The 57,671-nt window shown below is 65.7% G+C and carries 36 protein-coding genes (1 of these 36 only partly in view); 21 read left to right on the top strand and 15 right to left on the bottom strand.

The genetic code is table 11. From position 1 onward, the window contains the following. The 4 genes from ASE83_RS17145 to ASE83_RS17130 form a co-directional block, all read right to left on the bottom strand. On the bottom strand, window positions 1–1,379 hold the 5' portion of the coding sequence (locus ASE83_RS17145; protein ID WP_327196642.1) for an ATPase domain-containing protein. The gene continues 394 nt to the left of window position 1, outside the view; only the first 1,379 of its 1,773 coding nucleotides appear in the window; its start codon is at window positions 1,377–1,379; its stop codon lies off the left edge, out of view. A gap of 35 nt (window positions 1,380–1,414) precedes the next feature. Continuing rightward, window positions 1,415–2,881: a glycoside hydrolase gene (locus ASE83_RS17140; protein ID WP_235513041.1), complete on the bottom strand. Its 1,467-nt coding sequence runs from the start codon at window positions 2,879–2,881 to the stop codon at window positions 1,415–1,417. Next, window positions 2,878–4,527 (bottom strand): DUF5597 domain-containing protein, encoded by a 1,650-nt coding sequence (locus ASE83_RS17135; protein WP_200921924.1) that lies wholly within the window; start codon window positions 4,525–4,527, stop codon window positions 2,878–2,880. Before ASE83_RS17135 ends, ASE83_RS17140 begins: the two co-directional genes overlap by 4 nt. Before the next feature lie 89 nt (window positions 4,528–4,616). After that, the gene (locus tag ASE83_RS17130; protein WP_055793282.1) at window positions 4,617–5,354 is read right to left on the bottom strand and encodes a FadR/GntR family transcriptional regulator; all 738 of its coding nucleotides are present in this window, start codon (window positions 5,352–5,354) and stop codon (window positions 4,617–4,619) included. 142 nt (window positions 5,355–5,496) lie between these two features. Between ASE83_RS17130 and ASE83_RS17125 the strand changes: the two genes are divergently transcribed. From ASE83_RS17125 to ASE83_RS17070, 12 genes are all read left to right on the top strand, one after another. Further along, window positions 5,497–8,316 carry a TonB-dependent receptor gene (locus tag ASE83_RS17125; RefSeq protein WP_082443104.1) on the top strand — a complete coding sequence of 940 codons (2,820 nt, stop codon included), beginning with the start codon at window positions 5,497–5,499 and terminating at the stop codon, window positions 8,314–8,316. A gap of 101 nt (window positions 8,317–8,417) precedes the next feature. After that, window positions 8,418–9,131 carry a DUF6445 family protein gene (locus tag ASE83_RS17120; protein ID WP_055793277.1) on the top strand — a complete coding sequence of 238 codons (714 nt, stop codon included), beginning with the start codon at window positions 8,418–8,420 and terminating at the stop codon, window positions 9,129–9,131. Then, window positions 9,128–10,654: a tryptophan halogenase family protein gene (locus tag ASE83_RS17115; protein ID WP_055793389.1), complete on the top strand. Its 1,527-nt coding sequence runs from the start codon at window positions 9,128–9,130 to the stop codon at window positions 10,652–10,654. The genes ASE83_RS17120 and ASE83_RS17115 overlap by 4 nt, the downstream gene beginning before the upstream one ends. A gap of 40 nt (window positions 10,655–10,694) precedes the next feature. Further along, window positions 10,695–13,916: a glycoside hydrolase family 2 TIM barrel-domain containing protein gene (locus ASE83_RS17110; RefSeq protein ID WP_055793274.1), complete on the top strand. Its 3,222-nt coding sequence runs from the start codon at window positions 10,695–10,697 to the stop codon at window positions 13,914–13,916. Further along, the gene (locus ASE83_RS17105) at window positions 13,916–15,277 is read left to right on the top strand and encodes a family 43 glycosylhydrolase (protein WP_082443103.1); all 1,362 of its coding nucleotides are present in this window, start codon (window positions 13,916–13,918) and stop codon (window positions 15,275–15,277) included. Before ASE83_RS17110 ends, ASE83_RS17105 begins: the two co-directional genes overlap by 1 nt. Before the next feature lie 252 nt (window positions 15,278–15,529). Further along, complete coding sequence (locus ASE83_RS17100) at window positions 15,530–17,905, top strand: glycoside hydrolase family 127 protein (protein ID WP_055793268.1); 2,376 nt, start codon at window positions 15,530–15,532, stop codon at window positions 17,903–17,905. Window positions 17,906–17,925: 20 nt separating this feature from the next. Beyond that, a complete protein-coding gene (locus tag ASE83_RS17095; RefSeq protein ID WP_082443114.1) occupies window positions 17,926–18,924 on the top strand; it encodes an Ldh family oxidoreductase in 999 nt (332 codons plus the stop codon). Next, window positions 18,921–20,675 carry a DUF885 domain-containing protein gene (locus ASE83_RS17090; protein WP_055793264.1) on the top strand — a complete coding sequence of 585 codons (1,755 nt, stop codon included), beginning with the start codon at window positions 18,921–18,923 and terminating at the stop codon, window positions 20,673–20,675. The genes ASE83_RS17095 and ASE83_RS17090 overlap by 4 nt, the downstream gene beginning before the upstream one ends. A gap of 2 nt (window positions 20,676–20,677) precedes the next feature. Next, window positions 20,678–22,249, top strand: a complete 1,572-nt coding sequence (locus tag ASE83_RS17085; protein ID WP_055793386.1) for a family 43 glycosylhydrolase — start codon at window positions 20,678–20,680, stop codon at window positions 22,247–22,249. A 37-nt stretch (window positions 22,250–22,286) separates the two neighbouring features. Next, entirely contained in the window at window positions 22,287–23,153 is an 867-nt protein-coding gene (locus ASE83_RS17080) for a glycoside hydrolase (protein WP_235513039.1), read from the top strand. 214 nt (window positions 23,154–23,367) lie between these two features. Then, the gene (locus ASE83_RS17075; protein ID WP_082443113.1) at window positions 23,368–24,012 is read left to right on the top strand and encodes a GntR family transcriptional regulator; all 645 of its coding nucleotides are present in this window, start codon (window positions 23,368–23,370) and stop codon (window positions 24,010–24,012) included. 401 nt (window positions 24,013–24,413) lie between these two features. Beyond that, window positions 24,414–27,131: a TonB-dependent receptor gene (locus ASE83_RS17070; RefSeq protein WP_055899512.1), complete on the top strand. Its 2,718-nt coding sequence runs from the start codon at window positions 24,414–24,416 to the stop codon at window positions 27,129–27,131. Window positions 27,132–27,209: 78 nt separating this feature from the next. Here ASE83_RS17070 and ASE83_RS17065 read toward each other — a convergent pair whose 3' ends face one another. Beyond that, a complete protein-coding gene (locus ASE83_RS17065; RefSeq protein WP_055793257.1) occupies window positions 27,210–29,957 on the bottom strand; it encodes a DUF5695 domain-containing protein in 2,748 nt (915 codons plus the stop codon). A gap of 217 nt (window positions 29,958–30,174) precedes the next feature. Next, on the bottom strand, window positions 30,175–33,057 hold the full coding sequence (locus ASE83_RS17060) for a TonB-dependent receptor plug domain-containing protein (RefSeq protein WP_200921923.1): 2,883 nt from the start codon (window positions 33,055–33,057) through the stop codon (window positions 30,175–30,177). Window positions 33,058–33,249: 192 nt separating this feature from the next. Here ASE83_RS17060 and ASE83_RS17055 point away from each other — a divergent pair, with 192 nt between their 5' ends. The 9 genes from ASE83_RS17055 to ASE83_RS17015 are packed head-to-tail and all read left to right on the top strand — an operon-like array spanning window position 33,250 to window position 44,650. Further along, window positions 33,250–35,700 (top strand): S9 family peptidase, encoded by a 2,451-nt coding sequence (locus ASE83_RS17055; protein WP_162236589.1) that lies wholly within the window; start codon window positions 33,250–33,252, stop codon window positions 35,698–35,700. Next, window positions 35,697–36,932 (top strand): MFS transporter, encoded by a 1,236-nt coding sequence (locus ASE83_RS17050; RefSeq protein WP_055793246.1) that lies wholly within the window; start codon window positions 35,697–35,699, stop codon window positions 36,930–36,932. Before ASE83_RS17055 ends, ASE83_RS17050 begins: the two co-directional genes overlap by 4 nt. Before the next feature lie 6 nt (window positions 36,933–36,938). Then, window positions 36,939–37,820 (top strand): proline iminopeptidase-family hydrolase, encoded by an 882-nt coding sequence (locus ASE83_RS17045; protein WP_055793243.1) that lies wholly within the window; start codon window positions 36,939–36,941, stop codon window positions 37,818–37,820. Then, window positions 37,817–39,223 carry an ethanolamine ammonia-lyase subunit EutB gene (locus tag ASE83_RS17040; protein WP_055793240.1) on the top strand — a complete coding sequence of 469 codons (1,407 nt, stop codon included), beginning with the start codon at window positions 37,817–37,819 and terminating at the stop codon, window positions 39,221–39,223. Before ASE83_RS17045 ends, ASE83_RS17040 begins: the two co-directional genes overlap by 4 nt. Continuing rightward, window positions 39,151–39,993: an ethanolamine ammonia-lyase subunit EutC gene (gene eutC, locus ASE83_RS17035; RefSeq protein ID WP_327196423.1), complete on the top strand. Its 843-nt coding sequence runs from the start codon at window positions 39,151–39,153 to the stop codon at window positions 39,991–39,993. Before ASE83_RS17040 ends, eutC begins: the two co-directional genes overlap by 73 nt. A 57-nt stretch (window positions 39,994–40,050) precedes the next feature. Beyond that, window positions 40,051–40,968 carry a dihydrodipicolinate synthase family protein gene (locus ASE83_RS17030; RefSeq protein ID WP_235513037.1) on the top strand — a complete coding sequence of 306 codons (918 nt, stop codon included), beginning with the start codon at window positions 40,051–40,053 and terminating at the stop codon, window positions 40,966–40,968. Then, on the top strand, window positions 40,968–41,963 hold the full coding sequence (locus tag ASE83_RS17025; protein WP_055793376.1) for a 4-hydroxyproline epimerase: 996 nt from the start codon (window positions 40,968–40,970) through the stop codon (window positions 41,961–41,963). Before ASE83_RS17030 ends, ASE83_RS17025 begins: the two co-directional genes overlap by 1 nt. Window positions 41,964–41,993: 30 nt before the next feature. After that, on the top strand, window positions 41,994–43,409 hold the full coding sequence (locus tag ASE83_RS17020; RefSeq protein ID WP_055793231.1) for an amino acid permease: 1,416 nt from the start codon (window positions 41,994–41,996) through the stop codon (window positions 43,407–43,409). Beyond that, entirely contained in the window at window positions 43,406–44,650 is a 1,245-nt protein-coding gene (locus tag ASE83_RS17015; protein ID WP_055793227.1) for an NAD(P)/FAD-dependent oxidoreductase, read from the top strand. Before ASE83_RS17020 ends, ASE83_RS17015 begins: the two co-directional genes overlap by 4 nt. A gap of 89 nt (window positions 44,651–44,739) precedes the next feature. On the opposite strand, the gene ASE83_RS17010 is transcribed toward ASE83_RS17015, so the two are convergent. The 9 genes from ASE83_RS17010 to ASE83_RS16970 all read right to left on the bottom strand — a co-directional run bounded on the left by ASE83_RS17010 (window position 44,740) and on the right by ASE83_RS16970 (window position 57,541). Next, window positions 44,740–46,362, bottom strand: coding sequence for a glycoside hydrolase family 32 protein (locus ASE83_RS17010; protein WP_055793223.1), 1,623 nt, complete (start codon window positions 46,360–46,362; stop codon window positions 44,740–44,742). Window positions 46,363–46,497: 135 nt separating this feature from the next. Further along, on the bottom strand, window positions 46,498–49,302 hold the full coding sequence (locus tag ASE83_RS17005) for a TonB-dependent receptor (RefSeq protein WP_055793219.1): 2,805 nt from the start codon (window positions 49,300–49,302) through the stop codon (window positions 46,498–46,500). Window positions 49,303–49,384: 82 nt separating this feature from the next. Further along, entirely contained in the window at window positions 49,385–50,887 is a 1,503-nt protein-coding gene (locus ASE83_RS17000; protein WP_055793215.1) for a glycoside hydrolase family 32 protein, read from the bottom strand. Further along, complete coding sequence (locus ASE83_RS16995; protein WP_200921922.1) at window positions 50,884–52,260, bottom strand: sugar porter family MFS transporter; 1,377 nt, start codon at window positions 52,258–52,260, stop codon at window positions 50,884–50,886. The genes ASE83_RS17000 and ASE83_RS16995 overlap by 4 nt, the downstream gene beginning before the upstream one ends. Continuing rightward, complete coding sequence (locus ASE83_RS16990; protein WP_055793370.1) at window positions 52,253–53,215, bottom strand: ROK family protein; 963 nt, start codon at window positions 53,213–53,215, stop codon at window positions 52,253–52,255. Before ASE83_RS16990 ends, ASE83_RS16995 begins: the two co-directional genes overlap by 8 nt. A 216-nt stretch (window positions 53,216–53,431) precedes the next feature. Next, the gene (locus ASE83_RS16985) at window positions 53,432–54,553 is read right to left on the bottom strand and encodes an ROK family transcriptional regulator (protein ID WP_235513036.1); all 1,122 of its coding nucleotides are present in this window, start codon (window positions 54,551–54,553) and stop codon (window positions 53,432–53,434) included. A gap of 251 nt (window positions 54,554–54,804) precedes the next feature. Beyond that, a complete protein-coding gene (locus ASE83_RS16980; RefSeq protein ID WP_055793214.1) occupies window positions 54,805–55,728 on the bottom strand; it encodes a sugar phosphate isomerase/epimerase family protein in 924 nt (307 codons plus the stop codon). A gap of 19 nt (window positions 55,729–55,747) precedes the next feature. Further along, window positions 55,748–56,704, bottom strand: coding sequence for a sugar phosphate isomerase/epimerase family protein (locus tag ASE83_RS16975; RefSeq protein ID WP_055793211.1), 957 nt, complete (start codon window positions 56,702–56,704; stop codon window positions 55,748–55,750). Between the two features lie 63 nt (window positions 56,705–56,767). Next, window positions 56,768–57,541 (bottom strand): sugar phosphate isomerase/epimerase family protein, encoded by a 774-nt coding sequence (locus ASE83_RS16970; RefSeq protein WP_055793207.1) that lies wholly within the window; start codon window positions 57,539–57,541, stop codon window positions 56,768–56,770. Window positions 57,542–57,671 lie beyond the last annotated feature (130 nt).

Here is a 57,671-nt window from a genome sequence, read left to right as displayed (position 1 = left end):
GGCATCGATTGGAGATAGGCGTTGAGGCTGTCGATCACGATGATCTTCGCGCCGAACGTCTCCACCGCATCGCGGACGGCACCGGCAAACTCGCCCGGCGACAATTCGGCCGGGTCGATCCCCCGGATGTCGAGCGTGCCGTCTTCGATGAACGGCACCAGATCCATGCCGAGCGACTTCGAGCGCTTGAGTAACGTCGGCAGGCGCTCGTCGAAGAGAAAATAGGCCGCCTTGTCGCCCCGTTTCAGGCCGGTGGCCATCATCTGGACGGTGGCGGTGGTCTTCCCGACCCCTGCCGGACCGGAGAGCAACGTCGCCGTGCCGGGCGCGATCCCGCCGCCCAGCAGCCTGTCGAGCTGATCCGACCCGGTCGAAACCGGTGTATCATCGTAGCTGGCGCCATGTTCGGCGGCGACGAGGCGTGGATAGACGCACAGGCCGCCCCGCTCGATCTCGAAATCATGATAGCCGCCGCGGAAGCGGATGCCCCGCATCTTCACGACATGCAGGCGCCGGCGTTGGGCGCCGAAACCGGACAGCGTCTGTTCCAGCATGATGACGCCGTGCGCGATGCTCTGAAGCTGGAGATCGCTGCCGCTGGCGCTCTTGTCGTCAAGCAGCAGGACCGTGCACTGCCGCGAGGCGAAGAAATGTTTCAGCGCCAATATCTGGCGGCGGTAGCGGACGGGCGTCTGGGCGAGCAGCCGCAGTTCGGACAGGCTGTCGATGACGACGCGGGCAGGCCGGATCGCGTCCACCTTCGCCATGATGTCGCGTACGGTCTCGCCAAGCTCGACCTCGCTCGGGTGAAGCAGCGTCTGCTCCTGATCCTCGCCGAGGCCATCGACCGGCACCATCTCGACAAGGTCGATCGCGTCAAGCGACCAACCATGGCTTTCGGCGACGGCAAGAAGTTCGACCTGCGTCTCGGCCAGAGTGACGTACAGGCCCGCTTCGCCCGCGCGGACGCCATCGAGCAGGAAGCCCAGGCCGAGCGTGGTCTTGCCGGTCCCGGGCGTCCCCTCGACAAGATAGATCCGTTCCCGCGTGAAACCGCCGACGAGGATGTCGTCCAGCCCGTCAATGCCGGTTGACGCAACGGCACGCCGATCGATCGTAAGTTCAGCCATGCCCTGTTTCCCCTTCGAATACTGCACCATAGACGGGCGGGCGCGGCGGAGCCAGCGATCATCGGAGACACGCTTTTCGCAGACTGGCGCGGTGGGCATCACGCCGACATCTGAGCCACCGGGAGCCTGACATCGCCGACAATAGGGGCGGCCGACATCCAGCCAATCCGCAGAGCGGCGTACATTCCCTTCGTCACCCCGGAACAGGTCCGGGGTGACGATAGGCCGGTGAATGTCGATCCCGCCCAAGCCACCTTCGGCTCGGCGTGCAGCACGTCCGCCGATCAACGTTCGAGAATGAAGGTCGCAATCGCCCGGGCCGGCACGGTGGCACCTGACACCGGAACGGCGTCGTGGCCGGTGTCGGTCAGGATCATCCGCACCCGCCGAGCCTTTGGTAACGTCAACCGTCGCGCGACCGGCGCCGGATTGACGTGGACCAGCACCAGCGTCCGCCCGTCCGGCGACAGCGCGCCGACCGTATCGAGATCGTCTACAGGCACGAGCCGATAGCCGGGGCGGATGTAGCGGCTGAACTGCGCCATCGCCCAATATTTGCGCGTGACCGCGATCCGGTGCGGCGCGTTCGGCGCTACGGCGAGGTCGGCCTTTACCAGACCCCAGTTCGACCCCGGCTTGCCGTCGCGTGCGCTCCAGTCCTCGACCGCCTGCCAGAATATCCAGGCCGCCGGCTCCAGCCGCTTGAGGTCGAGCACGACATGTTCGGCGAAGGCCAGCGGGCTTGCCATTCCGTCGACCGCTTCGGGATCGCCGGCCAGCGGCGCGTCGTTCTCACTCATCCACAGCCGGATGCCGCTCGCCCGCGCGACGTCGCGGACGCCGGTCTGGTGGACCGTGCCATAGCTGTGGACGTTGAGCTGTCCAATCCGCGCACGGGTCGCCGCCGGATAGCCCGCCCAGTCGCTTAGAAAGACGTGCGAATTGGTTTCGTCCGGCGCGGCGATCACGGTGGACAGCCCCCGCGCCTTGAGCGCCGCATCGGTGGCGTCGATGATCGCCGCCTGTCGCGCCGGGTTCCAGTGCGCGCCCTCCTGCTTGTTCGCCGCGAACCAGTAATCGGTGTTCGGTTCGTTGACCGGCGAAAGCGTGCGGAAGGTGATGCGGTGGCGGCGTTGCAGTTCGTCGACGCTGCGCGCCAGATAGGCGGCGAACGGCGCTTCATATCCCGGTCGCAGATTGTCGTCGGTGCCCTTTTCCGCGCCCGATACCCGGCCCGATACGGTCATGAACCATGGCGGCGAGTTGGAGAAGGCTTCGAAGATCGGCGTCTTCACCCGGTCGCGGATCGCATCCAGCCACCAGCGTTGCCGCACGTCCTGCGACCAGTCCCACATCGCCGGATCGTCGGGCCGCCACCAGTCGCGTCCGGTCGTACCCGGCGGCTGGCGCCAGAAACCGGGCACCGCGCCACCGGGGCGCAGATAGGGCGGCGTATCGGCGGCATTGCCCCCCCCGATATTGTACCGCGCGATCGTCCATCCCAAGCCATCCGGCCCATAGAACAGGTCGGCCAGCCGCGTCCGCTCCTCCGCCGGCCAGCCGCCGGTGACATCGGCGAACCAGGCGAGCGCCGTGCCCCAGCCCTCGAACACCGTCGAAGGCCGATCGATCGCCGGTCGCAGCATAATCGCGACCTCCTGCCGTTCGGGCGGCTGGGCGGCAACGGGTGCGGCGGCGGCGATGCCCAGCGCGCACAGCGCACGGACCATGGGGCGCAGCGACCGGTTCACCGGTTCACCTGCACGGTCACCATCAGCGTCTTGCCCGTCAGCGGCAGGATCAGCCCGAACGCGGTCTCGTCGCCATTGAGCAACCGGTCGCGCACGAACCGCCCGCTCTCGACATGCCCTTCCTCGACGCGCACCAGTTGCACTGACCCGTCCTGCCCCAGCGGAAGGGCGAATTTCAGGTTCGCGGCGGCACCGGTCAGCAGATAGCGGTCGGCGGCGACCTGCGCGGCGATGACCCGCCCCGACAGGTCGGCATTGCCCTGCCCGCGCGGTCCACCATAGCCGTCGCGCACCGCCCCGAACCGGGCGACCAAATCCATGCCGGCAAAGCCCATCGGGACGTTCGCCATCCCGTCCTGCTCGACCGCCACCCGCACCCGCCCTGCCTCGCGCAGCGGCAGCAGGATCGGTGCGACGTCGCGCAGCAACCGGTAATCGAGTGCGATCGGCTCCTCGGCTTCCTTGCCGTCCTTCATACCGAAATCCGTGGCGATGCCGAACTTGCCGATGCCGATCGCGTAAGGCTGCGCCACCGTCCAGAAGGCGTGGCGGGCATGGGCCATGCTGCCGCCGGTCTCGGGTACGAATAGCGGGTTGCCCGGCACGTCATAGGCGCGCGCGATCTCGGTATAGGGTGCGACATTGGTGTCGTAATTGTCGACGCCGATCACGTCGATCGCCGGGGCCAGCGCACGCCATTGCGGCAACAGCCACGACACCGCTCCGCCCGACGGCGAACTGTCGCCCGGCCGCAACAGACCGGGCTGTTCGCGCGGCCAGACATTGACGTAGAGCGGGAGGGGATAGGCGGCCTTCCCCGCCGCCGCGACCGCGCCGACATAGCGCGCGGTGTGATACGCCATGAACGCCTCCGGCGCCCGTTCGGCAAAGTTGGCGACCCAGTCACCCGGCTTCGCGCCACCCATGTCGGCGGGCACCTGCGCCCGGAACAATGCCTCGGCGGCGGGGGAATGGTCGCGGTCCGCGCCCAGCGTCCCGGCCTCGTTCTGCACCTGCACCATGATGACCGTGCCCCGCGCGGCGTCGATCGCCTTCAGATGCGCCATCAGTGCGGCGAAGGCGCGGGCGTCGGCGTCGCGGCTGGCCGTCGCGATCGGCGTCAGGACCTCGATCGGCTTGCCCTCCGCCGTCATCACCCGGGGGAAGCGCTTAGGGTCGCGCTTCACCCACGCCGGCACATAGCTCATATTGCCGTTCTTCCAGGTGCCGAACCAGAGCAGCACCAGCCGCACGTCCTGCGCCCGCGCCTCGGCGATCAGGCCGTCGACGACGGTCCAGTCGAACCGCCCTTCCTCCGGTTCGATCGTTTCCCACCCGATCGGCGCCATCACCGTATTGGCGTGGCTGCGCGCGATGGCAGGAGCAAGGCGGCGGAACTCGGCCGGAAAGCCGCTGGAATTGTTCAACTGCATACCCAGCAGCAGATAGGGCGCACCATCGACCTGCAGCACGGGCTTGGTTCCGGTCGAATACGCGACCATTCGGCTCTGTTGCGCGGTAGCGGGCAAGGCCAGCGCCAATGCAGCACATCCGGCAGCGAACCGCCAATTGCCATGGTACCCGCGTTGCCCGGCGCACACGGCGGCGAACCGGCGCGCGACGGCGCCAGCGTCGATGACGAACATCAACCTCTCCCCATTTTTATCTTGTACGACAATTACCTCGAATCACTTCGACGTCAAATGGCAGGACGACTGAAAGATTGCCGCCTGGTTCATTTGCCAGACATATTATCCGTCATCGCCGACAGGGCCATGGCGCGTTCGGTATCCTGCCGCGCCAGTTCGACCAGCGTTTCGGTCGCAGTGCGTGCGCCTGCGCCATCGCCCCGCGCGATCGCCTCGAACAACGCTTGATGCTCGCCCACCGGATCGCGCGGCGCACCGGCGCGATATTTGAAGAAGGTCGTCCAGCGTACCGCCGCTGCGATACTCGCCGACAGGCTGACCAGCAACTCGTTGCCCGTCGCTTCCAGAATGGTCGCATGGAAGCTCTGATCCGCTGCCCGGCCAGCCTCGCTGTCGAGGCCGAGACGGGCCATTTCCTCCAGCGCGTGCCCCATGCGCGTCAATTGCCGGGGCGAGCGCGATACCGCCGCCAGCTCCGCCGCAGCGGGTTCGACGATCATGCGTAGCTGGAACAGGCTGCGAACGAAGGCGAGCGGCGGCGGTTCGCCTTCGAACATCCATCCCAGCAGTTCGGGGTCGAGCAGATTCCACGCCTGCCGCTCGCGTACGCGGGTGCCCGCCTTGGGCCGGCTTTCGACCAGGCCCTTGGCAGCCAGCATCCGCAGCGACTCGCGGATCACGCTGCGCGATACGTTGAAGCTCTCCGCCAGATCGATCTCGCCGGGCAGGCCGCTTCCCGGTTCGTGTTTCCCGGTGACGATCGCCACACCGATCCTGCGCGCCAGCGCGACATTCGCGGGCTGTCCCCCTTTACGCACGGCCATTCCGGCTCTCCCCTATCGATGGCGAACATAGGCGCAAATCGATCGCCGCGTCGACCGTTCGATTTCATATTGTCAGGCAAATGATATACGGTAATATGTCAGACAAGGCTCGGGTCAGGGCCATCAATGGGGAGAGGGGATAATGAACACGATCAAACGCGCGCTTTTGGCGAGCGCTTCGCTGATGACGGTCGGTGGGTTCACCGCCGCGGCATCCGCACAGACGACGACACAGGCCACCGCCGATGCGGCGACCGAGAACCCGGACGACATCGTCGTTACCGGCGTGCGCGCATCGCTGCGCACCGCACAGGCCATCAAGCAGAACTCCGACCAGATCGTCGATTCGGTCAGCGCGCAGGACATCGGCAAGCTGCCCGACGTCAACACCACCGAAGCGCTGCAGCGGATCACCGGTGTGCAGATCCAGCGCCGCTATGGCGAAGGCGCGACCGATTTCGACCACCGCACCCAGCCGGCAGTGACCGTCCGCGGTCTGACCCAAGTGCAGAATTTCCTCGACGGCCGCGCCGTCTACTCCGCGTCCGGCGGCCGCGCCTTCGACCTTGAAGGCATTCCGCCCGAACTGCTTTCCGGCATCGACGTTTACAAGAACGCGCCCGCGAATATCATCGAAGGCGGCGTCGGCGGCGCGGTCAACCTGCGCACGCGCCGGCCGTTCGATTCGACCGGTCAGGTCATCAGCATGACCGCGCGCGGCAATTATTACGACCGCGTCGACAAGCCCGGCTATGCCTTCTCGGGCCTGTACAGCAACCGCTACGATACCAGCATCGGCGAAATCGGTTTCCTGGTGAACGCGGTCTATTCGAAGAGCCATTACCGGCAGGACGGCCTGCTCGCCGGCCCGTTCGGCGAGGCGCGTCCGGGCGCGATCGCGAATGCACCGGGCAATGCGCAGGTCCCGTACGGCTTCGAAGTCTATGACGACAAGGGCGATCGCAAGCGCTTCGGCATTGCCGCGGCCGTCCAGTGGCAGGCAAGCGACGCGGTGCTGGTTACCGCGCAGTATCAGGGCACCAAATACTGGTTCAACCGCACCGGCGCCTATTACTACGACTTCAACAACCTGCCCGGTAACCAGTACAACTCCACCGGCCAGGTTACGCAGTACAACACGCTGCCGACGCCGGGTGCCGCGTTCACCTTCAACAAGGACGGTTATGCGACCAGCGGATCGCTGTCGCCGCAGACCTTCGAAACCGGCCGCTTCGATCAGGAATTGTGGAGCGCCAGCCAGAACTACACGTTCAACGTCGGCTGGCAGGCGACCGACCGCGCCAAGGTCAATTTCGACGTCCAGTATCTGACGTCTTACTATAACGCCGACCGCAACGGCCACGTCCTGTCGCTGTACAGCCGCACCAACCAGAACGCGACCGGGCAATATGGCGGCACCGTCGCCCCGCACCCGTCGACCGTCGTATTCGACCTGCGCGGCAAATATCCGCGTTGGGACGTCACCAATCCGTCGGTGCTGAACAACCCGGCGAACTACTCGCTGCCGTTCATCGCGGATTCGCTCCAGCGCAACGATGCCGAGACGCTCGCGCTCGCCTATGACATCGAATATGATTTCGAGGGCGGCTTCCTGAAGAAGCTTCGCGGCGGCGGCCGCTATTCGGACAACAGCATCGACCTGCGCGGCACCTGGAACGGTGTCTGTCTCTATCAGGGCATCTCGCCAGGTTGCCGCGACGTGCCGGCCGGTACCCCGCTGATCCCGCTCAGCAACTTCCCGCAATTGGCGATGAAGGGTCCGTCGAAGAACTGGTTCGACGGCAACTCCGTCACCGGCGGCATCCTGTATCCGGCATTCCCGGCCGGCAAGGGCGTGTGGGAACAGACCAAGGCGCTCTATGCGCTGTTCGGTGCGCAGACGAAGGACGCGTTCACGCCGGGCGACCTCAATCGCCAGACCGAAAAGACCTACACCGCCTGGGGCATCGCCGATTACGAGTTCGCGCTCGGCGGCATCCGTTTCGACGGCGGCGTCGGCGTGCGGATCGTCAAGACGCGCACCACATCGGTCGGTACGCAGTTCAACAACGACGGCTCCAGCACCGCGATCTCGCTCGGCAACGACTATACCAACGTGCTGCCCAGCATGAACATCCGCGCCCGGCTGACCGACCAGTTCCAGATGCGTTTCGCCTATTCGAAGGGTGTGGCGCGACCGAACTTCGACGTGCTGTCGACCAACGTCACGCTGCAGAACCCGAACCAGGTCGATCCGAACAACGGCCTGCCCTTCGCCAATTCGGGCAACCCGTTCCTCCGGCCGATCAAGTCGGACAATTTCGACCTGACCGCCGAATGGTATTTCGCCCCGACCGGATCGCTGACCGCGGGCCTGTTCTACAAGAAGGTCAACGGCTTCCTGTCCAGCGGTCGCTTCATCGGCACCTATGGCGGGCGGCAGTACAATGTGAACTCGACGCTCAATTCGGGCGACGGCACGGTCAAGGGCCTCGAAGCCGGCTATCAGCAGTTCTTCGACTTCCTGCCCGGCCTGCTCAGCGGCTTCGGCATCCAGGCGAACTACACCTATGTCGACTCGAACGTAGAGAATCCGTTCTCGTCGTCGAGCAACAACCTGCCCTCGACCCTGCCGCTCGAAAAGCTGTCGAAGCACAGCTACAACCTGATCGGCCTGTACGAAAAGGGACCGGTCACCGCCCGCCTCGCCTATAATGGCCGGTCGAGCTATCTTGAACAGACGACGGGCAGCGGCGCCAACGGGCAGGGACAGTTCGCCAAGCCCTATGCGTCGCTGGATGCGTCGATCAGCGTCAACCTGAACGACCATGTCGCGGTGTCGGCCGATGTGGTGAACCTGAACAACCGCATGAACATCCTCTACATCGGCACGCCATCGGCACCGCTGCAATATCAGCTGAACGATCGCCGCTTCGGCCTGTCGGTGCGCGCGACCTACTGAGGATCGGGCGACGGTGCGCACCGCGCGTACCGTCGCCGACCGCTTCCCTCCCTGCCGGCATGGTTCGCCATGCCGGCGCTTTTCGGGCTATCGGATATTGCATGTCGTCCATCCCGATCGCCATCGCCCCGCCCGTCATCACCGTCCACCATGTCGGTCGCGAACGTGAGCCGGTCGTCGTCATCGATCGTGCGACCGGGCAGCGCGATGCCCTGGTCGATTTCGCCGCGAACCGGTCGAAATTCGTTCCTGCGACGGAGGTCGGCAGTTTCTATCCCGGCCTGCTCGGCCCCGCGCCGACCGCCTATGTCGATGCGATGGTGCGCATGGTCCTGCCGCTGATCGCCGCGCATTTCACCGGCGCATCGGTCCAGCCCGCCCGCGCTCGCGGCAATTTCTCGCTCGTGACCCTGCCGGCCGAGGCGCTGACCCCCGATCAGCGCGTGCCGCATGTCGATTCCGCGGACCGGCTGCAATTCGCGACCGTCCATTTCCTTTCGGCGACCAATGGCGACGGCACGCGTTTCTTCCGCCACCGCGCAACCGGGTTCGAGACGATCGATGCCGAGCGCCTGCCCGCCTATCGCGCGGCGCTGGATACGGAGATCGGCGATCTACCCGCCGCCTATGCCGATGGCCACGCCGGCCCGTTCGAGGCGATCGACACGATCGATGCCGCCCCCGACCGGCTGATCCTCTACCGGGCGGCGCTGCTCCATTCGGGTGCGATCACGACGCTGCCCGCCGATGCCGCCGATCCGCGATGTGGCCGGTTGACCGGCAACCTGTTCCTGCAATGCCGGACCGTGGCATGAGCGGGCGTGGCGACGGCCCGCTGCGCCGGATCGCGATCGTCGGCGGCGGCACTGCCGGCTGGATGGCGGCCGCCGCGCTGTCGCGGCTGCTGGGTCCGCACGGACCAGCGATCACCCTGATCGAATCCGAAGAGATCGGTACGATTGGTGTGGGCGAAGCCACGATCCCGCCGCTCCAGGCGTTCAACGCGATGCTCGGCATCGATGAGGACGATTTCGTCCGCGCGACGCAGGGCACGTTCAAACTCGGCATCGATTTCCACGACTGGGGCCAGGTCGGCCATCGGTATTTCCACCCCTTCGGCGTCTATGGCATCGATGCGGGGGCGGTCCCGTTCGAGGCGATGTGGCGACGGCTGCGCGCCGCCGGACAGGCCGGGCCGCTCGCCGATTATTCGATCTGCACCGCCGCAGCGCGCGCCGGCCGATTCCAGCGGCCCCAGCCCGGCAACACCCCGCTGGCCCAGATCGGATATGCCTTTCACTTCGACGCCGGCCTCTATGCCCGGTTCCTGCGTACCCGCGCCGAAGCGGCCGGGGTGGTCCGGCGCGAGGGGCGGATCGTCGACGTCGTCCGCGACGGCAACAGCGGGTTCATCAATGCGGTCGTGCTGGCCGATGGCGGGCGGATCGAGGCGGATTTCTTCATCGACTGTTCGGGTTTTCGCGGCCTGTTGATCGAAGGGGCGTTGGGCGCGGGGTTCGAGGACTGGAGCCACTGGCTGCCCAACGATCGCGCGGTCGCCGTTCCCTCCGCCAATGTCGGTGCACCCACCCCCTTCACGCGCTCCACCGCACGCGCGGCCGGGTGGCAATGGCGCATCCCGCTCCAGCATCGCACCGGCAACGGCTATGTCTATTCCTCCGCCCATGTGTCGGATGACGAGGCGGCGGCGACGTTGCTAGCCAATCTCGACGGACCGGCACTGGCCGACCCCCGCCCCTTGCGCTTCCGCACCGGACGGCGCGACCGGTTCTGGATCGGCAATTGCGTAGCGCTCGGGTTGTCGGGGGGATTCCTAGAACCGCTCGAATCCACCTCGATCCATCTGGTCCAGGCGGGCATCGCGCGGTTGCTGGAGATGCTGCCCACGCGCGTCTGTGATCCCGCAGATACCGCGCGCTACAATCGCCTGATGGCGGCCGAGTTCGATCAGGTCCGCGATTTCGTGATCCTGCATTTCCACGCCAGCGACCGGCGCGACACCGCCTATTGGCGCGACCAGGCCGAACGCCCGATCCCGGAAACGCTGGCCGAACGGCTCGCCATCTATGCCCGCACGGGCCGCGTCTATCGCGAAGGCGATGAGTTGTTCACCAAGACGAGCTGGCTGGCGGTCATGGACGGCCAGGGCCTGCTCGCGTCGACGCACGATCCGCTGGCCGATGCCATACCGCTGGACGCCGCCGCCCAGCGGTTGCAGCGGATCGGTCAGGTGGTCGCCGCCGCCGCTGCGCAGATGCCGGCGCATGACGCCTTCATCGCCCGCCATTGCGCCGCCGCCGGTGGCCCGCGCGGGTGACATTCATGTTCGACAAGAAATCCGTAAGGGGGAGAAGCCAATGCGTACCATGTTGAGGATCGGTGCCGCTGCCGTGGCGATGGCCGTCGCCGGGTCCGCTTCGGCGCAGAGTGACGCCCCCCGCGTCGATCCGGTGCAGGTCGATCCCAACCGCCCCGACTGGGAAAATCCGGCGGTAAACTATGTCGGGCGGATGCCGGCGCGCGCAACCGGCTTTCCCTTCGAAAGCCGGGCAAAGGCGCTGGACGGCGACCGGGCGAAGTCCGACCGGTTCCTGTCGCTGAACGGCGAATGGAAATTCGCCTTTTCGCCCAACACGACCGATGTGCCAGCCGGGTTCGAACGCCCAGACTACGACGTATCGGGATGGAAGAGCATCAAGGTGCCGGCGATGTGGCAGACCGAGGGCTATGACCAGGCGCGGTACAACAACATCACCTATCCCTTCCCCGCCAACCGTCCGCTGATCCCGCACGCGACCAACCCGGTCGGGTCGTATCGCCGGGACGTGACGCTGCCGACAGGCTGGTCTGGCGACGATGTAGTGCTGCATATCGGCGCGGCGGGGGCGGCCTATTATGTCTGGGTCAATGGACAGAAGGTCGGCTATGCCGAGGATTCGAAGCTGCCGAGCGAGTTCGAAGTAACCCGTTTCGTGAAATCGGGCCGCAACACCGTCGCGATTCAGGTCATCCGCTGGTCGGACGGCAGCTATCTGGAGGACCAGGATTTCTGGCGCGTGTCGGGGATCGAGCGCGAAGTCTTTCTGATGGCCGCGCCGAAGACGCGGATGCGCGACATGTTCGTCCATGCCGGGCTGGATGCCACTTATCAGAGCGGCACGCTGGCGGTCGATGTGGCGGTGACGCCGGGTGCCGCGACGACCGCGCGCTATGTCCTGCGCGATGGCGAGCGGACCGTTGCAGAGGGACGCGCGGCCGTGGCCGCCGGGTCGACAGAGCGGGTGGTAACGCTGACCGGATCGGTGCCGGGGGTGCGCCCTTGGACCGCCGAAACGCCCGATCTCTACACGCTGATCGTCGAGCTGACCGACACGCGCGGGACCGTGCTACAATCCACCGCCAGCCGCATCGGTTTTCGCACCGTCGAAATGAAGAACGGCCTCGTTTCGGTCAACGGCAAGCCGATCACCATTCGCGGCGTCAACCGCCACGAACATGATCCCGTGACTTTCCACGTCGTCAGCCGCGCATCGATGGAACACGACATCCAGTTGATGAAGCGCAACAATATCAATGCGATCCGCACCTCGCACTATCCAAACGATCCGTATCTCTACGAACTCGCCGATCGTTACGGCCTCTATGTGATGGACGAGGCGAACATCGAGAGCCACGCGTATATGGATTACGCGAACAAGCATCCCGACCAACGTGCCGAATTGCAGATTGGCTTCGATCCCGCATGGCGCGCCGCGCATATCGACCGCGTGACCAACATGATCGAACGCGACAAGAACCATCCGTCGATCATCTTCTGGTCGCTGGGCAACGAGGCCGGCATCGGACCCAATTTCGAAGCCGCCGCCGCCGCCGCAAAGGCGCGCGATCCGGGCCGGCTGGTCAGCTATCTGGGATGGGGTACCTGGGACGGCATCCACGACCACCGGCCCAACTGGTATGCCGACATCTATGCGCCGATGTACGACCCGGCGGTGAAGCTGGCGGACTATGCCAAGAACTGGAACTTCCGGCAGCCGGTGATCCAGTGCGAATACGCCCATATGATGGGCCAGTCCGGCGGCAATCTTCAGGAATATTGGGACACCATCTACGCCCATCCCAATAAGCTGCAGGGCGGTTTTGCATGGGACTGGGTCGACCAGTCGATGTACCGCTATACCAAGGACGGTCGCCGCTACTGGGGCGACGGCGGCGAATATGGGCCCAATCCGGGTGGCGATATCGAGTTCGGCGACGGGCTGCTGCAATCCGACCGGACGCCCAATCCGCAACTCTACGAGCTGCGCAAGGTGTATTCGCCGGTGCAGTTCGATGGCTTCGATCCCGCGACGGGCCGGGTGACCGTACGCAACCGGCATGATTTCCGCGACCTGTCGGGCTTTGCCATGGACTGGGAAGTATTGGAGAATGGCGTACCGGTCGCCACCGGCGCGTTGCCCACCCTTACGACCGCCGCACGCCGCGCCGAAACCATCACCCTGCCGTTGGGGACGTTCCAGCGCCGGGCGGACGCCGAATATCTCGTGACCGTCCATGTGCGGGCAAAGGCCGACGCCGTACCGCTGGTGCCCGGCGGTACGCTGGTCGGGTTCGAACAATTCGCACTGACCGCTGCCCCCACCGCCCCCCCTGCCTCCGCCGGATCCGCCACATTGCGCCAGAGCGGCGACGCCTTCGTCCTCGCCGCCGGTGCGACCACGCTGGAAATCGACCGCAAGACCGGTCTGATCCGCCGCTATGCCAGCGCGGGCCGTGACCTTGCGACCGGCGGGGCGCCGCATTTCTGGCGGGCGGTAACCGACAACGACATCGGCATCGGCACCGACAAGCAACTCGCGATGTGGAAGGGGATGAGCGACGCGCGCACCGTTACCGCGATCCGCGCCGATCGTGCCACGGGAACCGTAACGGTCAGCTATGCCCTGGGCGACGGTGCGGCGCGGTTCGACACCCGCTATGCGATGGCTGCCGACGGATCGGTCGCGGTCGACGGCACGCTGACCCCGCTCAAGGCCGACCTGCCGCCGCCGTTCCGCGTGGGGATGGCCTTTGCCCTGCCGACCGACATCACCGACGTCGAGTGGTATGGCCGCGGCCCGCATGAAAGCTATGTCGATCGCAAGGGATCTGCCCCGATCGGCCTGTGGCGCGGGTCCATCGCCGCGCAGAACCACGATTTCATCCGCCCGCAGGAAACCGGCAACAAGGTCGACGTGCGTTGGATGGAGCTGTCGGGCGCGGGACGCGGGCTGCGCGTGCAGGGGGATCGACCGCTGATGATGAACGCGCTCGCCTTCCCCTATGCCGATCTCGATCGTCATGCGCCGGGCACGTGGAAATCGAGCGACATCGTGCCCCATGGGCAGGTGACGTTGCTGGTCGATGCCGCGCAATGGGGCGTGGGCGGCGATACCCAGTGGAGCGAGTTCGGCAAGCCGCTGCCGCAATATCGCACCGGCACCGGTGCCACCCGCGTCACGTTCCGCCTGTCGCCCTTCACCGGCGCGGGCACGACACCCGACAAGGCGCGGCCCGCCAGCGCGACGGGAGAAGAATGATGCGTCGCCGCCTGATCGCACTCGCCGCCGTCCTGCTGGGCGGCGCGGCGCCGGTCGCCGACGTGCCCCGCTGGGATGCCGCCGGCGCGGCTAATCCGCTGCTGCCCGGCTACTTCGCCGATCCCTCGATCGTGCGCGACGGGTCGCGCTGGTATATTTTCGCCACGATCGATCCGTGGGGTGACGACCGGCTGGGGCTGTGGACGTCGGACAATGGCCGCGACTGGCGCTTCTCGATGCCCGATTGGCCGACCAAGCGCGCCGCGACCAGCCCGACCTCGGGCGATGCCAAGGTGTGGGCGCCATCGGTGGTGAAGGCACGCAACGGGCGCTGGTACATGTATGTCTCGGTGGGCAGCGAGATATGGGTCGGCACCGCCCCCTCCCCCGCCGGGCCGTGGCGCGATGCCAATGGCGGCAAGCCGCTGGTCCAGCGCGACTTCGCCCCCGCCTTTCACATGATCGATGCCGAAGCGTTCGTAGATGATGACGGCCAGGCCTATCTCTACTGGGGATCGGGGCTGAACTGGGTCAACGGCCACTGCTTCGTCGTGCGGCTGAAGCCCGACATGGTGACGTTCGACGGTACGCCGCACGACGTCACGCCGCGCGGTTATTTCGAGGCACCGTTCATGGTGAAGGCCGGCGGACGCTATTTACTGACCTATAGCGACGGCAACACGACCAGGGACACGTACAAGGTACGCTATGCCGTCGGTTCCACGCCGTTCGGGCCGTTCGCCGAAGCCGCCAACAGCCCGATCCTCGAAACGCACCGCGATCGCGACATCGTCAGCCCCGGCCATCACGCGATCTTCCGGTCGGGCGGCCAAAGCTACATCCTCTATCACCGCCAGGCTTTGCCCTGGCCGCAGACGGGGGACGCGGTGCTGCGCCAGGTCGCGGTCGACCCGCTGTCACTGCGCAGCGACGGTACCATCGCCAAGGTGACGCCCGGCCACGGTGGCCCGGTCGCCGGCTTCGCACCACGCCGCACGCGAGGCCTGAACTGGGAGGCAAGCGGCGACACGGCCGCCGCCCTCAACGCGCCCGCAAAGGCCGCCGACGATAACTATGCGACCCTGTGGCGCGCACCTGCCGGGGGTGACGGGTCGCTGGTCGCCGATCTCGGCCGCCGCCAGCGGATCACGCGTTCGCTGGTCCGGCCGGAATTCGCGACGCGGCCCTATCGCTTCGCGGTCGATGCCTCCGACGACGGCCGGCGCTGGCGGCCCGTCGCCGCCGCCAGCGCAAGCAGCGGGTCACCGATCCCGCTGGATCACGCGGTCACCGCCCGCTACCTGCGGCTGCGCACCCAAGAAGCCGGTACCGGTATCTGGGAATGGACGATCCTGCCCTGACCGCCCCATTGTCCCAAGCCGTGCCGCGCTCGCTGCGGATCGTGCCCACGAACGGTGAAACGCCGAGGTTGCGGACTGCGATGCTCCCATAACCACCGGGTCCGGGCTCCATCGCAGCGTGTTTCGGAGCATGAACAACAGGATGCACCCTTACCGGTCAATCCAATGCGCCGATCGACAAGACCCGTAGCACCTTGACCATATCCGTATTTATCCTAAGGTATACGATATTAGAAATGGCGGAAGCGGGTCATGCAGGCAAGTCGTCGTGAACTTCTGACCGGCGCGGGTGCGTTGGCCCTCTCCACCATGGCGGCGCCGATCGCCCGTGCCACTTCGGCCGGCACGCTGTCCGGAACGGCGAAGCCGTTGCCGTTGTCGGCGGTGCGCCTGCGCCCGTCCGATTTCGCGACGGCGGTCGAGGTGAACCGCACCTATCTCCACCGGCTCAGCCCCGACCGCCTGCTACACAATTTCCGCAAATATGCCGGGTTGGAGCCGAAGGCGCCGATCTATGGCGGGTGGGAAAGCGACACGATCGCCGGCCATACGCTGGGCCATTACATGACCGCGCTGGTGCTGACGTACCAGCAGACCGGCGACGCCGAGATGCGTCGCCGTGCCGATTATATCGTCGACGAACTGGCCGCGGCGCAGGCAAAGCGCGGCAACGGCTATGTCGGTGCGCTGGGGCGCAAGCGTAAGGACGGGACCATCGTCGACGGGGAAGAAATCTTTCCCGAAGTGATGAAGGGCGACATCCGGTCGGGCGGGTTCGACCTTAACGGCGCATGGTCGCCGCTCTACACCGTCCACAAGCTGTTCGCCGGCCTGCTCGACATCCATGCCGCATGGGGCAATCGCACCGCACTCAAGGTGGTCGAGGGACTGGGCGGCTATTTCGAACGCGTGTTCGCCGCGCTGACGCCGGAACAGGTGCAGCAGGTGCTCGGTTGCGAATATGGCGGGCTGAACGAAAGCTATGCCGAACTGTATGCGCAGACCGGCAACCGACGCTGGCTGAAGATGGCCGAGCTGATCTACGACAATCGCGTCCTCGACCCGCTGATGCAGCGCGAGGACAAACTGGCGAATTTCCACGCCAATACGCAGGTGCCCAAGCTGATCGGCCTCGCCCGCATTCACGAGGTGAGCGGCGGCGCACCGGCCAAGGCCACCGCCGCGCGCTTCTTCTGGGACACAGTCACGCAGCATCATAGCTATGTCATCGGCGGCAATGCCGACCGGGAATATTTCAGCGCGCCCGATACGATCGCGGATCACATTACCGAACAGACGTGCGAGCATTGCAACACCTACAACATGCTCAAGCTCACGCGGCATCTGTGGTCGTGGCAGCCCGACGGCGCGCTGTTCGATTTCTACGAACGCGCGCACCTAAACCACACCATGGCGGCGCAGGACCCGAAGACCGGCAGCTTCACCTATATGACCCCGCTGCTGTCGGGGGCCGAACGGGGCTATTCATCGGTCGAGGACGACGCCTTCTGGTGCTGTGTCGGATCGGGGATGGAGGCGCACGCTAAACATGGCGAGAGTATTTTCTGGGAGGGGGATGACGGCACCTTCTTCGTCAATCTCTATATCCCGGCCACGGCGGACTGGGCGGCGCGGCGGGCGCAGGTGCGGCTCGACACCCCCTATCCGTTCGGTGAGACCGCGACGCTGACCTTCGACAAGGTGGCCGGCGGCCGATTCCCGGTCGCGTTGCGCGTGCCGGGCTGGGCGGCGGGCAAGGCGCGGGTGACGGTGAACGGCGCGGCGGTGACGCCCGACCTCGCGCGCGGCTATGCGATCGTCACGCGGCGGTGGAAGGCGGGCGACACAGTCGCGATCACGCTGCCGATGGAACTCCGGACGGAAAGGGCGCCGGGCGATGCCGATACCATCGCGCTGCTGTACGGTCCGCTGGTGCTGGCCGCCGATCTGGGGCCGGTGGCGACGAAATGGGACGGGGCCGATCCGGCGCTGGTCGGCGCGGACCTGCTGGCCGGCTTCACCGCGACGGCAAGCCCCGCGACCTATACGACGCGCGGCGTGGTCCGGCCGCAGGATATGACGTTCGTCCCCTTCTATCGTCAGACCGAACGGCGCAGCGCGGTATATTTCAAGCATTTCTCGGACGCCGCCTGGGCGCAGGAGGAAGCCGCCTACAATGCCGACCAGGCACGGCGAAAGGATGTCGCGGCGCGGTCGGTCGACACGATGTTCCTGGGCGAAATGCAGCCGGAGCGCGACCACAACCTGACGTCGGACCAGAGCTATCCGGTCACCTATCGCGGACGACAGGGGCGCGACGTGCGGTCGGGCGGGTTCATGGAATTCACCATGAAGACCCGGCCGGGACCGCTGGTGCTGCAGGCGACCTATTGGGGCGGCGAACGCGGTCGCGACTTCGACATATTGGTCGACAACGTAAAGGTCGCGACCCAGCATCTGAGCGAGGATCGGCCGGGCAAGTTCTTCGACGTCGACTACCCGCTGCCCGAGGCGCTGACCCGCGGCAAGGCGGCGGTGAAGGTCCGTTTCGTGCCGCATGACCGCAACACGGCCGGCCCGGTGTTCGGCGTGCGGCTCTACACGGCCAAGCCGGGCGCGACGGCGTGAGCGAGGCCGCGCCGGTCGCGATGACGTTGGCCGAACTGCGCACCATCGCTCGTGCGAAGCTGCGTGCGGTCGGGCTGGCGGACGGTCATGCGGATGCGGTGGCCGAAACGATGGTGGCGGGCGAACGCGACGGCTGTGCCAGCCACGGCATCTACCGCCTGCTGGTCGCCGCCAACAGCGTGGCGGCGGGCGTCGTCGTGCCCGATGCGGTGCCCGTCGTCAGCGAACCGGCGCGGGCGCTGGTACGGGTCGATGGCGGGGGCGGCTTTGCCCAATTGGCCATTGCGCGCGGGCTGCCGCTGCTGCTCGACAAGGCGCGCGCCGGCGGTATCGCCGCGCTGGCCCTCACCAACGTCGTCCACTTCGCCGCGCTGTGGCCGGAGGTCGAGGCGATCGCCGAAGCGGGCCTCGTCGCGCTGGCGGTTACCCCCAGCCATGCGTGGGTCGCGCCAGCGGGCGGCACGCGGCCGGTGTTCGGGACCAATCCGATCGCGTTCGGATGGCCGCGTGCCGGAAAGCCGCCGTTCGTGTTCGATTTCGCAACCAGCGCGGTGGCGCGCGGCGAGATCGAGCTGCACCGCCGCGCCGGTAAGCCGGTGCCCGACGACTGGGGCTATGACGCCGACGGCAATGCGACGACCGATGCGCAGGCGGTGCTGGCCGGGGCGATGCGCACCTTTGGCGGGCATAAGGGGTCGGCATTGGCGGCGATGGTCGAATTGCTGGCCGGGCCGCTGATCGGTGACATGACCAGCGCCGAATCAATCGCCGCCGACAAGGCACGCGGCGGGTCGCCGATCGGCGGCGAACTGGTGATCGCGATCGATCCCGCCGGCTTCCTGGGCGACGCCGTGGCCGACCATATGGCGCGCGCCGAAACGCTGTTCGCCGCGATCGAGGAACAGGGCGCGCGGCTGCCATCGGCGCGGCGCTATGCAGCGCGCAAGGTGTCGCTGCGGGACGGCGTGCGAATTCCGGCGGGGCTGTACGAAGACATTATGCGGATCGGAACGGAATGACCGGAAACTGGCAATCGATCGTGACGATCATGGCGATGACTGTTGCTGCTCCAGTGCAAGCCGCGCCGGTGCAGGATGCCGACGGGCGGCTTACCGCGCTCACCACCGCCGAATATGCATGGCGGCAATCGGTGCTGGGACCGAACGAGGACAATAAGGACGCGCCGCCCGGCCTGCCCGATGTCGCCCCGGCGACGCAAGCAGCCAAGCTCGCCCGCTGGACGCAGACGCTTTCCGCGCTGGATGCGATCCGCGTCGCCGACCTGTCGCCGGCACAGCGGGTCAATTACGCGGTCTATCGCCAACAGATCGTCGCGTTGCTGAACGAACAGAAGTTTCGCGACTATGAAAAGCCGCTGAACTCCGACACCAGCTTCTGGGGCAATGTCGCGGAGGCATCGCGCGGCGATTTCGTCCGCGAGCGCGACTATCGCAACTATCTGCTGATGCTGCGATCGATCCCGCGCTATTTCGACCAGAATATCGCGAACATGCGCGTCGGGCTGAAGCGCGGTTTTACGCCGCCGCAGATCACGCTGCGCGGCCGCGACATCGGCGTCGCGCAGGTAATCGATGCGGGCACGGGCGAGGCATCGCCCTTCTACGCACCGTTCAAGGCCATGCCCGCTGTCATCCCCGCCGCGACGCAGGCGGCATTGCGCGCCGAAGCACTTGCCGTGATCCGCGATTCCGTGGTGCCCGCGCACCGCACGCTGCTCACCTTCCTGCGCGACGACTATATCCCGCACGCGCGCGTCGGGCTGACGGCGTACGGCCTGCCCGACGGCCGTGCCTATTATCAGTCGAAGATCGACGAATTCACCACCGAAACCCGCACCGCCGACGAGATCCACGCGATCGGCCTAGCCGAGATCGCGCGCATCCGGGCGCGGATGCAGGCGGTGATGACAGGCACCGGGTTCAAGGGCGACCTGCCCGCCTTCCTGACCTTCCTGCGCAGCGACCCGCAATTCTACGTCAAAACACCGCAGGAACTGCTCGATCGTGCGGCGTGGATCGCCAAGAGCTTCGATGGCAAGGCGAGCCAGTGGTTCGGCCGCCTGCCCCGCGCGCGTTTCGCGATCAAGCCGGTCCCGGCCGACCTTGCCCCCTTCTATACCGCCGGGCGCGGCGGGCCGGGCATCTATCTGGTGAACACCTATGCCCTGCCCTCGCGCCCGCTCTATTCGCTACCCGCACTGACGCTACACGAAAGCGCGCCCGGCCACGCGTTCCAGATGCCGCTGGCGGCCGAGAACCGGGACCTGCCCGATTTCCGCCGAGGCACCTATCTGTCGGTCTATGGCGAAGGCTGGGCGCTGTATTGCGAGGCGCTGGGGGAAGAAATGGGGATGTACCGGACCCCCTATGAGCTGTTCGGGATGCTGTCCTACCAGGCATGGCGCGCGTCGCGGCTCGTGGTCGATACCGGCATCCATGCCAAGGGCTGGAGCCGCGAACAGGCACAGCGCTACCTGCACGACAATACCGCGCTGCCCGATCATGAGATCGAGACCGAGGTCGACCGCTATATCGCGTGGCCGGGGCAGGCGCTGAGCTATTATATGGGGCAGTTGGCCATCCAGCGCGCCCGGGCGCGGGCGGAAAAGGCGCTGGGACCGAAGTTCGACATCCGCGCCTTTCACGACGCGGTGCTGGCACTGGGATCGGTCCCGGTCGGCGAGATCGAACGGCGGACCGACCAGCTGATCGCCGACGGGGGCAAAGGCCCCTATCCGGACGAGGAATGACGATGCGGCGTATCGCTCTGCTCGCGGCGTTCCTGCCTGCATCGCTGCTTGCGCAATCCGGACCCGTGCCGGAGACGATCCATTCGCGCGGGAATCCGATTTTGTCGGACGGGCGCTATTACTCCACCGATCCCGCCCCGTTCGTTGACGGCGATACGCTGTGGATTCTGGCCGGCCGCGACGAAGCCCCGGCCGGGGTCAACGACTTCGTGATGAACGAATGGCAATTGCTGGCGACGACCGATCCCAAACGCGGGACGTGGCGGCATTACCCCGCCATTGCCCGGCCGGAGGCGGTCTTTGCGTGGGCGGAGCCGGGTCGGGCCTATGCCGGACAGATCGTCAAGGGCCGTAACGGGCGCTTCTATCTCTATGCGCCAGTACTGACCCGCGACGACACCGCGCAGGACCGGTTCGCGATCGGTGTCGCGGTAGCCGACCGACCGACCGGGCCATGGCGCGATGCGCATCCTGCCGGGCCGATCGTGTCGCAGCGGGTGCCCGTCGCCAACGACATCCAGAATATCGACCCGACCGTGTTGATCGACGATGATCGCCGGGTCTATCTCTATTGGGGCACGTTCGGCCGGCTGCGGGGCGTGGAACTGGCCGCCGACATGGTGACGCCGATCGGTGAGGAGCGCGCCATCACCGGGCTGACCGGATTTTTCGAAGCGCCATGGCTGATGAAGCGCCACGGCACCTATTACCTGCTCTACGCCGCCAACAATGCCGGTCCCGACAGCCCCTGCACCCCCGCGCTGTACCATGCGTGCCAGGCCTATGGCACCGCGCCCTCGCCGCTTGGCCCGTGGACCTACCGCGGGGTGCTGCTCGCGCCGGTCAGCTCGACTACCAGCCATGCCGGCGCGGTCGCGTTCAAGGGGCAATGGTATCTTGCCTATCACACCGCCGATGCAAAGGGCGGCGGGCATTTCCGTCGGTCGGTCGCGCTCGACCGGTTGGAATGGGACGACAGCGTTTCCCCTGCCGCGATCCGTCGCGTCGTGCCCACGCGTGCGCCGCGAGCACGACCCGCGCCGACGCGCAACGTCGCGCCGAGTGCGGCGGTGTACGCGTCCAACGCGCCGATCCCGACGCAATACTGGATTCGCGCGCTGAACGACGGGCTGGTGCGCACCGCACCGCTGCCGCCCGACATGTGGGGAACATGGACCGGAGCGAACCCGCCGCGCCCGTGGATCGAATATCGCTGGCCCCGGCCGGTGACGCTGACCGGTAGCCGCATCTTCTTCTTCGCCGATCAACCGGCGGGATCGGGCATCGGCGTCGTGCCGCCCGCCGCCTGGCATTTGGAATACTGGGCAGGCGCATGGAAAACGGTCCCGGGCGCGAGCGGCTATGCAACCGGTGCGGACGCTTGGCAGGCGGTCGAGTTTCCACCGCTGACAACGCGCTGCCTGCGCGCGGTGTTCGACGCTTCGCAAGCCGGGGGCAGCATCGCCGGTATCGGCGTACAGGAATGGGAAGCGCTTGCCCCGACCGCCGCAGCCCCACGGGCAGCACCGGTCGCGCCCGTCCCACCCTGCGACGAACCGGCGATCGTCAAATGACCGGGACATTTGCCGGATCGACCAGGGGGGATGTCGCATGAAGGCTTCGATCGGCCTGACCTTGGTCGTGCTGCTTGCGGGATGCACGACCGCCCGCATCGGCCCGCCGCCGCCCGCGCTCAGGCTCGCGCCCTTCTACACCCGGTCGATCGATGCCGGCGGCATTCCGGTCAGCGGTTCGAACGCCGTTCCCGACAAGGCGCTGCGCGCCGCGCGCTCGATCATCGACGCGATGCTTGCCCGGCGGCCCGACCTGCGCCGCGCGCTGGTGGCAGAGGGGCAGCGCGTGGCGATCATGGGGCGCGAGGAAGGGACGCTCGACCTGCCCGAACAGAGCGACTGGAAAAAACCGGCGATCGACGATCCCCGACTGACCCGGTGCGAGCGCAAACATTATGAGGAACGCATCGGCCAGCGCAGCGACCGCGACTATTGGAACGCGCGCGCCCGCGGCATGGGCGGCCTATTGACCAGCGCCGCGACCGAAAACCTGCTCGGCGAACCGGGAACCCGCTATTATGGCGAGAATATCTTTGTTCACGAGTTTTCGCACGCGATCCTGGGTGCGGTGCGGACCGCCGATCCGGCGCTGTATCAGCAGGTCGAGGCGGCCTATGCCGACGCGATGCAGCGCGGACTGTGGAAGGGCGAATATGGATCGACGACCGTCGACGAATATTGGGCCGAGGGAACGCAGTTCTGGTTCGAGTCGAACAAGGTCGTGGTGATCGACGGCCGCCAGATCCTTTCCGCCGCCGATATTTCAGCGTACGACCCGGCGCTAGCCCGTGTGCTGCGGAGCGTTTATGGTGATCGCCATCATCTGAAGGCCGATATATTCTGGCGGCACCCCGCCCGCGTTCCACCCGGCGGTCCGCCGACAAGCACGGCGGAGGTTTGCTGACGCTGCAATGCAGCGCTTGCCGGGATAACATTCGGCAAGTATACGGTATTCCGGCAAATGGAGCTTATCGATGACGGGCGGTTTGGAAGGGCGGTCTCCTGCGACGACCACGCAGGTGCACAACAGCAAGCCGGATTTGTCCATAGTCGCCGACGATACCGGAAGCGTGGCCATGCCGGAACCGGCACCGCGCGGTATCGACGAGGGAAGCGGCATGATCGTCGTACGCACGCTGTCGGAACGCGTATTCGAAATCGTTCGCGAACAGATCGTCACCGGCAAGCTCGGTAACGATGCACCGATCCGGCAGGATGCGCTCGCCGCAAAATTGGGGGTCAGCAAGATTCCGGTGCGTGAGGCGCTAGCCCGGCTCGAACAGGAAGGTCTGCTGACCAGCCAGGCCAATCGCGGCTTCTGCGTCCAGCCGATGTCGGCGGCGCAGGCGGAGGAAATCTACGCGTTGCGCCTTGCCATCGAGCCGGCCGCCGCTGCCTATGCGTCCAGCCGAGCCGACGCGCGCGCCCACGCTGCCGCGATCGCCGCGTTCGAACGGCTCGACCGCGCCGCCGGCAACAATCTGCCGCAGGTTGCGGTATGCAATCGCGACTTCCACGTCGCTCTGGTGCGGCCCGGCGAACGGCTGCTCACGACGCAGATGGTGGAACGGCTGTCGATCCTCGCCGAACGCTATGTCGTCGCCCATCTGGCACCCGCCGGCCGCGACACGCGCGCACATCTGGAGCATCGCGCGCTGCTCGACGCCTTCCTCGCCCGCGATGGCGTCGCGCTGGAGGCGCTGTTGAGCGCGCATATCGGTGCCACGCTCGACGACCTGCGGGAACAATTCTCCGCCACCTAAGTCATAATGGCCGATCCGACCCATGGCTCGGGTCGTCGCGTCTTCACTTCTGCCATAAGCGGTAACCCTAGCCCGGTTGCATGGCTCAATTGTCGGTGTCTGGCGTAGGCACATCCGTAGCAAGAGCCGCTCGCTATTGACCGGTCAGCGGACGCTCCACATCAAAGCCGGGATTCTCAGCCTCCATTCGCCAGCGCGTCCTGTATCGTTCGAAAGCAGGTCATATTCGCGCATCATCGATCGATGGCGTCGCAAGCGGCGAAAGCGCCAGACCACGTACCCCTGCGGCAAATCTATCACGACTTACCTTCGCCGGATTTGATTATTTGTCCGAGTACTCGACAGCTGATAACTTTCATATGAGCGTATACGATATAAGGAATGCTGAGGGGGACTGGGACATGCGGTTAAAGGTTGCGTTGACGAGCACGACGGCGGCGGGGCTGGCACTCATGGCGATGCCTGCCGCCGCGCAGACGGCACCGACAGCGGCACAAGCTGCGGAACCCCTTTCCGGCCCGGACCGTGATCCGACCAAGGAAATCCTGGTCATCGGCATTCGCGGCAGCGTCGCGACCGCGTCGGCAAAGAAGAAGGACGCCAAGCAGATCGTCGACTCGGTGGTGTCCGAGGATGCCGGCAAGCTGCCCGACAACAACGTCGTTGAAGCATTGTCGCGCGTGACCGGCGTGCAGATCGACCGCGCGCGCGGCCAGGGACAAAGCCTGACCATCCGTGGTCTCGACGGCGTGCAGACCACGATCAACGGCAACGAAACCAGTCTGGGTGCCGGTCGCGCGCTCGACCTGTCGGTGATTCCGGCCGAACTGGTGAAGTCGATCGACGTGTACAAGACGCGCACCGCCGATCAGGTCGAGGGCAGCATCGCCGGCACGGTCAACGTCCAGTTGCGGCGTCCGCTCGAATTGAAGGAAGGCTGGACCCTTGCCGGCAGCGTGCGCGGCGCGTGGGACGAGAACAGCAAGAAGATCAGCCCCTATGCCAGCGCGCTGATCGGGAAGCGCTTCGACACCGGCATCGGCGAAATCGGGTTCCTGGTGAACGCGGCGCTGACCAAGACCTTTTACCAGGAAACCTATATCGAGAGCGAGTCGCCGGACGCCGCCCCCAATCTGCCCAACGTCGTCGTCCCCTACCGCGCGCAATATGGTCTGGAGGCGGGCAACGTCCGCAGCCCTTCGATCAACGCGGTGGTCCAATGGCAGGCGAACGACGACCTCGATTTCGTGTTCGAGGGCGGGTATATCGGCAGCCGCGAACAGCGCTCGGTCGACCGCATCTTCACGCTGAACCGCGAAGGCGGCGTCGCCTATAGCAACGTCGAACTGATGCCCGATGGCGTGACGGCGCGGAAGCTGACCGTCAGCCGTGCGACCCCCAACGCGGCGTTGCCGGTGTTCATCGACGGCCAGTACAACAGCAACTATTCCGATCTCTACACCACTAATTTCGAGACGCATTGGCGCAGCGATCGGGCGCAGGTGAACGTCAGCGCGCAGTATAACTGGAGCAAGGCAGGCAATTATTTCGTCCAGCAGATACTGCAACCGACCGGGCTGACCTCGTTCACGGTCGATTTCGCGTCACAGCAATATAATGGAGGTGTGCCGTCGATCACGTTGAACGGTGCCAACCTGTCCAACCCGGCTAATTACGGCGTCGAACGGTTCCAGGACAATTCGGGCGGATCGTCGAACAAGGAGTTCGTTTCGCAGGTCGACGTGACGCTGAAACTCAGCGAGAACAGCCTGTTGCGGTCGCTGCAAACCGGTGCCCGCTTCAGCCAGCGGATCACCAGCAACTATTACGGCTATCGCGACGGCTTCCCCCGCGTGAACGGTGCCCGCGCGCCGCTGACCGGCTTTCCGGGGGGTAGCGAAGCCGCGTTGACCGGGCCGAAGATTGATGGGGTCGATACGCTGCAATGGTATCGTATTCCCGGCGCGACCGTCCTCGACAATATCGACGCGATCCGCGCCTATATCCAAAAGACCAATCCGGGCAACGCGGCCCGCTTCGCCAGCGAAAAGCCGGCAGGCGATCTCGGGCAGACCTTCGCATCGGAAGAGAACCGCTGGGCGATGTTTGCGCAGCTAAGCTATGCCTTCGACATGCTGTTCCCGGTCGATGGCCTGTTGGGTGTGCGTTACGTCAACACTTGGGGAACTTCTAGCAGCTTCAACTACCGGCCCGGTGACGCCAGCAACGGCTTTCAGGATATCATCCAACCGTCGCCCGGTCGCGGAAATTACGAAGACATCTTGCCAAGCGCCACGGCAACCATCCATTTTACGCCCAAGGCGCAACTCCGGCTATCCTATACGACAAACGTCCAGCGTCCAGGCTTCTACGATATTCGTCCGTTCTACTATGCCGAAACGCGTGCGAACCCGCCGATTATCTTTTCCGGCAACCCGGATTTGAAGCCACAGACCGAGCACGCCTTTGACGCCAGCGCCGAATATTACTTCGGGCGTGGCGGGCAGCTAACGCTGGCGGCCTATTACAAGAAGGCGTCAAATTTTCTCTACTACGATCGGGTCCAGGCGCTCGACCTAACGGCCTACGGCTTGCCGGGTCAGGCGGGCTTCGTCGAGCAGCAGCGCAACGCGGGTGACGGCACCTTCATCGGCATCGAGGGCACGGCGCAGTCCTTCTTCGACTTCCTGCCCGGCATCCTGCGCAACTTCGGCGCCAGCATCAACGGCAGCTATGTCGCCAAGGCCCGTGTCGAATATCCGTACCCGGAAGACTTCCCCGGCGCCTTCGATTCCCTGAATACATCGAAATGGACCGCCAACGCCGCGCTTTTCTACGATACGCCGACCTTCAGTTCGCGTGTGGCGTTCAACTATCGGTCACCCTATCGCGGCGGCATCTGGTATCCCAACCCGGAATATTCCTGGTATCAGGACAATACCTACCGCCTCGACGCGGCGGTCAACTACACGCCGGTGAAGTTCATGACGCTGTCGATCGAAGGCGGCAACCTGCTCGGCAACGACGTCTATCGCTATTTCGGGCAGAATAACCTGCTGCCGCTGGGCGTCCGGTTGCAGGCGCGGACCGTGCAGGCGAGCGCCCGCTTCCGCTTCTGATCCCGGTTACAAAGCATCGAAAAGCCCCGCACCGAGCGACACGGTGCGGGGCTTTTCATTTGCCCATGGCGGCGACCGCTATTTGGGTGCCAGCACGATGTCGGTCGGGCGCGAGGACAGCTTGATGGTCCAGCCGCCACGTTCGAACGTGCCGGTCGCCGAACGATAGGCCGGGCCACCGGTCGTCGCCTCCACCATCATCCGTGCGGCAGGAGCGGCCGGCGTCGCCGGGTCGAGCGTCAACGTGATCCGACGCGTCTTCGTCGAATAGATCGCGCTCCGGATCTTGCCGGCCTCCAGCGTAACCCATTGCCCCACCGGCGCGACGAACAGCCGCGCACGCGCGCCGTCCGCCGGGACGATCGTCACGCTGTCGCCCGCCGTCGTCACCGCACCGCCGAAGCCGATCCAGCCAAAGGTCGGATCGTCGACCAGATAGCTGCCCGCTGCAACGGCATGGCCGTAAAAGCCCATGCCATAGTCGCCGCTATACGGGTCCCACTTCATCATGTCGGGCCAGGCGTGGAATGCGGCCGAGGACGCACCATCGGCACCGATATTGGTGATCCCGCCCATCATCCCGCCATAGGCGACGCGCAACAGGTGCAGGTCGGCGGGATTGCGGCGATAGGCGTCGAACAACGGCACGGCGTTGAGCGCCGATCCATAATGGTGAATCTGTCGCTCGACGCGGGGATATTTGCCGCCATAGAGAAAGTCCCAATAGCGGCGAGCATTGCCGTTATAGCCCCAGGACGGAATAGTCGGGTCATAGCCGAGGATCACCTCGCGCGTGATCTCCGCCTGCGGGCGGTACCCGAAATACTGCATCCACGCATAGACTTCGGGCTGGCCGGTCGAATCCCACGCCATTTCCGAACCGAAGGGATATTTCAGCGTGCGCCAGTGATCGGCACGCTGCTTCATCAGCCGCTCCATCTCAGTCGCCTGCGGGGTCAGCCCTTCGCGCTTGAGATCCTTCAGGATGTCGACGAAGACATCGCCCTCCATCAACCCGAACTGCGTATAATAGGGCGCGTCGCGCATCATCGCGACGGCGGTCTGATAGGCATGGTCGAGATACCAGCGCCAGTCGTGGCGACGGGCCAGCCCCGGATGGTTGCGGGCGGTGCGATAGAGCACCCAATGGCCGATCGCGACATGCGGATAATTGTACGCGCGACCGAGATCGCCGGCGTCCTTCTCGCTCCACGAGGTCCACGACTTCCATTTGTCGGCCGAGAACGCGCCATAGGCGTCGGGGAATTTGGCGGGATCATAGTAGAACAGGCTCTTCTTGACCGCGCCGGCGTGGGGGCTATCCTTCACCTGCAGATTGCCGACGACCGATCCGTCGATCAGCCGCTCCAGCTTGGCGATCTCCTCCGGCACCGGATTGTCGAGCTGCTTCATCGTCGCTGCGACCCAGCTGCCGCCGCCGCCCTCGTCGCTCATCCCCGCGATCCAGACGCGCGGTTCGACATCGACGATCCGCTTCGCCTCATTGTCCCACGTCAGGATCGACGGGGTGCGACCGAACCGGTCGCCCTTTCCCTCATACCATTGTTGCGTCGTCGAAAACCGGCCGAGATCGGCCATGGTCTGGTCGAGCGGCTTGGTGATGTAATAGCTGACCGTCTGCCGCTCGCCATTGGCGTAGGTCAGCGTGAGCCGGGCAGGGCCGAAGCCGTTCGCGCGCACGGCCAGCCGCGTCCAGCCCTTTGCCAGCCCCGCGCGGGTCGCCGTCAGCGCGCCCGCCGGGTGACTTTCGATCGCCGTCAGCGCGCTGGGCGCCTTCAGGAACAGCGACGCGGGCTGATCGGTCGGTACGACATAGCCGGGAATGCCGACTGCGACGGGGCGTGCCTGCGCGATCAGCGTCGGTTCGATCGCCCGGATCGATGGCGACCGGACGAACCGCACCCCGATTTCGACCGTCTGCCCGGGCGCTATGGTACGGCTGGTGGCGGCGTTCCACTGCTCACCCGCGTCCTTCCATTCGCGCGCGACATAGCCGGCGGAATGGACGGTCCAGTCGTAGAACCCCTCCGACGTCTGGCCGCGCTGGCTGCGGTCGGTGAAGATCGATCCGTCACGGTCCTCGCGCGGGTTCTTGAGCGGGACATAGGCTTCCAGCGGCGTGCCCCGCTGGGGCAGGACCAGCAACGCAGGGCCACGCCCGTTGAGGCGGGTGACCTGCAGATACCCCGCGTCGCGCCCGATATAGGGATCGACGAAGCTGGCCTGCGCATGGGCCTGATCGAGATCGCGATCGGTGATGATGTTGTCGAACACCATCGGCATCCCGAGCGAACCGATCTCGACCGGCGTCGTGCCGGCGTTCGTGAGCGCGAAGGTGAGACCGAGCGTCCCCCGATCGTTCGTCCAACGCCTCGTTATGTTTACCGGAATGCCCGAACCCATCGTCGCGGTAATGTCGGCGGCGGCGAGCGTCGCGCCGCCTGCCGGCAAAGGTCGTATGGGAGCGCGCTGGTGTGCGGAGCTATAGTCGCGCCATTCGCCGCCCGGCGTACGAAGCCGCAGATGGAGGTCGCCGATATGGTTGTAGCCGTCGCCTGCCCGCTCCGCCTCGCGCGCGGTCGGCACGAAGCTGAAGCCTGTATCGTCGGTCGGCGACAAGCGCGCCAGCGTCTGCGTATCCGTTCGCAGCGTCAGTTCGAACGCGCCGACCGCGAACGGCGTAGTGGCGATCGCAGGAAAACCGGGCTTGGCTGCCTGCGCGTCGGGCTGCGCCTGTATCGGCAGTGCGAACCCAAGCGTCACCGTCGTGGCGAGCAACGCGGCGATGTGGCGCGACTGCGGCATTCTATACCCTCCCGGTGGTCAGACGAAGCGCTGACCTACCGAAGTGTACGAGCCTAAATCACGACGAGCAATCTTATTATACGGTATAATATCACTGAAAGTGGTATTACCGGTGCGCGCTATATAGCGGCATGGCCGTAGAGCGTGGCCGGTCGATTCCGGCACCCTCTACGGCCATGTTCCCCGTGCAGGGCAGCAAAGCCCCGCCGACCGTCGATCAGTAGTGAATGCGGGCACCCACGAAGAAGGTTCGTCCAATCACGTCATACACGCCGGCCTGGTATCCGAGTTCGAAGTTCGCACCGCCCGCTTCGGCACCGGGGATACGTGGCGGCTTGCGGTCGAAGGCGTTGTTCAGGCCGCCCGACAGGTCGACGCCGGGCAATACCCGCACCCATGCGGAGAAGTCGTTGTAGAATACGTCCGGCGTATAGACCTCGTCATGCGTAGCACTGCTGATCGCGGTGCTGGCGCGCATCGGCGAGAAGTGCCGCAGCGTCCAGTTCGCGCCCCAGGTTTCGGCGGTATAGGCGGTGCGTACGACGCCCTTCCACGTCGGCGATCCGAACACGCCGCGATATTCGGTGGTGGTCGTCGGATCGGTCGGGTCGAGCGTATATTCGCGCTTGAGCAACCGGGTGTAGTTCGCGTCGATCGACAGCTTGCCCGTGATCGCCGCCACGCCCAGCCGGTCGAGCGACGTCGCATATTGCAGGCCGAGGTCGATGCCGCGCGTCAGATACTTGGCGAGGTTCAACTTCTGCGTGACGACCGACAACAGGTTGCGGTTGGCGTCACGTTGGACGAGGGGGCAGAAGATGTTGTTCAGGGTCGGCTGATCGACGCACTTGTTGATGAGCGTCTGCGCCGGGAAGGCATCGATCGAATCGCGCAGGTCGATGTTGAAATAATCGACGGTCAGCGACAGGCCAGGAATGAAATGCGGCTGCAGCACCGTGCCCACGGTCAGCGTGCGGGCAGTTTCGGGCTTCAAATCGAGGTTCCCCTTCGAAATGATGTCGCGATATTGCCAGTAGGTCTTGGTATCGCCGGGCGCTATCGTCGCGCAGTTCTTGGCGGTATATTGCGTCTTGTCGGTACGGTTGACCACGTTCCAGTTCTGGCACGGGTCGGTGATCCACATCCCACCGATGCTGCTGGCCGTGTAGAGTTCGCCGATATTCGGCGCGCGCACCGCCTGTCCATAGGTCGCGCGGAACCGGATGTCGCGGAACGGCGCCCATTCGCCACCGAACTTGTACGTCGTCGTCTTGCCCGCAGTGCTGTAATCCGACAGCCGCACCGCGCCGTCGACCGACAGCGATCGGAAGCCGGGCACGTCCTTCAGCAGCGGTACGTGCAGCTCGCCATAGACTTCCTTCACGTCATACTTGCCGACCAGCGGCGTCGCGGTGACGCCCAGCGTCGGGTCGTAGCGGCTGCTGGTCGGGTCATATTCCGCCTGAACGCCGATATCGTTGCTTTCCTTGCGATATTCCGCGCCGACCACCGCCTGCACGCTGCCGCCCGGCAGGTCGAACAGGCCGCCCGAGACATAGCCCGACACCACCTGCTGCTTCATGGTCGACCGCGCCCAGCTCGACGAGTACTGGATGTAGTCGATCATCCGCTGCGTCAGCGGCAACAGCGGGTTGATCGCCACGCAGCCGTTGTTCGGGTTGGTTAGCGTGCTGCGGCACACCGCCTGTCCATTGGCGCCGCGCGTCGAATCCAGCCCCTGATACCAACGGCGGTAAGAGGTGGCGTTGACGTCGCGCACGTCCTGCTGGGTGACGCCGTAGGAATAATAGGTCGAATAGTTCCAGTCATGGGCGAGCAGGCGGAAATCCCCCTCGGCGCCTACCGCGCTCTGGAACGTCTGGCGCCGATAGACGGTCATCGGCGTGCCGACCTCCATCACCCGGCGCGCGAAATACAGGCCGTTCGCCGGCAGCGCGCCACCGTTGGCGGCAAGGATCGCCGACGTGATGAACGGGCTGTCGGCGGGAACCGCGTCCGATCCGAATGCGGTCAGCGGCGCGTATGCCCCCTCGGACCGGTTCTGCGACAGCGAAGCGTTGGCGAACAGCTTGAGCGCCGACGACACTTCGTAATTGCCGCTGACCCGGGTCGAGAAACGCTGGCTTGGTACCGACAGATACCATCCGTCGTAGCGCCCGTGATACTCACCGCCCGAATTGGTGATGAGCGTGCCCAGCGCCTCATTGTTGGAGTTCGAGATCGTGACCGGCGTCGCGTTGGTGAAGCCGCGCGACCCCAGTTGCGGCGCGCGGAGCGACCCGTCGTTGTTGATCGCGAACAGCTTGCCATTCAACACGACCTGCGGCGAATTGGACGAATAGATGTTCTGGTTATCGTCCGAAATATAGTATTTCTGCCCCGACCGCTGGCGGGTGTAGAAGGGGTAGCCGCCCGCCGTCCATGGCCGGTCGGCACCGGTGATCGATCCGGGCTGTTCTTCATAGAAGCCGTAGAGCGTAACGTTGCCGCGTCCGTCGGCAAAGTTGCGCCCGCCGGTTAAATCCATGCTGTAGACGTTCATGTCGCCGCGCGTCGACGCGCCGTAGCGGAAATTGGCATCGACGCCGTGGAAGTCGCGCCGGGTGATGAAGTTGGCGACGCCGGCCACTGCATCCGCCCCGTACAGCGCCGATGCGCCGCCGGTCACGACATCGACCCGCGCGATCAGGCTGGCGGGCAGGTTCGACAGGTCGACCGCCGACGTGCCCGGGATGGACGGCACCTGCCGGCGACCATCCACCAGCACCAGCGTACGCTGCGTGCCCATGCCGCGCAGGTCGAGCGCGTTGATGCCGGCATTGCCCGCCAGATTGCTGGTCTGGTTCGTCTGCGTGATCGCCAGTGCAGGCAACTGGTTGATGACGTCGCCGATCTGCGTCGCGCCGGTCGCGCGGATCTGATCGGCATCGACGGTTGCCACCGGCGACGGGCTGTCGGCAGCGATGCGGCGGATGCGCGATCCGGTGACGAGGATTTCGTCGTCTTCGCTCTTGGTATCGGTTGCGGCGCTGTCGGCCTTGCCCGGCACCGTCTGCGCCATCGCCATAACCGGCGTCATCACCCCACCCAACAACAATGCAATCCGGATCGTCGCCAACCTACCCATGTCGTCCCCCTGTAATTATCCGGTATACAAAATACAGATTGGCGATCGTGTCAACTTCGTTTATTGCAACGCAACAATCGATGGATGGCCGATGGCATGGCGCAAGAAACCGAGCCGTTGGCGGGGGACGTGGGAATGGACAGGATGAACGACCGTAAATTTCGGTGCGTTGCGCGTGCCTTACGCTGCACCGCGCTGCGCGGGCTGGCTGGAAGCGGGTTGATGCTGGCAGCCGCCGTGCCGGCATTCGCACACGAAAAAACTGCCCCGAAGCCGGTACCGGTCTCCACGCCACAGCCCGTGCGGCCGCAACCCTCGATCGCCGAACGCTATGCGCGGGCGGATCGATTCCAGTTTCCGGCGATCGCCCCGCTGCTGGCCGATGCCGACGTACGCGCCACCTTCACCGACGACAGCCGCTTCCTGCTCTACTGGACCGGCATTCCGGGGCGCCGGACCCTGCAACAGCGCGACCTGTCGAGCGGGACCGTCCGGGCATTGACCGACGAACCGGGCATGGTCCGGCTGCTGACCGTCGCGATGGCCAAGCCGGTAGATGCCGACAAGCTGTCAGTCGAAAATCCGGTGTTCGACGCCACCACCGGCGCGCTGGCGTTCGATGCGTTCGACAAACGCTGGCAGTTGTCGGCTGCCGGCGTGCTGAGCGAAGCGCCGGCCGGCACGCCCGATGGTGAGGGCGCGGTGTCGCCCGATGGCCGGTTCGAAATCATCGCGCGCGATTTCAACCTGTTCGCCCGCGACCGCAAAAGCGGCCGCACCGTCGCGCTGACCACCGACGGCACCCGCGAACAGCCCTATGGGCGCAGCATCCCGCAACTGGCCGACATATTGAAGGCCGGGACCGAAGACCCGGTCATGCCGGTGTCGGTCGTCTGGTCGCCCGACAGCCGCCGGATCATCACGTGGCGGCTCGACACGCGCGACGTGAAGAAGCTCAGCATCACACAGGAAAACCCGCCGGGCAGCTTCTATCCCCGGTCGTTCCAATACGTCTATCCGCTGGCCGGTGCCGAGAAGCTGCCGCAGGCGACGCGGTTCGTCGTTGATGTCGAACGCGCGCTCAAACGCCGCCGGGCGCAACTGGTCCCGCTGGCGATCCCGTCCGAATCGATCCTGTACCCGATGCCGCCCGACATGGGGTGGCACGACGGCAAGCCGCAAATGGCATGGACCGAGCGCGGCTATGGTCAGGTCATCGTCTATCGCGCCGATCCCGACACCGGCGCGGCGCAGATGATCGCGCGCGAAGCGGTGCGTCCGCTGGTGACGGTGACCAGCAGCTTCTTTCGCGCCGCCCCCGAACTGGGTGGGGTGCTGAACGTGTCCGAGCGCAGCGGATGGGCGCAGCTGTATCTGGTCAAGGCCGACGATCCCGATGGCGGCACCCCGCTGACGAGCGGCGCATGGGAAGTCATCGGCATCGATCATGTCGATCCGGCCCGCCACAGCATCCTGTTGACCGGTGTCGGACGCGAGAAGGATCGCAATCCCTATTACCGCGCCGCTTACCGCGTCGGCAGCGATGGCGCGACTCCGCCGATATTGCTGACCCCCGAACCGGTCGACCATGACATGAGCGTGTCACAGGACGGCAAATGGCTGGTCGATGCGATGTCCAGCCCGGCGATGCCGACGCGGACGGTGCTGCGCGACGCATGGGATGGCCGGATCGTTGCCGAATTGGCGCGTGCCGACGACGGCCCGCTGCGTGCCACCGGTTTCGTTCCGCCCGAACCGTTCCGGGGCGTGGCGGCGGACGGACGCACGCCGATCTACGGCATGATCTGGCGGCCGATCGGCTTCGATCCGGCGCGGTCCTATCCGGTGATCGAGGAGGTCTATACCGGCCCGACCACGACGCAGGTCCCGACGACATGGCGCGGATCGGTCGCGGCACGGCAATCCTCGCTGGCCCAGGTCGGCGCGATCGTCGTGTCGATCGACGGCACCGGTACGTCGCGGCGGGGGCAGGCATTCCGCCTGCCCGCCTATCGCAATCTGGGCGAGGTCGGGCTGGACGACCACATCGCGCTGATCCGCCAGATGGCGGTCCGGTACCCGTATATGGATGTGAACCGGGTCGGGGTGTATGGCGGATCGGCCGGTGGCTATGACGCCGCCCGGTTCGTGCTGCGCCGCCCCGAATTCTACAAGGTCGCGGTCGCATGGGCGGGCAACCACGAACTGCGGCTGGACAAGGCATGGTGGCCCGAAGTGTCGATGGGCTATGCCGATGCCGCCACCTGGGACCGCAATTCCAACCTGTCGGTGGTCGGCAATTTGCGTGGCAAGCTGTTGCTGGGCCATGGCGACATCGACGACAATGTGCCGGTAACCGAAACGATGCGGCTGGCCGATGCGCTGATCCAGGCGGGGCGCGACGTCGACCTGCTGATCCTACCCAACAGCTCGCATCGGCCGAACCGCCCCTTCTACTGGCGCAAGATGCGCGATTACTTCGTCCGCAACCTGCTGGACGAGGCACCGCCGCCATTCGCGCCGCCGGTACCGTCCACCCTGGTGCCCACGCCAGCGCCGGCGATCGTGCCAACCACGTCGGCGGGTGCCCGATGACCGGCCGTCGCACGCTGCCGGTAGCCGTGATGGGCCTCGCGAACCTGACCTTCGGGGCCTATGGCGCGCTATGCCTGATGACCGTGCCGCAATTGCTGGCGGCGCGGGGCGTGCCGCAGGTGACGATCGCGTCGATCACCGCGCTGGCGCTGATGCCGACCTTTTGCGGGTTCCTGATCGCGCCGATCCTCGACGTGCGGTTCAGCCGCCGGGCCTATGCCATCGTGTTCGGCTTGCTGGCAGCCGGCATCGCCTTTGCCGTGATGCGCAATCTCGATTCGATCGGACGCCTGACCCCGCTGCTGGTGACGGGGTTCCTGGCGGCCAATCTCTATTACAACGCCTTGGGTGGATGGTTGGGGACGATCGTCCCGGCCGGTCAGGAAGGGCGGCTCGCGGCGGGGTTTACCGTTGGAAACGTCGGCGGGTTCGGCATCGGTGCGATCCTGTTCATGACGTTGCTGCGGGGTCTGCCGGAGACGATCGGCCCGTTGGCCTGCGCCGCGTTCATCGCGCTGCCGATGGTGTTGCTGGCGTGGATTCCGGCCCCCAAGGGCGATCGGCGGAGCGCTCGCGAGAGCTATGCGACGCTGCTGCACGAACTGGGCGTGCTGATCCGTCGCCCCGTCGTCCGGCGTACGCTGTTCCTGTTCTGCCTGCCCGCCGCCTCCTTTGCGCTGACCAACAGCCTGGGCGGGTTGGGCGGCGAGTTCGGTGCGTCGGAACGCTTCGTATCGGTCGTGGCCGGGATCGGCGTCACCGGATCGGCGATCATCGGCACGTTGTTCGTGCCGGCGCTGGTGCGGCGGATCGAACCGCTGTTCATCTATCTCGCGATCGGCGTGACCGGCGCGTGCTTCACCCTGTCGTTGTCGGTCCTGCCCCATGTCCCGGCGGTGTTCGCACTCGCGCTGTTCGGGCAGAACGTGTTCCAGGCGGCGGCGTTCGCGGTCGAAAGCACCATCGTGTTCCGCAGCATCGGCGAGGATAATCCGCTGGCCGCCACGCAGTTCGCGTTCCTACAGGCAGCGACCTGCCTGCCGATCGCCTATATGCAGGCGCTGGACGGGCAGGCCTATGACCGGGGCGGGTTGCACGCGATGCTGGCGACCGATGCCGGTGCGTCGCTGCTCGCCTGCGGGCTGCTGCTGCCGGTCGTGCTGTTCTGGCGGGCAAGGCGGCGGGCGATGACGATCCCTCCCCTGCCCGCGCCCGTCCTTTCCCCGGAGTGACCGTGCATGTCCGCTGAACCCGAGATCGTCGACATCCTCCTGTCGAGCGGCCACCGCGTCACCGGTTACCGATATGGCGACGGGCCGGAGACGATGATGCTCGCCAATGGCGGGCCAGGCCTGCCCAGCCTGTATCTGCGGTCGCCGCACGCCCGGCTGGTCGATGCCGGATTCCGCGTCGTCACCTGGGATCAGCTCGGTTGCGGCGCATCCGACCGGCCGACCGATCCGGCGCTGTGGACGCTGGCGCGCTACGTGGCGGAGGCGGATGAGGTTCGCGCGGCGTTCGGGATCGATCGGGTCCATTTCCTCGGCCATAGCTGGGGTACGTGGCTCGGCACCGAATATGCCCTGACCCATCCCGATCGCGTCGCCAGCCTGATCCTGGCCGATGGCGCGTGCGACATTCCGCATCTGGTCGAGGAATTGAAGCGACTGAAGCTGGGGCTGGGTGCCGAAACGGTGACGATGATGGCCGCGCACGAAGCGGCGGGGACGATGGACCATCCCGAATATCAGGCGGCGATCACCATCCTGAACTATCGCCACGTCTGTCGTCTCAAGACCTGGCCCGAACCGCTGACCACGGCGCTGGCCGACTGGAATACCGACCCGTATCACACGATGCAGGGACCCAACGAGTTCACCTTTACCGGCAACATGACCGACTGGAACCGCATCCCCGCAATGGGCCGGATCGCCGCCCCCGCGCTGGTGCTGACCGGAGTGTATGACGAACTGACCCCGGCCTGTTCGGAACGGATGCACCGGGCGCTGCCGAATTCGCGCATCCACGTATTTCCGAACAGCTCGCACATGCCGTTCTACGAGGAACCGGAGGCATATTTCGCCGTGCTGATCGATTTCCTGACCTCGATCGGCCGATGACCCTCGCCATCGACCTGCTGGGTACGCGCTACCGTTTCGCCGGGCTGCGCGAATTGCTGGCAGCGGCGTCGCCGTTCCGGTCGGGCGACGTACTGGCCGGCATCGCGGCGCGCGATGCGACGGAGCGGGTTGCGGCGCGGTATGTGCTGGCCGACATGGCGCTGTCCACCTTCCTGACCGATGCCGTCATCCCCTATGAAGCAGACGAGGTTACGCGGCTGATCGTCGATCGGCACGATGCGGCGGCATTCGCGCCTGTCCGGCACCTGAGCGTCGGCGGGTTTCGCGAATGGCTGCTCGCCGACGAGACCGACGGCGCGGCCATCCTGGCGGTGTCGCCGGGCATCACGCCGGAAATGGCGGCGGCGGTATCGAAGCTGTGTCGCAATCAGGACCTGATCGCCATCGCCGCGAAAATTCGCGTCGTCAGCCGGTTCCGCAACACACTGGGCGAGCGGGGAACGCTGGGCGTGCGGCTGCAGCCGAACCACCCGACCGACGATCCCAGCGGTATCGCGGCGGCGATCCTCGACGGGCTGCTGCTCGGCTGTGGCGACGCGATGATCGGCATCAATCCGGCGCGCGACGATCCGGCGGGCATGGCCGAGCTGCTCCACCTGATCGACGCGGTGCGCGAACGCTATGTCATTCCGACGCAGAGCTGCGTCCTGTCGCACATCACGACCGGCATCGACGCGATCGAACGCGGCGCGCCCGTCGACCTGCTGTTCCAGTCGATCGCCGGGTCCGAGGCGGCGAATGCCGGGTTCGGCATCACCTTGGCCCTGCTGGCCGAGGGGCACGACGCCGCCCGGTCGCTGAACCGGGGAAGCATCGGGCAGCAGGTGATGTATTTCGAGACGGGACAGGGATCGGCGCTGTCGGCGAACGCCCATCACGGCGTCGATCAACAGACGATGGAGGCACGCGCCTATGCTGTCGCGCGGGCGTTCGATCCGTTCCTGATCAACAGCGTCGTCGGTTTCATCGGGCCGGAATATCTCTACGATGGCAAGCAGATCGTCCGCGCCGGACTGGAGGATCATTTCTGCGGCAAGCTGATGGGACTGCCGATGGGGGTGGACGTGTGCCACACCAACCATGCCGAGGCGGATCAGGACGATATGGACACGCTGCTGACGCTGCTGGGCGTGGCCGGGGTCAATTTCGTGATGGGCGTTCCCGGATCGGACGATGTGATGCTGAACTACCAGTCGACCAGCTTTCACGACGCCCTGTACGCACGAAACCTGCTCGGTCTGGGGCCTGCGCCGGAGTTTGCCGCTTGGCTGCGCGCGATGGGGCTGGCCGAACCGGGCGGAGCACCGACATGCGCGACACTGGCGCAGGGTGCGGCGCATCTGCCGCTGCTGTCGGCGTTCGACGGTGCTGGACAGCCATGAGCAACGATCAGCCGCCGGGTCCTCCGGTCCCGCAGTCCCCTTATCGCACGCAGGCGCGGATCGGACTGGGCCGGGCTGGAAGGGGGATGGCGACCGCGCCGATGCTCGCGTTCCAGCTCGACCATGCCCGCGCGCGCGACGCGGTGCATACCCCGCTGGATGTCGCCGCGGTCGCCGCCGCCCTGTCGCGACCGGCGGTAGTAGTGGACAGCAACGCCGCCGATCGCCCGACCTATCTCACCCGCCCCGACCTCGGCCGCAGCCTCGCGCCCGTCCCATTGGCAGAACTGACTGCGCGGCGTGGATCGGGATGCGACCTCGCGATCGTGCTGGCCGACGGGCTGTCCGCCGCCGCGCTGCACGCACACGGTGCAGCGGTCGCCAACGGGGTGATGGCGGCGCTGTCCGACTGGCGGATCGCCGAGCCGGTGATCGCGCGACAGGCACGGGTCGCACTGGGCGATGCGATCGGCGAAGCGCTGGGCGCCGCAATCGTGCTGGTGCTGATCGGCGAGCGGCCCGGCCTCAGCGCGCCTGACAGCCTCGGTGCCTATCTCACCTGGGCGCCAGTGACCGGCCGCCGCGACAGCGAACGCAACTGCGTGTCGAACATCCGACCGCCGCGCGGCCTGGCATACGCCGATGCGTGCGACACGATCACCTGGCTATTGCAGGAAGCGCGCAGGCGCGGCGGAAGCGGCGTCACGCTGAAGGATTTGCGGCAGTCGGATCACCCGCGCGACGCGACAGATTTCATTTGCAACAATTAGTTTATATCGTATACGATAATGGCTCTATTGGAGAATGGTTGGAATATGAGTTCGAGCATGTGGACGGGGGTATATCCCGCAGCGACGACGCAGTTTGCGGCGGATGGTTCGGTCGACATCGACGCGACGCAGCGTGGGCTGGTCGCATTGGTCGAGGACGGCGTCGACGGGCTGATCCTGCTCGGCACCTGCGGTGAGAACAACTCACTCGACGTCACGGAAAAGCACGCGGTGCTGCGCGCCGGTGTCGAAGCGGTCGGCGGGCGCGTGCCGCTGGTCTGCGGCGTGTCGGAGTTCACGACGCATCGCGCGGCGGCGTTCGCGAAGGAGGTCGAGGACATCGGCGTCGACGCGCTGATGCTGCTGCCGGCGATGGTCTATGTGCCCACCCCGAACGAACTGGCGACGCATTTCCGCACCGTCGCGGAAGCGACCGGCCTGCCGATCATGCTGTACAACAATCCGCCCGCGTACCGCGTGTCGGTGGATTTCGCGACGCTCGACCTGCTCGCACCGGTCAAGAACATCGTCGCGGTCAAGGAAAGCGCACCAGATCCGCGCCGCTTCACCGACGTCATCAACCGCTTCGGCGACCGCTATATCGTGATGGCGGGTCTGGACGATGTCGCGCTGGAGGGCATGTTGCTGGGCGCGAGTGGTTGGGTTTCGGGCCTGACCAGCGCCTTCCCGCAGGAATCGGTCGCGCTGATCGCCGCCGTCTATCGCGGCGACTGGGAAGAGGCGCGCCGTATCTATCGCTGGTTCATGCCGCTCCTCCATCTCGATGCCGAGCATGACCTGGTGCAGTCGATCAAGCTGGCCGAGGAGATCATGGGTCGCGGGTCGGAACGCGTCCGCCTGCCCCGCCTGCCGCTGGAAGGCGCGCGGCGTGCCGAGGTGATCGCCATGGTCGAGAAATGCGCGGCGACGCGGCCGGTGCTGAAGGAAGCGTCGCTCTCGGCTGCCGCCGCCTGATGCGGCACACCTTCTTCTGCATCGACGGCCATACGGCGGGCAATCCCGTCCGCCTGGTGACCGGGGGTGCGCCGCTGTTGCGGGGGTCCAGCATGGCGGAGCGGCGGCAGGATTTCCTCGCGCGCTTCGACTGGATCCGCACCGGATTGTGCTTCGAGCCGCGCGGGCACGACATGATGTCGGGCGGGTTCCTGTACCCGCCGTGCGGCGATGCGGATGCGGCGATCCTGTTCATCGAGACGTCGGGCTGCCTGCCGATGTGCGGGCACGGCACGATCGGGATGATAACCTTCGCCCTGGAAAACGGCCTCATCACCCCGCGCGAGCCGGGACGGCTGCGCGTCGAGGTGCCCGCCGGAGTGATCGACATCGATTATGTCGCGGACGGCAACCGCGTCCGGTCGGTGAAGATCCGCAACGTCCCCGCCTATCTGGCGGCGCAGGGCATTCGGATCGACGTGCCGGGCTTCGGTCCGCTGTCGATCGATGTCGCCTATGGCGGCAATTATTACGCGATCGTCGAACCGCAGGGGGCCTATACCGGGCTGGACGATCTGGGCGCGGCGCGGATCATCGAACTCAGTCGGACGATCCGCGAGCAGGTGCGCGCGGTCTATGAACCGGTGCACCCCCAAGAGCCGACGATCCGCGGCGTCAGCCATGTGCTGTGGGCCGACAAGCCCAGGGGCGAGGGCGCGGACGGGCGCAACGCGGTCTTCTACGGCGAACGCGCGATCGATCGCAGTCCGTGCGGCACCGGCACTTCGGCCCGCCTCGCCCATCTGACGGCGACCGGGCGGCTGTCGGTCGGCGACCGGTTCGTGCATGAAAGCTATATCGGCAGCCGCTTCATCGGGCGGGTCGAGGCGGAGACGAGGATCGGCGATCAGCCGGCGATCGTGCCGGCGATCGAGGGATCGGCGATCGCGACCGGCTTCAACACGATCTGGATCGATCGTGAGGACCCGTTCTTCGCCGGCTTCACGGTGGTATGACGGTCGAATAACAACAAACGGGAGGGGCACATGGCACGAGGAATTCTGGGGCCGTTGAAGCCCCTCGACGTAGGCGATGCGGAGCCGGATCGCCGCTTGCGCAAGACGCTCAGCTGGCCGCATCTGATCGCGCTGGGAATCGGCGCGATCGTCGGCACCGGCATCTATACGCTGACCGGCGTCGGCGCGGATCGCGCCGGGCCGGCGGTCATCCTGTCGTTCGCGATCGCAGGCGCGGTGTGCGCGTGCGCCGCGCTGGCCTATGCCGAAATGGCGACGCTGATCCCGACCGCGGGTAGCGCATATACCTATACCTATTCGGTGATCGGAGAGAGCGTCGCCTGGATCGTCGGGTGGAGCCTGATCCTCGAATATTCGCTGGCGTGTTCGACCGTCGCGGTCGGGTGGTCGGCCTATCTGGTCGGATGGCTGGAAAGCGCGGGCGTGCATCTGCCCGCGCTGCTGCTGTCGGGGCCGCATGGCGGGGGAATCGTGAACCTGCCGGCGGTGCTGGTGGCGCTGGGCATCGCCGCGATGCTGGTGGCGGGGACGAAGGAGAGCGCGACGTTCAACATCGTGCTGGTCGCGATCAAGATGGTCGCGCTCGCCGTATTCGTCGTCGTCGCACTGCCCGCGTTCAACGGCGCCAATTTCGAACCGTTCATGCCATACGGCTTCGGCAGCCATGTCGAACATGGCGCAACGCGCGGGGTGATGGCGGCGGCGGCGATCGTGTTCTTCGCCTTTTACGGCTTCGATGCGGTCGCGACTTCGGCGGAGGAAGCGCGCAATCCGGGGCGCGACCTGACGATCGGCATCCTCGGGTCGATGGCGGCGTGCACCGCGATCTACATGGGCGTCGCGGTCGCGGCGATCGGGGCGGTCAGCTATATCGACCTTGGCCAGTCCGCCGAGCCGCTGGCCTATGTGCTGCGGACCTTGCAGTATCCCTTCGCGGCATGGGCGATCGGGCTGGCGGCGTTGATCGCCCTGCCCTCGGTCATCCTGGTGATGATGTACGGGCAGAGCCGCATCTTCTTCGTCATGTCGCGCGACGGGCTACTGCCGCGATCGTTGAGCCGGGTGTCGGCGCGGACCGGGTCGCCCGCGTTGGTGACGATGGTTACGGGCGTGTTCGTGGCGGCGGTGGCGGGGTTCTTCCGCCTCGACGAGATCGCCGAACTGGCCAATGCCGGGACGCTGCTGGCCTTCATCGCGGTCGCGGCCTGCATGATGGTGCTGCGCAAGCGGGCGCCCGACATGCCGCGCGTGTTCCGCTGCCCCGCGCCGTTCGTAGTGGGCACGCTGGCGATCCTCGGATGCATCTACCTGCTCGTCAGCCTGCCGACGCATACCCTGGTCCGGTTCGGGCTGTGGAACGTGGTCGGGGTGGTGTTCTATCTCGGCTATGGCCGGGCGCGCAGTCTGGTGCGGGCGCGCGCGTGACCGTCGACGCGCCCCGGACCGCCATCGTCATCGGCAATGGCGTCGTCGGCCTGAACGTCGCGCTGGCGCTGCAACGACGGGGGACGCAGGTGACGATGGTGGCACCCGACGCCCCCTGGCGGGGCGCCTCCTGGGGCAATGCCGGCCATATCGCGGTCGAACAGGTAGCGCCGCTGGCGTCGCTGGCGACCGTGGCGAGCATCCTGGGCCGGCTGTTTTCGCGCGGCGGGGCGGTGGCGCTTCCGCTGGGGGCGATCGCGGCTTGGTTGCCCTTTTCGCTGCGGCTGCTGGGCGCCGCCCGGCCGACACGGTTCCGGCGGGGCAAGGCGGCCTTGGCGGCAATGCTGGCAACCGCGATCCCGGCATGGCAGCGCGTGCTGGAGGATGCCGGCTCGCCGGGACTGTTGCGCATCGACGGGCATTTCGTCGTGTGGGAAACGCCGAAGACCGCGGCATTGGGTCGCGCGGTATGGATGGCGGCGGACATCGGCACGGCAACAGTGCGCGACGCGACGCCCGACGAACTCGCGCAACTCGCGACCCTGACCGACCGGCCGATCGCGGGCGCGATCCGCTTCCTCGGCAGCGGCCAGATCACCGATACCGGCGCGCTGGGAGAGGCACTTGTCGCGCGGTTCGTCGCGGCCGGAGGGAAGGTCGTGCACGACCTCGCCCGGTCGATCGTGACGCGCGAGGGTCATGCGCACGTAACGCTGACCCAAGGCGGACCGCTCGACGCCGATGTAGCGGTGATCGCCGCCGGCGCGGCATCGGGGGCGCTTGCCGCATCGGCCGGGATGACCGCACCGCTGATCGCCGAACGCGGCTATCATATCGAGGGCGATCCTGGCGACTGGCCCGCCGATCAGCCGCCGGTGGTGTTCGAGGATCGATCGATGATCGTCACCCGCTTCGCCGATCGGCTGCGCGCGGCCAGCATCGTCGAATTCGCACGCACCGACACTCCACCCGACCCGCGGAAGTGGGATCGGCTGTCGAGCCATGTCGCCGCGCTGGGCCTGCCCCTCCACGACCCGATCGAGAAATGGATGGGCGCCCGGCCGACGCTTCCCGACTATCTGCCCGCGATCGGACGACGAGGGCCTGTCGCCTATGCCTTCGGACACCAGCATCTCGGACTGACGTTGGCCGCGACGACCGGCGAAGCATTGGCTGCGGAACTGTACGGCGAGGCACCGGCGTTCGACCTGTCGCCGTTCGATCTTGCCCGGTTCGGATAAGCGACCGACCACACTTGATCGTTGCCGACGAACATGGCGCCCAATCATAAGATGGACAGGCTTTGCATCCCAAGTGTCTTCGCCAGCATCTATACAAATTTGCGGATTACGACGTCCGAGACTCTAAGCGAACCACCGTTAGCGGAGAAATCCAAGCCCATCGCATTGGGGGGCGCCAGGATGATTTCGGACAAGACAGCCTCGCCATCGTTGACGAAAACCTCGATCGACCCGGCATCGATAAAGATGCTGACCCTCACAACCCCGCCAGATGCATCACAGGCTACGCTGCGGTTCTGACGCCATGCGGCGCTGGCCGGCGCATCAGGTCCGCTGGTATCCCGTTTCAGAAATATGCGGTTGTCGCGCAGTTCAAATCCGACTTGGGTGAAATACCCGTCGCCGCCCCTTACCGACAGCCAGGCACCACCGGGCCAGTCATTCCCGGTACGCGTCAGCGTCATGTCGATCCGTCCTGCCACGATACCGGCACCGGCGGGCCATGTGTAACTGGTCCCTTCCGCGATGGTCTGGTCTGCCCCGGTCACGGTCTGCGCGAACGCACCGTTCTGCGTCGCGATCGGCGTCATGCGCAGGCGCGGGATGCCGGCGGTTCGTTGCAGGCGGAGTTGTCGAACGATACTCAGCTGTCCGCGATAGCCATGGGGTGCGGGAAGCTGGTTGGCATAGGCCCAGTTGTTCATCCAGCCCATCGTCCAAGCAGCGGCAAGCGGATCGGCGGCCTGCGTATCCTGCCAGACCACCGCGGCATAATAATCGGCGCCGCCATCGAGCCACTGCCCGGTAGCGCTGTCGGCTGCAAACGTCGTCCCGTCGAAACTGCCGACCCAGTAACAGGTGCCGCCGGTAAAGCCGCTGGCCGATCCGTCGCCGCCGACCAGCAACACCCATTTGTCGACCGTCGTCGTCCCGTTCGCTTCGTACAGATGCAGCGGGAACAGGTGCGAACATTCCATCACCCCGCCCACCAAGCTCGACACGAAGCCGCTGGCATAGTTCCATTGCTTCAGGTCGGGCGAGGCATAGAAGCCGATCTTGCCCTCTTCCGACAGGGTCATGATCCAGCGCGAGGTGGGCGCGTGCCAGAACACGGTCGGATCGCGAAACGGCTTGTTGCCCGGAAAATTGGGGTGGACGATCGCGTGGAACGTGAAGCTCGACCCGCCGTCGCGCGAATACCATAGCGCGGTCGACTGGTTCTGTCCGGCGGCATTGTCGGCCGGCATCGTCGCCAGCGCGATCAGCGTGCCCGCACCGAATCCGGCAGTGTTGTTGGTGTCGATCACCGCACTGCCGCTCCACACATCGCCGAACGACGTGGTGTTCCGGGGAATCGACACGCCGCGGTCGGTCCAGCTGACGAGGTCGGTCGAGGTCCAGCGCCGCCACTCCGTCCCGCCGCTCGGCCAGGTAGGGTTATAGAGCGCCCACATCGTCCAGCCATTGCCGATCCGGATCGGGCGCTGCGGATCGTTGATCCACCCGCCATCCGGCGCGGCGACATGATAGCGCGGCCGTCCGCTAACGGTCGTGGCGGTCGCGCCGGGGGTCGGCGTGGGAACCGGGGTCGGCGTCGGACCGGGCGTGGACACCAGCCCCCCGCCCCCGTCCCCCGATACCCCGCAAGCAGGCAGGATGGGCAGGGTCGCGATCAGGCCGAGCGTCTGACGCCGTGAAACGATCAAAGACATGGCAAACTCCTCTCCGCACACGGCGGACGGCCGCGCGGCATGGTTCGCGCGTCGCCTGTGCCGGCGGTTCGCGCGGATGGTAGGGTACAGGACAAAGGAGCGGTGGCGCGGCCGGGCGCGCCACCGCCGAAAGCGCTACATCTTGAAGCGGACGCCGAGGCTGAAATACCGCCCCTCGATCCGCAGGTCGCGGCCAAAAGACTGGGTTTCGTTGTAGAAACGATAGTTCCTGAACGGTTGCGCCAGGATGTTGCTCACATTGGCGACCAGCGAGATATTCCTGAACGCGTCGTAGCTGGCCGAAAAGTCGAGCCGCGAAATCGGCTGTACCAGTTCGCCCGCATATTGCTCTTCGTTGATATTGCGGTTGTAGCTGGTGACGTGGCGTGAGCGCCAGTTGTAGGATAGCCGGGCCGAAATGCCCGCCTTTTCATAAAAGCCGGTCAGGTTGTACGCCCATTTCGACAGGCCGGTGATCTCGACCTGACGGTCCCCCTCACCCAGCACCTGCGGCAACTGGTTGGTGCCGTCGAGATAGGTGACGTTGCCCTGCACGCCGAAGCCCGACAGCGCACCCGGCAGGAAGTCGAAGAACGTCTGCAACGATGCCTCGACCCCCTTGATCCGACCATTACCGGCATTTTCGGGACGGTTGAGCTGCACCCGGCCATAGATCGGATCGTTCACGACCTGCGTGTAATAGCCGATGAAGCCATTGAGATCGCGATAGAAGGCCGCGATCGAGGCCGATCCGTTCTTCGAGAAATACCATTCGAGGCTGGCGTCGTAATTCTTCGACGTCAGCGGGCGCAGGTCGGGGTTGCCGCCGGAGCCGGTCGCGTCGAACACCGGCGGCGTGCCGTCCGGCCCCACGCTGTTGCGGGTGATGTTGATCGACGGGTTGAGCTGCCCGAAACCCGGCCGGGTCCGGGTCTGGGTATAGCCCAGGCGCATCTGCCATTCGTTCGAGAAGCGGACCCGGGCGATGGCGGAGGGCAGCACGTCGACGTAATTCTGCCGCGTGACGCTGGGAACGACGCCGACCGTGCCGTCGGCGGCCTGAACACGGCTGAACCCGCGATAGGTGCCGTCGGTATTGACGATGCGCGCACCGACGGTGCCGTCGATCCGCACCCCGCCCAGATCGACGTCGAACTTGCCTTGCCCATAGGTCGCATAGCTGGCTTCGCTGGCGGTGAAGCCACCCAGCGGATCGTAGGGGATGTCGGCGGTAGCGAACTTCGTCACCGCTTCACGAATGCCATTGTCCCACGGAAACAGCACGGTCGCGCGCTGGACAGATTGCAGCGCCAGCAGCCGAAGCGCCTCGCCATTCTCGCGGATCGCGTCGCGACCCGGCGCCAGCCAGTTCTGGAACCGCTGCGGATCTCCGCGAAAGCCGTCGGTGATAAGGCCGAGTCCACCGGTCGGCAGGCTGTCGAGCGCGATATTCAGGCCGGCGGTATAGGCATAGCGGTTGTTGTTCTGCGACGACGCGTTGCGGTCGCTGGCGCGGAACCCGAATTGCAGGCGCGGCAGCCAGCCCCAATCGGTTTCGAGGTCGAGGTCGATCCGCCCCTGTACCCCGTCGCCCTTCGTCACGAACTCGCGCTGATAATAACCACGCCAGCGGGTATTGGCCGGATTGTCGATGGCATAGCCGCCCAGGTCGAACACAGCCGATCCACGTACGTCCCAGTCGACATTGATCGTCGGGGCCGACGCCAGCTGCGCGTCTAGGCTGTATTCCGACGCCTGATATTTGCTGTTGGTATAGGCGAAGTCGCCCGACAGGATCGCGCGGCCGGTGGTCCATTTGAAGCCGGTCGCCGCCTGCCATGTGTCGGTGCGGTCGTTCTGCGTCGACCGGTAGAATTCGGGAACATAGCCGCCGGTCTTGGTAAAGCTCGCCGCCTTGTTCGGCTCGCCGGACACCAGCACGACGTTGCTGAGCGTCGGCGCGACGCCGTTTGCATCGCGGCGTTCGAAATTGACGTTGAACGCATCGCGCAGCACTTCGCCACGATAGGCCTGCCACAGCCCTTCGGCGAACAGCTCGAGGTTCGGGGTCGGTCGCCACTGGATCGTGCCGTTGACCGCCGGGCGGTGTCGCACGCCCTTTTCATAGAAATTGCCGGCATTGGCGGGAAAGCGGAAATCGGTGCCGACGCCCGGCGTCGTGACCCTCAGATCATCGGCCGGATCGTCCGCGCCGAAGCCGCGCGGCGAAATCACGGCGGAATCGGCATAGCGATCGGCATTGCGATAGGTGGTGCGGACGTAGCTGACGTTGATGAGCGCGCCGATCTCACCGATCGGTGTATCCCACCGCTTCGTCAGCAACAGGTTGCCCGCCGGGTCGAACGCCTTTGCCTGATCGTTGTACGATCCGCGCAGTTCCCCCGCGATCTCGGTATCCTTTACGTCGAACGGCCGGCGCGAGCGCAGGTTGACCAGGCCGGCAAGGCCCGGTTCGATCAGGTCGGACGTACCGGACTTATAGACCTCGATCCCCGCCGCGACGCCCGCCGGGAAATCCTGCAGGTGCAGTACGCGGTCCTCGGCCGAAAAGAATTCGCGGCCGTTGAAGGTGGTGGCGACGTCGGGCAGGCCACGCACGAGGATGACGCCGGCTTCGTCGTTGTAGCGCTGCACGGTGACGCCGGTGACGCGCGCGATCGCTTCGGCGGCGTTGTTGTCGGGCAGCTTGCCGATGTCGTTCGACACGATCGCATCGACGATCGAGGATGAATTGCGCTTGATCTCCTGCGCGGAGCCGAGCGCGGCGCGGTACCCGGTGACGATGATGTCGGCCCCGCCATCATTTTCGGGCGCGGCGTCCGCCTCGGATTGGGCGGTCGTTTCCTGCGCGGCGGCGGGGGTGATGGCGAGCGGGATCAGCGCACTCGATGTCAAAAGGGCGAGCAACGTCTTCGGCATAAATCCTCCCAGATTTCCGTTATTTTTTATTGGCAATGTCTTGTTCGGTGGTGGCCGGCTCAGCCCGGCGCGGTCGTCTCGATCATGGCCGCGTCCCCCCGGCCATCGGCCAAGCCTGCATCGTCAGCTTCGCGTTGCCGCCGCGTGCGCTGGCGCTCCAGCGCAACTGCCCGCCCCCGCGAAAGAAACGGTCGGTGATGGTGCGTGTGCCGTCGCCGATGAACAGTTCGAGGATCGACTGGTCGGCCAGCAGCCGCAACCGCACGCGCTTCCCCTTCAGGTCGATTGGCGCGACATGGCGGTTGGCGAAGCCGTCATGGAAGTGCGGCCCCGACCGGGTGCGGTCGACGAACACCTCGTCCACGCCCGGATTGACGCCGATCAGCGTCTGGTACCCCTGTTCGTCAGTGAGCGCGATCGTCACCTGATCGGCGGTGCCGGTGTCGAGGTCCAATGTCAGGTCGGCCGAACCGCCGGCAACCGGCAGGTCGATCGGCGTCTCGCCCAGCGTCGCCGCGAAATCCTGCCGCGTGCCGTGCAGGGTCGCGACTTCGCGCACCGGAGCCTGTGCGATGCGATAGCCGGCAGGCGTCCTCTTCAGCGTCACCTCGCGCGGGACGGTCATCAGCCCGCGTGCCGGCCAGGTCGGGATCGCCTCGGCATAGCGCCAGTCGTTCGCCCAGCCGATCCAGATGCGCCGGGGGTCGCTCTTCGGCAGGTCGTTCCACGACACGGCGGCATAGAAATCCGCGCCATAGTCCATCCATTGCGCTTCGCCCGGCCAGCCCGGAACGGTGGTGAAGCGCTTGCCGTCGAAATCGCCCACGAAATATTGCCCGCCCGAGCCTCCGCCGACGGCATTGTCGCCCAGGTTGATGCCCAGCACCCAGCGCTTCTCACCCGGCGCGCCACCCTCGACCGGCAGTTCGAACAGGTCGGGACATTCCCAGTTCTTGCCGCGTCCACCGGCGGGGCCGAAGCTGCTGGCGAAGGTCCATTGCTTCAGGTCGGGCGAGGTGAACAGCACCGCGCGGTTCTCAAGCGCCATCACCGCGACCATTACCCAGCGCTTGGTCGGGGCGTGCCAGAAGACCTTGGGATCGCGGAATTCGGGCGATCCGACGCTCAGCACCTCGCCATGGACGGTCCAGGTGCGGCCGTGATCGTTGCTGTAGGCGACATATTGCGACTGCAGCTTCGCCTTGGGATTATGGCCGGTATAGATCGCGACCAGCGGCGGCTTGCCGCCCCGCCCGAAGCCGGTGGTGTTGTTCCAGTCGACCACCGCGCTGCCCGAAAAGGCCATGACGTCGGCGGTTTCGGGGATCGCGATCGGCAGTTCCTGCCAGTGGACCAGATCGCGGCTGACCGCATGGCCCCAGTTCATATGGCCCCAGCGGTCGCCATGTGGGTTGTACTGGAAGAACAGATGATACTCGCCGTCATAATAGACGAGGCCGTTGGGGTCGTTCATCCAGTTCCGCGCAGGCGCGAAGTGAAAGGTCGGGCGCGGATCGGGCCGCTGGGCCGAGGCGGTGGTGGCCAGCGCAAGACCGGTCATGGCAAGGATCGCGAGCCGCTTCATGCCGCCTTCCCCTTCAAATTCATGTCTTCCAGCGCGACGCCGTTCGTCTCCGGCATCACCCGCACGGTCCACAACAGTTGCAGCAACATCATCGCGCCGAAGAACGCGAAGACCCAGCCCCCGACCGCGCTCGCCACGATGGGGAACAGCCAGGTGATCGCCGCCGCCGCGACCCAGTGGGTCGTGGAGCCGAGCGCCTGTCCCTTGCCACGCACGGCGCTCGGGAATACTTCGGAGATGAAGACCCAGATCACCGCGCCCTGACTGATCGCGAAGGCGGCGATGAAGGCGAGCAGTCCGCCGAGGATCAGCGTACCGTTCGGCACCGCGCGTTCGAGCTGCCAGCCCACCAGCAACAGCGCGGCGGCGCAGACGATCGACCCGACGAACAGCAGTGGCCGCCGCCCGAAGCGGTCGATAAAGAACAGCGCCGCCACGGTGAACAGCAGATTGGTGCCGCCGACGGCGATCGACTGGAGCAGGGCGCTGTCCGCACCGGCACCCGCCAGTTCGAAGATACGCGGTGCGTAATACAGCAGCGCGTTGATCCCCGACAGCTGGTTGAACAACGCGATGGCAATGGCGCAGGCCACCGGAAAGCTGTGCGCGCTCTGGAACAGGCGGGTATCGCCCTGTCCCGCATCGCGGCGCTCGGCGGCTTCGATGCGCGCCAGTTCGGCTTGCGGGTCGAGGAAGCCGAGGCGAGTCATGACATGCGCCGCTTTGATCCGTTCCCCCTGCACCGCCAGCCAGCGCGGGCTTTCGGGCAGGAAAAAGGTCACGGCGAGGAACAGTGCGGAGGGCACGGCGACGATGCCGAACATCCACCGCCACGCCGCCTCTGGCGGCAGCGCCTGCGCGATCAGATAGTTGCTGAGGAACGCGATCAGGATACCCAGCACGATGTTGAGCTGGTTCATCGCGACCAGTCGGCCCCGGAACTTCGCCGGGGACACCTCGGCGATGTAGATCGGGGTCACCACCGACGCCGCACCGATCGCGAGGCCGCCGAGAAACCGGAAACCGATCAGCATCGGCCAACTCTGTGCCAGTCCGGTGCCAAGCGAGGAGATGACATAGGCAATCGCGACCGACAGCATGATCGCTTTGCGCCCATACCGATCCGCCGGCGCGCCGGTGACCAGCGAGCCGATGACGGTTCCGATCAGCGCCGACGCGACCGTGAAGCCCAGCGACGCATCGGTCAGCGCGAAGCGTTCCTGCAGCGCCTGCGTCGCGCCGGAGATGACGGCGGTGTCGAAGCCGAACAGCAACCCGCCCAGCGCCGCGCCGGCCGCGCTCAGCACGATCGCGGTCGTCGCCCGCGCATCGTCAACATCCTGCCGGCCACCCGGCGTCGCGATGCTATGCATCGACCGTCTCCTTGTTCGTGTGAAGGGGTTCGGCCATGCGCCAGTGCATCGGCCATTGACGGGTCGCGGTGCGATAGGCGAGCGCCAGCGCGCCGGTAAGCCCGGCCGACGCACCCGCTGTCGGCGCGGCGATATAATCGTTCATGTCGATCGCGCGCATACTGGCGTCATAGCCCGCGAGCTTCGCGACCAACGCCGCGCGCACCCGGCCATACATTTGCGGCTGCATCACCCCACCGCCGACGATGATCCGGTCGGGGCGGATGACATAGGTCAGCGTGGCGCACAACGCGGCAATATAGTCCGCCTCGATGGCCCATGCCGGATGATCGGCGGGCAGTTGTTCGGCCGGCACGCCCCACCGGGCGCGCATCGCCGGACCGCTGGCCAATCCTTCCAGGCAATCGCCGTGGAACGGGCAGATGCCGGCAAAAGCCTCGTCCCCCGGTGCGCGCGGAACCTGGATATGCCCGGCCTCCGGGTGGTTCGCCCCGCCATGCGGCGCGCCACCGATCAGCAGGCCGACGCCGATCCCGGTACCGATCGTGACATAGCAGAAACTGTCCAGCCCCTGCCCACTGCCGAACAGCCGCTCGCCCACCGCTGCGCAGTTCACGTCGGTGTCGAGCGTAAGCGGCGCATCGATCGTCCGGCTCAGATGGCCAAGCAGATCGACATTCTCCCAACCCGGCTTCGGGGTCGAGGTGATGTAGCCGTAATCGGTCGCCAGCGGATTGAGCGACAATGGCCCGAAACTGCCGACCGAAAGGGCCGACAGGCGTCCATGGATACGCTGCGCATCACGGAAAAAGGCAGTCGCCGCGCCCAGCGTTTCGTCCGGGTTCGTAGTCGCGATCCGGGTTTCGGTCAGGATCGTTCCGTCGCGGTCGGCAACGGCGCACAGGAACTTGGTGCCCCCGGCCTCTATCCCGCCGAGTAGCAGCGGTTCGCTCACCACCGGCGTTCCGCCCCACATCCACGCTGCGATTCCGTCGCCATCGTCACTCTCCCATCACCCGCCGCTTTACGCGGTCGATGCGACTAAATCTACTAGTGTGATTTAGTTGGTCAAGGATGATTTTCGCTATATTTCAGGTACTTGTTCGACAATCGTTTGCCGTTAGCGGTAGCAGTGGCACGTAGGGCGGTCGCTTCCTGCCCTGCGATCCGATCAGTTGCGTTTGAATAAGCTGCTGAGATCGGGCGAATATTGCGCGTGCAGCGGCAACAGCCCGGCGCCGATCGCCGCCGCCTGTCGTCCCAGCGTGCCGATGCGCAGCTCGGGTGCGAAAAAGTCGGGCGGAGCGTGGTCGGCGAGTTGCTGTTCGACTGCGGACGCAATGTCGGCCAGTTCCTGTGCCGCCAGCGATCCGTCGAGGATCACCGCCTCCAAGTCGAGCAGGCTGTTAGCGCCCGAAATGGTAAAGGCCAGTGCTTCGGTGCAGCGGCGTCGCCAGCCTTCCAGCTCAGCGGGCGTGGTCGCCCGATCCCTGTCGTAGAGCGAGGCATGGTGGATCAGCGAATCGCGGCGGCCGGCGGCCATGACCGGCATCGATGCCAGCGCCCCGGCATTGCCATGCCGGCCCTGCACCACCTGCCCGCCCATCACCAGACCCCCGCCGACAAAGGTACCGAGGTTGATGAGCAGATAGTTCTGAAGATCGGCACCTGCCCCGCACAACAGATGCGCCAGTGTAGCGGCATTGCCGTCATTGTCGAAAAAGGTCGGCCAGTGCAGCCCGGCGCGCAGCCGGTCGGCGACGTCGCCCCGGCGCCATTCCTCGGCCTGATCCTCAGAAATGCCCAGTTCGTCGCGCCATTCGCCCAGAAACCATGGCATCGCGATGCCGATGCCAAGGAAGGTGCTGGGATCACGCAAGGATGCGGGCAGTTGTTCCTGCAGAAACCGGTCGATCCGCTCCACGGCGAGGTCGATGGTCGGGAACGCGCTGGCGTCACAATGCGTCGCCCGTTGCTGCCCATCGAAATCGAGCAGCACCATCGTCATCGCACTGCGGCCGATCTCCACGCCGACCGTGTAGCCGCGCGCGCCGTTGATGCGATAGACGGTGGCCGGCTGTCCCATGCCGCCGGTGCGCTTTTCCGCCTGGAACAGCAATCCGTCGTTGTCGAGTTCGTCGATGATCCGCACCACCGCCTGCGGTGACAACCCGGTCACCCGCGCCAGTTCGGCCTTCGACGCGCCGTTCAACCGCCGGATCGCCGACAGGATCAGTCGTTCGTTATAGCGCCGCATCCCGCTCGCGTTCGTGCCCTTGCGCGCCATATGCATTCGGCCATCCGCTCCTTATCTGCCGCTATGGCGGATCAGCCATACACTGGATGCCGCAGGAAAAACCCTTCCCCGGCGATGCGGAAGTTACCGGTGAAGGGCGATATAGGGAAGCGGCGAGCGGCGCTTGTTTGGAGCGCGATACGTTCGTTTCGACTTGGCGCTTGCGACTTCGGCCGACAGAGTCGTCGGTCATCCCGTGAAGCCGGGGAGGACTGCCACCATGATGATGGATCAATCCTCCCCGACGATCAGTCGTAGATCGGCCGCAACACGGTATCGAGGTGGTAGCGCGTCAGCGCCATTGAGGCGAGCAGGTCCGGCGATCCGTCATATTCGATCGACATCCAGCCCTTGAACTGCCGCTCCTTCAGCATCCGGTACAGCCCTTCCAGATCGAGCGTACCGAGTCCCGGTTCCCAGAACCAGCGCGTCCCATCGTCGGTGATTTCGGGGTCCTGCGCGTAGCGGACGCTGTCGGGCTGTCGCTCCGACGCGGTGTCCTTCAGATGGAAGGTACTGATGCGGTCGTGATAGTCGTTGTAGAAGGTCAGCAAATCTTCGCCCATGATCGCCACCTGCGCGGTGTCCAGGCAGTAATGCACGTAGCGCGGATCGGTGGATTCTATCAGCTCGCGATGATTGGGCAGGTTGATGGCGCAAAAGAACTCGTTGTGCAGGCCGATCCTGACCCCGTGATCGGTGGCGTAGCGGCCGATCTCGTTCATCACCCTGGCGCATTGCTGCACCTCCTCCCGGGTCAACGGCCCCGATCCATGGTAATTCTGCGTGGGGCAGGTGTTCATGTAGCTGCCGCCGAACTTGACGATCGTGTCGACCGCCTCGCGCCCCGAACGGACCGCTTCGTCGAAATGGTCGGCCTGATGCGACGCATGGGCACCATGGAACATGCCGATCACCTCGACCCCGCGATCCCGGGCAAAGGCGGTGAAGTTCTCCGGCGATCCGAACAGCGGCAGGATGTCGGCCAGATCCCATGGCGCGATCTCGATCCCGTCGAAACCGAGTGCGGCCTGATATTTCAGAATCGTGTCCCAGTCCGAATAATAGGCGGTGTTCGTCTTGTCCTCATAATAGAAATCGCGAAAATTATCGATCTGGCGATAGGGAATGCTCTTCCAGTGGCTCATGTTGGCGTAGCGGATGTTAGGCATCGCGGAGACTCCGTCCGGCTTAATTCTGGATTTGGTTCAGGAGCGCGCGCGTGCGCAGCAACGCCCGGAACGGGTCGCGCGTCTGGCGGGCGCTGCAGATGACCGGCCCGGCATAGCCCGTCCGGTCGAGCAGCGCGACGATGCCGGCAAGGTCGACATTGCCGGTGCCCGGATCGCGGAACACCTGTGTCGCGCGATGTTCGGGAAACTCCGGATTGGGCGTCTTCCACGTTTCGGCGGTGTCGACGAAGCTCGTGTCGGTCAGGTGGACGCAGCCGATCCGGTCATGGTGCGCGGCGATGAACGTCGCCGGATCGATCCCGGCGATGGTCAGGGTGGCGGTATCGACGTCGATCTTCACGCTGTCGGGCAACCGATCGAGCAGCGCCAGGATGCGTTCGCCGCGAAACAGGCTCCAATATTCATTACGCAACACCAGCGTTATGCCCGCCGCCTGCGCCTTTTCCGCAAGGCCGCCGAGCAGGCCGGCCATCCGGTCCGCAAAGGAGGCGGCCTTGTCGTCGAGATCGGGATGATAATGCGCGATGCGTCCATAATAGGGTGACGGGCTGATCGCGAGATAGTCGGCCTTCAGATCGACGGCATGGCCCAACGCCTCGCCCGCGAAGTGGCCGGTCGCGCCGAAATAGAAGTCGAGGTTGGCGTTGCGCATGAACAGGTTCGAATCGAACGTCACGCCGGTTACCCGGTCGATGTCGCCCTGCGCCAATGCCGCGCGGTAGTTGTCGGCATTCTCATACTTGGTGTTGACGCAGTATCGGTTCATCGGAACGCCGCTGCGCCCCCCGAACTGCCATACCGGCTCATAGGGGATTTCGATCGCCCGAAATCCGGCCGCGCCGATCAGCGGATACAGCGCTTCCCAGAAATACTTGCTCTCGTACCGGTTACGGTTCGGTTCCTGATAATGGCGATTGATGAGGTCGAGGCTGATCGCGAATTGATCGCTGTGCATGGATGAGTTCCGCAATTGAAGGACACCGGAGTTCGCGCGAAGGATAGAGGGCCGCGCAGATCTTTACTCGGCGAGCATCCGCCGGGACTGGGCCAGCGACTGTTCCATCGGCATCGTCGGGAAATATTCGAGGCCGATCGCGCCGGCATATCCCAGCGCGCGCAGGGTCCGGGTGATCTCCGCCCAGTCGAGCGTCCCGGTGCCCGGTTCGTTACGGTCGGGCATGTCCGCCACCTGCACATGGCCAACGAGGTGGATGCGATCGGCCAGCACGGCGCGCATGTCCTCGCCCATCACCGCGCTGTGCCAAACGTCATAGAGCAGACGCAGGTTGGGGCTGTTCACCGCTTCGACCAGATCGAGGCCGAGCGGGGTGCTGACCAGATACATCGTCGCGAACAATCGGGTGTTGAGCGGTTCGAGGAGCAGTTGGATGCCCGCCGCCTCCGCGGCATCGGCCGCGGCGCGCAGCGCGGCCACCGCGTTGGCGAAATGCGCTTCCTCGCTCATCCCCTCTACCCGGAATCCGGACGCTACGATCAGACTGGGCTTGCCGAGGATCACCGTCGCCTCGATCGTTTCGCGCACGGCGGTGACCATCGCGTCCCGTTCGGCGGGATCGACGATCGATCGCCGCGGATCGACGCACAGGCTGGTCAGCCGTATTCCGGTATCGGCAAGCGCTTCGGCCAGCGCCGCGATCGGCTTGTCCCGCCAGAGATGAAATTCGGCGAGGGTAAACCCGGCATCCCGAGCCGCACGCAATCGCGCGGCAAGGTCGCCCGCTTCCGCAAACTGCCATTCGATACAGGAGGATAGTTGATAGACCGCAGACATAGGACCCTTCCCATTCTACGGCCCCGTGGTGCGCACCGCACCCCGTATGCCTGGCGGGCACCTGCCCGCTATTTTGTGGTTCGATCGGTACAATATTCGGTGCGATAATCAAGGTCGTACGGGCGGACTG

Origin of the sequence: Sphingomonas sp. Leaf32 (genome assembly GCF_001421765.1) — a bacterium.
In the GTDB taxonomy this organism is placed as follows: domain Bacteria; phylum Pseudomonadota; class Alphaproteobacteria; order Sphingomonadales; family Sphingomonadaceae; genus Sphingomonas.
Note: the sequence above shows the minus strand (reverse complement) of the source record. Positions and strands in the feature narration are given on the sequence as shown.

Bases quoted from the DNA above. Each gene is read 5' to 3' on its own strand.
- ASE83_RS17135 (WP_200921924.1), bottom strand. From the start codon at position 4,527: ATGTTCGTCATCGACGCTGGCGCCGTCGCGCGCCGGTTCGCCGCCGTG.
- ASE83_RS17130 (WP_055793282.1), bottom strand. From the start codon at position 5,354: ATGGCCGTGCGTAAAGGGGGACAGCCCGCGAATGTCGCGCTGGCGCGC.
- ASE83_RS17125 (WP_082443104.1), top strand. From the start codon at position 5,497: ATGAACACGATCAAACGCGCGCTTTTGGCGAGCGCTTCGCTGATGACG.
- ASE83_RS17120 (WP_055793277.1), top strand. From the start codon at position 8,418: ATGTCGTCCATCCCGATCGCCATCGCCCCGCCCGTCATCACCGTCCAC.
- ASE83_RS17115 (WP_055793389.1), top strand. From the start codon at position 9,128: ATGAGCGGGCGTGGCGACGGCCCGCTGCGCCGGATCGCGATCGTCGGC.
- ASE83_RS17110 (WP_055793274.1), top strand. From the start codon at position 10,695: ATGCGTACCATGTTGAGGATCGGTGCCGCTGCCGTGGCGATGGCCGTC.
- ASE83_RS17105 (WP_082443103.1), top strand. From the start codon at position 13,916: ATGCGTCGCCGCCTGATCGCACTCGCCGCCGTCCTGCTGGGCGGCGCG.
- ASE83_RS17100 (WP_055793268.1), top strand. From the start codon at position 15,530: ATGCAGGCAAGTCGTCGTGAACTTCTGACCGGCGCGGGTGCGTTGGCC.
- ASE83_RS17095 (WP_082443114.1), top strand. From the start codon at position 17,926: ATGACGTTGGCCGAACTGCGCACCATCGCTCGTGCGAAGCTGCGTGCG.
- ASE83_RS17090 (WP_055793264.1), top strand. From the start codon at position 18,921: ATGACCGGAAACTGGCAATCGATCGTGACGATCATGGCGATGACTGTT.
- ASE83_RS17085 (WP_055793386.1), top strand. From the start codon at position 20,678: ATGCGGCGTATCGCTCTGCTCGCGGCGTTCCTGCCTGCATCGCTGCTT.
- ASE83_RS17080 (WP_235513039.1), top strand. From the start codon at position 22,287: ATGAAGGCTTCGATCGGCCTGACCTTGGTCGTGCTGCTTGCGGGATGC.
- ASE83_RS17075 (WP_082443113.1), top strand. From the start codon at position 23,368: ATGATCGTCGTACGCACGCTGTCGGAACGCGTATTCGAAATCGTTCGC.
- ASE83_RS17070 (WP_055899512.1), top strand. From the start codon at position 24,414: ATGCGGTTAAAGGTTGCGTTGACGAGCACGACGGCGGCGGGGCTGGCA.
- ASE83_RS17065 (WP_055793257.1), bottom strand. From the start codon at position 29,957: ATGCCGCAGTCGCGCCACATCGCCGCGTTGCTCGCCACGACGGTGACG.
- ASE83_RS17060 (WP_200921923.1), bottom strand. From the start codon at position 33,057: ATGACGCCGGTTATGGCGATGGCGCAGACGGTGCCGGGCAAGGCCGAC.
- ASE83_RS17055 (WP_162236589.1), top strand. From the start codon at position 33,250: ATGAACGACCGTAAATTTCGGTGCGTTGCGCGTGCCTTACGCTGCACC.
- ASE83_RS17050 (WP_055793246.1), top strand. From the start codon at position 35,697: ATGACCGGCCGTCGCACGCTGCCGGTAGCCGTGATGGGCCTCGCGAAC.
- ASE83_RS17045 (WP_055793243.1), top strand. From the start codon at position 36,939: ATGTCCGCTGAACCCGAGATCGTCGACATCCTCCTGTCGAGCGGCCAC.
- ASE83_RS17040 (WP_055793240.1), top strand. From the start codon at position 37,817: ATGACCCTCGCCATCGACCTGCTGGGTACGCGCTACCGTTTCGCCGGG.
- eutC (WP_327196423.1), top strand. From the start codon at position 39,151: ATGCGCGACACTGGCGCAGGGTGCGGCGCATCTGCCGCTGCTGTCGGC.
- ASE83_RS17030 (WP_235513037.1), top strand. From the start codon at position 40,051: ATGTGGACGGGGGTATATCCCGCAGCGACGACGCAGTTTGCGGCGGAT.
- ASE83_RS17025 (WP_055793376.1), top strand. From the start codon at position 40,968: ATGCGGCACACCTTCTTCTGCATCGACGGCCATACGGCGGGCAATCCC.
- ASE83_RS17020 (WP_055793231.1), top strand. From the start codon at position 41,994: ATGGCACGAGGAATTCTGGGGCCGTTGAAGCCCCTCGACGTAGGCGAT.
- ASE83_RS17010 (WP_055793223.1), bottom strand. From the start codon at position 46,362: ATGTCTTTGATCGTTTCACGGCGTCAGACGCTCGGCCTGATCGCGACC.
- ASE83_RS17005 (WP_055793219.1), bottom strand. From the start codon at position 49,302: ATGCCGAAGACGTTGCTCGCCCTTTTGACATCGAGTGCGCTGATCCCG.
- ASE83_RS17000 (WP_055793215.1), bottom strand. From the start codon at position 50,887: ATGAAGCGGCTCGCGATCCTTGCCATGACCGGTCTTGCGCTGGCCACC.
- ASE83_RS16995 (WP_200921922.1), bottom strand. From the start codon at position 52,260: ATGCATAGCATCGCGACGCCGGGTGGCCGGCAGGATGTTGACGATGCG.
- ASE83_RS16985 (WP_235513036.1), bottom strand. From the start codon at position 54,553: ATGCATATGGCGCGCAAGGGCACGAACGCGAGCGGGATGCGGCGCTAT.
- ASE83_RS16980 (WP_055793214.1), bottom strand. From the start codon at position 55,728: ATGCCTAACATCCGCTACGCCAACATGAGCCACTGGAAGAGCATTCCC.
- ASE83_RS16975 (WP_055793211.1), bottom strand. From the start codon at position 56,704: ATGCACAGCGATCAATTCGCGATCAGCCTCGACCTCATCAATCGCCAT.
- ASE83_RS16970 (WP_055793207.1), bottom strand. From the start codon at position 57,541: ATGTCTGCGGTCTATCAACTATCCTCCTGTATCGAATGGCAGTTTGCG.